At 54.6% G+C, this 57,671-nt stretch carries 54 protein-coding genes (1 of these 54 cut by a window edge); 33 read left to right on the top strand and 21 right to left on the bottom strand.

The window, feature by feature from the left end; all coding sequences use genetic code 11:
- Both IXC47_RS00780 and IXC47_RS00775 read left to right on the top strand, forming a co-directional pair.
- Window positions 1–524, top strand: partial view of an inverse autotransporter beta domain-containing protein gene (locus IXC47_RS00780; protein ID WP_195874421.1) — the final stretch only. It extends 1,138 nt beyond the left edge of the window; the window shows 524 of its 1,662 coding nt (coding positions 1,139–1,662); its start codon lies beyond the left edge, outside the window; its stop codon occupies window positions 522–524.
- Window positions 525–974: 450 nt separating this feature from the next.
- Window positions 975–1,559 (top strand): hypothetical protein, encoded by a 585-nt coding sequence (locus IXC47_RS00775; RefSeq protein WP_195874420.1) that lies wholly within the window; start codon window positions 975–977, stop codon window positions 1,557–1,559.
- A 40-nt stretch (window positions 1,560–1,599) separates the two neighbouring features.
- Here the strand turns inward: IXC47_RS00775 and IXC47_RS00770 are convergent, their stop codons facing one another.
- From IXC47_RS00770 to IXC47_RS00755, 4 genes are read right to left on the bottom strand one after another with little or no spacing between them, the layout of a single operon-like run.
- On the bottom strand, window positions 1,600–2,715 hold the full coding sequence (locus tag IXC47_RS00770; protein WP_195874419.1) for an oxamate carbamoyltransferase subunit AllG family protein: 1,116 nt from the start codon (window positions 2,713–2,715) through the stop codon (window positions 1,600–1,602).
- Window positions 2,716–2,750: 35 nt separating this feature from the next.
- Window positions 2,751–3,959, bottom strand: coding sequence for an amidase (locus tag IXC47_RS00765; protein ID WP_230089328.1), 1,209 nt, complete (start codon window positions 3,957–3,959; stop codon window positions 2,751–2,753).
- On the bottom strand, window positions 3,956–4,339 hold the full coding sequence (gene hpxZ / locus IXC47_RS00760; RefSeq protein WP_175625131.1) for an oxalurate catabolism protein HpxZ: 384 nt from the start codon (window positions 4,337–4,339) through the stop codon (window positions 3,956–3,958). The genes IXC47_RS00765 and hpxZ overlap by 4 nt, the downstream gene beginning before the upstream one ends.
- The gene (locus IXC47_RS00755; protein ID WP_195874418.1) at window positions 4,336–5,601 is read right to left on the bottom strand and encodes an amidohydrolase/deacetylase family metallohydrolase; all 1,266 of its coding nucleotides are present in this window, start codon (window positions 5,599–5,601) and stop codon (window positions 4,336–4,338) included. The genes hpxZ and IXC47_RS00755 overlap by 4 nt, the downstream gene beginning before the upstream one ends.
- A 178-nt stretch (window positions 5,602–5,779) precedes the next feature.
- On the opposite strand from IXC47_RS00755, the gene IXC47_RS00750 reads away from it, so the two are divergent.
- The 19 genes from IXC47_RS00750 (at window position 5,780) to IXC47_RS00660 (ending at window position 28,030) form a co-directional block, all read left to right on the top strand.
- Complete coding sequence (locus IXC47_RS00750) at window positions 5,780–6,295, top strand: MarR family winged helix-turn-helix transcriptional regulator (protein ID WP_175625133.1); 516 nt, start codon at window positions 5,780–5,782, stop codon at window positions 6,293–6,295.
- A 681-nt stretch (window positions 6,296–6,976) separates the two neighbouring features.
- The gene (locus IXC47_RS00745) at window positions 6,977–9,376 is read left to right on the top strand and encodes a xanthine dehydrogenase family protein molybdopterin-binding subunit (protein WP_230089327.1); all 2,400 of its coding nucleotides are present in this window, start codon (window positions 6,977–6,979) and stop codon (window positions 9,374–9,376) included.
- Entirely contained in the window at window positions 9,373–10,191 is an 819-nt protein-coding gene (locus IXC47_RS00740) for an FAD binding domain-containing protein (protein WP_195874417.1), read from the top strand. Before IXC47_RS00745 ends, IXC47_RS00740 begins: the two co-directional genes overlap by 4 nt.
- Entirely contained in the window at window positions 10,188–10,724 is a 537-nt protein-coding gene (locus IXC47_RS00735) for a (2Fe-2S)-binding protein (protein ID WP_195874416.1), read from the top strand. The genes IXC47_RS00740 and IXC47_RS00735 overlap by 4 nt, the downstream gene beginning before the upstream one ends.
- Window positions 10,714–11,328, top strand: a complete 615-nt coding sequence (locus IXC47_RS00730) for an SRPBCC family protein (RefSeq protein ID WP_195874415.1) — start codon at window positions 10,714–10,716, stop codon at window positions 11,326–11,328. The genes IXC47_RS00735 and IXC47_RS00730 overlap by 11 nt, the downstream gene beginning before the upstream one ends.
- 70 nt (window positions 11,329–11,398) lie before the next feature.
- Window positions 11,399–12,556, top strand: a complete 1,158-nt coding sequence (locus tag IXC47_RS00725; RefSeq protein WP_195874414.1) for an ABC transporter substrate-binding protein — start codon at window positions 11,399–11,401, stop codon at window positions 12,554–12,556.
- Window positions 12,557–12,681: 125 nt separating this feature from the next.
- Window positions 12,682–13,554 (top strand): branched-chain amino acid ABC transporter permease, encoded by an 873-nt coding sequence (locus IXC47_RS00720; RefSeq protein WP_175625138.1) that lies wholly within the window; start codon window positions 12,682–12,684, stop codon window positions 13,552–13,554.
- Window positions 13,555–13,556: 2 nt separating this feature from the next.
- Window positions 13,557–14,597, top strand: a complete 1,041-nt coding sequence (locus IXC47_RS00715) for a branched-chain amino acid ABC transporter permease (RefSeq protein ID WP_195874413.1) — start codon at window positions 13,557–13,559, stop codon at window positions 14,595–14,597.
- Window positions 14,594–15,400, top strand: coding sequence for an ABC transporter ATP-binding protein (locus IXC47_RS00710; RefSeq protein ID WP_175625140.1), 807 nt, complete (start codon window positions 14,594–14,596; stop codon window positions 15,398–15,400). Before IXC47_RS00715 ends, IXC47_RS00710 begins: the two co-directional genes overlap by 4 nt.
- Window positions 15,387–16,091: an ABC transporter ATP-binding protein gene (locus IXC47_RS00705; protein ID WP_175625141.1), complete on the top strand. Its 705-nt coding sequence runs from the start codon at window positions 15,387–15,389 to the stop codon at window positions 16,089–16,091. Before IXC47_RS00710 ends, IXC47_RS00705 begins: the two co-directional genes overlap by 14 nt.
- A gap of 9 nt (window positions 16,092–16,100) precedes the next feature.
- Window positions 16,101–17,141, top strand: coding sequence for an XdhC family protein (locus IXC47_RS00700; protein ID WP_195874573.1), 1,041 nt, complete (start codon window positions 16,101–16,103; stop codon window positions 17,139–17,141).
- Window positions 17,142–17,362: 221 nt separating this feature from the next.
- On the top strand, window positions 17,363–18,361 hold the full coding sequence (locus tag IXC47_RS00695; RefSeq protein WP_230089345.1) for a linear amide C-N hydrolase: 999 nt from the start codon (window positions 17,363–17,365) through the stop codon (window positions 18,359–18,361).
- 621 nt (window positions 18,362–18,982) lie between these two features.
- On the top strand, window positions 18,983–21,463 hold the full coding sequence (gene pgaA / locus IXC47_RS00690; RefSeq protein WP_195874411.1) for a poly-beta-1,6 N-acetyl-D-glucosamine export porin PgaA: 2,481 nt from the start codon (window positions 18,983–18,985) through the stop codon (window positions 21,461–21,463).
- A complete protein-coding gene (pgaB, locus tag IXC47_RS00685; protein WP_326838340.1) occupies window positions 21,460–23,538 on the top strand; it encodes a poly-beta-1,6-N-acetyl-D-glucosamine N-deacetylase PgaB in 2,079 nt (692 codons plus the stop codon). The genes pgaA and pgaB overlap by 4 nt, the downstream gene beginning before the upstream one ends.
- A 2-nt stretch (window positions 23,539–23,540) precedes the next feature.
- Window positions 23,541–24,866, top strand: coding sequence for a poly-beta-1,6-N-acetyl-D-glucosamine synthase (gene pgaC / locus IXC47_RS00680; RefSeq protein WP_195874410.1), 1,326 nt, complete (start codon window positions 23,541–23,543; stop codon window positions 24,864–24,866).
- Window positions 24,859–25,395, top strand: coding sequence for a poly-beta-1,6-N-acetyl-D-glucosamine biosynthesis protein PgaD (gene pgaD, locus IXC47_RS00675; RefSeq protein ID WP_195874409.1), 537 nt, complete (start codon window positions 24,859–24,861; stop codon window positions 25,393–25,395). Before pgaC ends, pgaD begins: the two co-directional genes overlap by 8 nt.
- A 360-nt stretch (window positions 25,396–25,755) precedes the next feature.
- Window positions 25,756–26,046: a DUF3649 domain-containing protein gene (locus IXC47_RS00670; protein ID WP_195874408.1), complete on the top strand. Its 291-nt coding sequence runs from the start codon at window positions 25,756–25,758 to the stop codon at window positions 26,044–26,046.
- A complete protein-coding gene (locus IXC47_RS00665; RefSeq protein WP_195874407.1) occupies window positions 26,043–27,680 on the top strand; it encodes a PepSY-associated TM helix domain-containing protein in 1,638 nt (545 codons plus the stop codon). The genes IXC47_RS00670 and IXC47_RS00665 overlap by 4 nt, the downstream gene beginning before the upstream one ends.
- Window positions 27,677–28,030: a DUF3325 domain-containing protein gene (locus IXC47_RS00660; protein WP_195874406.1), complete on the top strand. Its 354-nt coding sequence runs from the start codon at window positions 27,677–27,679 to the stop codon at window positions 28,028–28,030. The genes IXC47_RS00665 and IXC47_RS00660 overlap by 4 nt, the downstream gene beginning before the upstream one ends.
- Window positions 28,031–28,109: 79 nt before the next feature.
- Here IXC47_RS00660 and IXC47_RS00655 read toward each other — a convergent pair whose 3' ends face one another.
- Window positions 28,110–28,496 (bottom strand): GFA family protein, encoded by a 387-nt coding sequence (locus tag IXC47_RS00655; RefSeq protein WP_195874405.1) that lies wholly within the window; start codon window positions 28,494–28,496, stop codon window positions 28,110–28,112.
- 83 nt (window positions 28,497–28,579) lie between these two features.
- On the bottom strand, window positions 28,580–29,632 hold the full coding sequence (locus IXC47_RS00650; protein ID WP_195874404.1) for a MerR family transcriptional regulator: 1,053 nt from the start codon (window positions 29,630–29,632) through the stop codon (window positions 28,580–28,582).
- 200 nt (window positions 29,633–29,832) lie between these two features.
- Between IXC47_RS00650 and IXC47_RS00645 the strand changes: the two genes are divergently transcribed.
- A complete protein-coding gene (locus tag IXC47_RS00645) occupies window positions 29,833–30,735 on the top strand; it encodes a GGDEF domain-containing protein (RefSeq protein ID WP_195874403.1) in 903 nt (300 codons plus the stop codon).
- A 146-nt stretch (window positions 30,736–30,881) separates the two neighbouring features.
- Here the strand turns inward: IXC47_RS00645 and IXC47_RS00640 are convergent, their stop codons facing one another.
- The 4 genes from IXC47_RS00640 to IXC47_RS00625 all read right to left on the bottom strand — a co-directional run bounded on the left by IXC47_RS00640 (window position 30,882) and on the right by IXC47_RS00625 (window position 37,642).
- Window positions 30,882–31,580: a hypothetical protein gene (locus tag IXC47_RS00640; protein ID WP_195874402.1), complete on the bottom strand. Its 699-nt coding sequence runs from the start codon at window positions 31,578–31,580 to the stop codon at window positions 30,882–30,884.
- 600 nt (window positions 31,581–32,180) lie between these two features.
- Window positions 32,181–33,281: an MBL fold metallo-hydrolase gene (locus IXC47_RS00635; protein WP_195874401.1), complete on the bottom strand. Its 1,101-nt coding sequence runs from the start codon at window positions 33,279–33,281 to the stop codon at window positions 32,181–32,183.
- A gap of 13 nt (window positions 33,282–33,294) precedes the next feature.
- The gene (gene parC, locus IXC47_RS00630; RefSeq protein WP_195874400.1) at window positions 33,295–35,607 is read right to left on the bottom strand and encodes a DNA topoisomerase IV subunit A; all 2,313 of its coding nucleotides are present in this window, start codon (window positions 35,605–35,607) and stop codon (window positions 33,295–33,297) included.
- Between the two features lie 49 nt (window positions 35,608–35,656).
- Window positions 35,657–37,642 (bottom strand): DNA topoisomerase IV subunit B, encoded by a 1,986-nt coding sequence (locus IXC47_RS00625; protein ID WP_175625156.1) that lies wholly within the window; start codon window positions 37,640–37,642, stop codon window positions 35,657–35,659.
- 244 nt (window positions 37,643–37,886) lie between these two features.
- Between IXC47_RS00625 and IXC47_RS00620 the strand changes: the two genes are divergently transcribed.
- On the top strand, window positions 37,887–38,843 hold the full coding sequence (locus IXC47_RS00620) for a response regulator (RefSeq protein ID WP_254873133.1): 957 nt from the start codon (window positions 37,887–37,889) through the stop codon (window positions 38,841–38,843).
- Between the two features lie 12 nt (window positions 38,844–38,855).
- Here the strand turns inward: IXC47_RS00620 and IXC47_RS00615 are convergent, their stop codons facing one another.
- Window positions 38,856–40,025, bottom strand: coding sequence for a vWA domain-containing protein (locus tag IXC47_RS00615; RefSeq protein ID WP_175625157.1), 1,170 nt, complete (start codon window positions 40,023–40,025; stop codon window positions 38,856–38,858).
- Between the two features lie 11 nt (window positions 40,026–40,036).
- A complete protein-coding gene (locus IXC47_RS00610; RefSeq protein WP_195874399.1) occupies window positions 40,037–40,891 on the bottom strand; it encodes an AAA family ATPase in 855 nt (284 codons plus the stop codon).
- Between the two features lie 114 nt (window positions 40,892–41,005).
- Between IXC47_RS00610 and IXC47_RS00605 the strand changes: the two genes are divergently transcribed.
- The 3 genes from IXC47_RS00605 (at window position 41,006) to IXC47_RS00595 (ending at window position 44,002) form a co-directional block, all read left to right on the top strand.
- A complete protein-coding gene (locus IXC47_RS00605; protein WP_195874398.1) occupies window positions 41,006–43,144 on the top strand; it encodes a site-specific recombinase in 2,139 nt (712 codons plus the stop codon).
- Window positions 43,145–43,315: 171 nt separating this feature from the next.
- A complete protein-coding gene (locus IXC47_RS00600) occupies window positions 43,316–43,636 on the top strand; it encodes a c-type cytochrome (RefSeq protein WP_175625159.1) in 321 nt (106 codons plus the stop codon).
- A gap of 12 nt (window positions 43,637–43,648) precedes the next feature.
- Entirely contained in the window at window positions 43,649–44,002 is a 354-nt protein-coding gene (locus tag IXC47_RS00595; RefSeq protein ID WP_195874397.1) for a c-type cytochrome, read from the top strand.
- A gap of 73 nt (window positions 44,003–44,075) precedes the next feature.
- On the opposite strand, the gene IXC47_RS00590 is transcribed toward IXC47_RS00595, so the two are convergent.
- Complete coding sequence (locus tag IXC47_RS00590) at window positions 44,076–44,498, bottom strand: DUF1841 family protein (RefSeq protein WP_124573400.1); 423 nt, start codon at window positions 44,496–44,498, stop codon at window positions 44,076–44,078.
- Window positions 44,499–44,651: 153 nt separating this feature from the next.
- Here IXC47_RS00590 and IXC47_RS00585 point away from each other — a divergent pair, with 153 nt between their 5' ends.
- Window positions 44,652–45,269 (top strand): malonic semialdehyde reductase, encoded by a 618-nt coding sequence (locus IXC47_RS00585; protein WP_230089326.1) that lies wholly within the window; start codon window positions 44,652–44,654, stop codon window positions 45,267–45,269.
- Window positions 45,270–45,290: 21 nt separating this feature from the next.
- On the opposite strand, the gene nth is transcribed toward IXC47_RS00585, so the two are convergent.
- From nth to fdxA, 4 genes are all read right to left on the bottom strand, one after another.
- A complete protein-coding gene (gene nth / locus IXC47_RS00580) occupies window positions 45,291–45,941 on the bottom strand; it encodes an endonuclease III (protein WP_195874396.1) in 651 nt (216 codons plus the stop codon).
- The gene (gene rsxB / locus IXC47_RS00575; RefSeq protein WP_195874395.1) at window positions 45,942–46,634 is read right to left on the bottom strand and encodes an electron transport complex subunit RsxB; all 693 of its coding nucleotides are present in this window, start codon (window positions 46,632–46,634) and stop codon (window positions 45,942–45,944) included.
- A 114-nt stretch (window positions 46,635–46,748) separates the two neighbouring features.
- Window positions 46,749–47,984, bottom strand: a complete 1,236-nt coding sequence (locus IXC47_RS00570) for a polyhydroxyalkanoate depolymerase (protein WP_175625227.1) — start codon at window positions 47,982–47,984, stop codon at window positions 46,749–46,751.
- Window positions 47,985–48,196: 212 nt separating this feature from the next.
- On the bottom strand, window positions 48,197–48,520 hold the full coding sequence (gene fdxA / locus IXC47_RS00565; RefSeq protein WP_175625228.1) for a ferredoxin FdxA: 324 nt from the start codon (window positions 48,518–48,520) through the stop codon (window positions 48,197–48,199).
- 288 nt (window positions 48,521–48,808) lie between these two features.
- On the opposite strand from fdxA, the gene IXC47_RS00560 reads away from it, so the two are divergent.
- The 3 genes from IXC47_RS00560 to IXC47_RS00550 are packed head-to-tail and all read left to right on the top strand — an operon-like array spanning window position 48,809 to window position 51,498.
- Window positions 48,809–50,215: a sodium:proton antiporter gene (locus IXC47_RS00560; protein WP_195874394.1), complete on the top strand. Its 1,407-nt coding sequence runs from the start codon at window positions 48,809–48,811 to the stop codon at window positions 50,213–50,215.
- Window positions 50,216–50,225: 10 nt separating this feature from the next.
- Window positions 50,226–51,209: a 2-hydroxyacid dehydrogenase gene (locus IXC47_RS00555; protein WP_195874393.1), complete on the top strand. Its 984-nt coding sequence runs from the start codon at window positions 50,226–50,228 to the stop codon at window positions 51,207–51,209.
- 4 nt (window positions 51,210–51,213) lie between these two features.
- Window positions 51,214–51,498, top strand: a complete 285-nt coding sequence (locus IXC47_RS00550; RefSeq protein WP_195874392.1) for a polyhydroxyalkanoic acid system family protein — start codon at window positions 51,214–51,216, stop codon at window positions 51,496–51,498.
- Window positions 51,499–51,561: 63 nt separating this feature from the next.
- Here IXC47_RS00550 and IXC47_RS00545 read toward each other — a convergent pair whose 3' ends face one another.
- On the bottom strand, window positions 51,562–51,816 hold the full coding sequence (locus tag IXC47_RS00545; protein WP_175625232.1) for an acyl-CoA-binding protein: 255 nt from the start codon (window positions 51,814–51,816) through the stop codon (window positions 51,562–51,564).
- Window positions 51,817–51,875: 59 nt separating this feature from the next.
- Window positions 51,876–52,232: an FKBP-type peptidyl-prolyl cis-trans isomerase gene (locus IXC47_RS00540; protein WP_012078588.1), complete on the bottom strand. Its 357-nt coding sequence runs from the start codon at window positions 52,230–52,232 to the stop codon at window positions 51,876–51,878.
- A gap of 187 nt (window positions 52,233–52,419) precedes the next feature.
- Between IXC47_RS00540 and IXC47_RS00535 the strand changes: the two genes are divergently transcribed.
- The gene (locus IXC47_RS00535) at window positions 52,420–53,307 is read left to right on the top strand and encodes an EI24 domain-containing protein (protein WP_230089325.1); all 888 of its coding nucleotides are present in this window, start codon (window positions 52,420–52,422) and stop codon (window positions 53,305–53,307) included.
- Between the two features lie 16 nt (window positions 53,308–53,323).
- Entirely contained in the window at window positions 53,324–54,124 is an 801-nt protein-coding gene (locus IXC47_RS00530; protein ID WP_175625233.1) for a competence/damage-inducible protein A, read from the top strand.
- 16 nt (window positions 54,125–54,140) lie between these two features.
- On the opposite strand, the gene IXC47_RS00525 is transcribed toward IXC47_RS00530, so the two are convergent.
- Window positions 54,141–55,226, bottom strand: coding sequence for an ABC transporter ATP-binding protein (locus IXC47_RS00525; protein ID WP_195874391.1), 1,086 nt, complete (start codon window positions 55,224–55,226; stop codon window positions 54,141–54,143).
- A 110-nt stretch (window positions 55,227–55,336) separates the two neighbouring features.
- Here IXC47_RS00525 and IXC47_RS00520 point away from each other — a divergent pair, with 110 nt between their 5' ends.
- The gene (locus IXC47_RS00520; RefSeq protein ID WP_407651056.1) at window positions 55,337–56,968 is read left to right on the top strand and encodes an ABC transporter permease; all 1,632 of its coding nucleotides are present in this window, start codon (window positions 55,337–55,339) and stop codon (window positions 56,966–56,968) included.
- 99 nt (window positions 56,969–57,067) lie between these two features.
- Here IXC47_RS00520 and IXC47_RS00515 read toward each other — a convergent pair whose 3' ends face one another.
- A complete protein-coding gene (locus tag IXC47_RS00515; protein WP_175625235.1) occupies window positions 57,068–57,634 on the bottom strand; it encodes a phasin family protein in 567 nt (188 codons plus the stop codon).
- Window positions 57,635–57,671: the final 37 nt, after the last annotated feature.

The following is a 57,671-nucleotide window of genomic DNA, read 5'->3' as shown; positions in this document are numbered from 1 at the left end:
TTAACTCATCGTTTGCTTCCTTTGGCGCCGGCACCAGGGCGACTGTTGCTATGGCTAACAACAGCACCATCAGCGGCATGAACATAGTTTCCACCGATGTCGCCGGAAGCGGGGTGAACTATCGAGGCATCAATACCATAGGTGTAAGCAATGTACGTATTCTGGATAACACGGTATCGCTAGCATTAAATAATTCAGTGGGCAGTAGTTCTACGGCGCTGGGAGTTGAGAATTCGACCAACGTTATCATCGGTAACAACTCAGTGAGCGCATATAACCAGAATTCCAACGCAGCGGCGCTCGTTGTACTCGATTCGAGTGTGCAAATATTTAATAATCGCCTGTCTGCCCAGGGTTCAAGCCCCGCACATAGTTTTGCCGTTCTGCTGGCGGACACTACAGGATCTGCTCTTACTGTGTTGCCTAACTCGACGGGCAACGTCATTCTGAATGGAGCATGCGATATTCCGGTCGCCACGCCAATTGGTGCTGTTCATATGGTGGACGGTACGACTTGTCCTTAAATATTGCTAACATCGTTTTTTCAATTGCTTGATTCCAGGTTTAACTTAGATGCTTTTTCTATTCACTTCGCGAGGTGTTACCACTAAGGTTGGATATGGACGCAATTAGTATTTGGAGGGCACTGCAAGTATTGCATCCGGAAAGAACTGAGCGGTTGTCTGAGATAGTTGGCCCTGTGTCAGGCACTCCAGAGAGTTTTATTATCCGTTTGGACAAATTACGTCAGGACGCGGTCATTGCAAATGATCGATGTGGTTACATCGGAAATCCTTATGAACAAATTGCGGAGGATTTCGAGGTACTTGTGTGCGTTGCTAAGAGAGATTTTTAGTCTAGGTAATCGCTTAAAATATATGTGCTCGAATGCGTAAGCACTTTGAACATGGTAGACATTGGCAGATTGTGGATTTCTCGTTCAGATAAATTATAGACCTTGAAGGAAGTGCCGTATGTCTTGGATACCTATGTACGCAACGAAGAAGGATATTGCCCAGCTCGTAGAGTACCTGAACGGTTCTGAGGAGATTGCATTCATTGTTTCGAACGGTACAAATCAATGGATTGCAGTAAACAGTGTCGAGACTCTTGAGCCAGGAAAACATTGGCTTTGGCACGTACCTAGCGGTGCATTACCTTTGGCGCGTATGGGTGAACCGTATGGAGAGATTGAGGATCCGTTTGAAGGATGGACCGCAACATATGCCACAAGGGATCCTTCGGTGCCGTACTTTGGTCCTGGCCATCCTGGCGTATTCAGTCTTGAAGTGCGACGGGAGCAACTAGCCAAGGATGGTACTCATTACATTCCCATGAGTAGCTTTGGATGGATTGGAAATCGCTATCGCATAATAGGATTTCCGGCAAACCCGGCCACAGAAAAATATTGGAAGGTGCTAAAACGCTGGATGAAAAAAACCAGCGTTCAGGTACCACGTGGCGGTCCTGGCGGCGAGTACAAACCTGAGATATGGGCATTTGAAGATGCTATGGGCCACTTTGCGCAGGGCGCTAAAGGTGTCATGAATCCTTTTTAATGTAGGTTCTTACAAATCTCGTAATTTGTGTAGAGGACATCTAAATCGATGCACTCGGATCCGCAAATAACTCCGTAGACACCTCAAACACCCCTCGTCCTATCAAGCCCGCTTCCGCTGCGTGATCCAGTATCGCCAGATTGACCATGGGCGCGCAGTCATTGCTCAGTATGCTTTTCAAATCGACGATGCCGCTGCGCGCGTTCACGACTTGTGATCTGTGCATGTGCAAATCTTCCGGCAGGTACTGCGCCCAATCCCGCGCCAGGCTGGGCACGTAAGCCAGCGCTTGCGCGCCCAGTCCAGAGAAGTCGATGACGGCGCTGTCGCCTATCGCTCCCAATGCTGCCGTGAGCTCATGTCCGGCAAAGCGTGTGCCTTGTGGTGGGGTAGCGGGTATGGTTTGCCAGGTTGATGTATCACGCAAGCGATAACCGAAGGCGAGGCCGTTGCCACCGGCGGCGACGATGTGACCGGTTTGTTCAAGACGTAGCGAGCACGCCGCCATCAGCAGCGGCAGTACGAAGCCGGGGTTGGCGAGTATGACTTGTCGGTCACGCGCATGCAGCGCATCTAGTTGTGCTGCCAGTGCCGCATTGGCACGTGCAGTAAGTGCATGACATTCTTCGCCGCCTTGCAAGGCGTAGTGGATAGCTTGCGACAGCGCGGGTGGATGCGCTTGCACGACTGGCTTTAATACATGCATGCCGAATTGCGACAGCAGTTGTAGTTGCGCACGCGTACTGGCTACCGGCTTGCCGAAGCGCAGTGCAGGCGCTGGTCCTTCGACCAGTGGTGCATAGCGTGCGCTGTCATTGCTGCTGACGACGAATAGCGGCATGGAGGCTGAGACCACTTGTGCCAATGGCGTGACCAGGCCGTGATCCTGTGCCGGTAACAGCCTGACCTTGCCTTGTGACAGCAGTTCTGCTGCGGCACCATGATCGTCAGCTAGCCCTTCGAACAGTATGGCTTCAATCGCCGCCTGCCGGATCGGTGCGGGTAGTACACCTGTCAACGGCGGGCCAGCATGCAGCAGTACATCGGCTGAAAGTTCAGGCAATGCCTGTGTACGCAGCTGCACATCGGTCCAGCGGATGCCGTCGTAGCGGCTGGCTATTTGTGCGATTTCTTCATCGAACTTGCTGGTAGTCATGGCTGTTCTCCGTGAGGGTTCAATTCGTAATAGGTTCAACTTGCAATACGAGCCTGTAACTGTTGCGCTGCATGCAGAACGATTTCATCGCAACCACGGCCACCGATGATGGATAGTCCTACCGGTGCGCCGTTGACCTGTATCCACGGCATGCTGAGTTGCGGCAAGCCGGCCAGCCCCGCGATGCATAGCAGTTGCTGCGAGCGCATGCGTATATCGTCGACTGCAGCAGCATCGGCGGCGAGTAGTGGCGCAGGTGTCGGTACGGTCGGGATGACGATGACTTTATGCTGGTCATCGAGGATGTGATTCAGCGCACGGATGGCGGCTACCCTGATTTGTTGCGCGCTACGGACTTGCCCGGCAGTGACGCCGGAAGCAATGTCGAAGCGGCGACGGATATCTTCGCCCAGCTCATCTGAGTGGCGTGATACCCAGACGCCGTGTTCCATCCATGCTTCCGACGCTTGCAAGGTACGGAAGGCGGCAGCCCAGTTACTCAGTTCCAGCGCGCTCGTTACCGGCACAAAATCTGCCTGCTCGCTTTTCAACTCATTGAAAGCCTGCAGCACGGCTGGGTCTAGCAGATTGTTGATGACAGTATCGTTGAGTGCGAGGAAGACTGGTTCCGTGTCGGTGGTTTCTGCATGCGCCAATGCGCAGAAAGTTTGCTCCAGGTGTTGCAGATTACGGGCGAACCAGCCGACTGTATCAAAGCTATGCGCCAGCACCAGGCAACCATGTCCGGATAGTCGGCCATGTGTAGGTCGCATGCCCCACACCCCGCAGTAGCTTGCCGGTAGCCGCACCGAGCCACCGCAATCGGTACCTAGTGCGACATCGGCCAGGCCAGCTGCAACTGCGGCGACTGAGCCGGAGGACGAACCTCCGGGTAGGCGATCCGGGCTGGCCGGGTTGCGTGGCACGCCGTAGTGCACATTGATACCGGCGAGGCTGTAGGTGAGTTCGTCGGTTAGTGTTTTACCGACGAAGGTGGCACCGCCGGACAATAGGCGTTCGACTGCGGTTGCATGTTTATGTGCAACCTCATGGTCGGAGAACCAGACCGGATTACCTGCACCGGTGCGCGTACCTGCGATGTCGAATACATCCTTGACGGCAAAGCGTATGCCTTCCAGATTATTGCTGACTGGACGATGCGCCTGTAATGCATAGCCATAGGCCTCCGTCAGGAAGGCACCGCCGGTATCCGGTTGTAGCTGACTCATGAGCGGGATGTTCATTTGACGTCCATCCAGCTCACGTGGGCAGCGACAACATGCCAGCCATCCGGGAATCTCACCCAGGTCTGGGTTTGCCGACCTATGCGTGTATCACCATTTTTGCTGAAGGTGATGTTGGCGACTGCGCAGTCTGTACCGAAGGTGGTGACATGTCGGCTGGTGACCGTGCGTGCCAGGTTGGCGGCCGGACGTTGCGAACGGAAGTCACGGATGGCATCGTAGCCGACCAGGTTTTCCGTTGCGCCATAACGCAGCGTGGCGTCGTTGTTCCAGAACAGTTCGTCGAGTTTGGCGACATCGTTACCGACTAAAGCCTGTTCGTAGGCATCGAAGGCCAGCTCGACTTCTTGCAGGGTAGGGGCGTGGTTGATATCCATCATGCCGCCTTTGCGACTGGAAGTATGGTCGCGTTGGAGTCAAAACGTTCACCGGCGCGGTAGCAGCAGACAGGGAAGAGCATGCGGTCAGTGATGACTTGTGTGCCTTCGTTATCGTGCAGTGCCCAACGGCCGCGCTGGTCTTCCATCACGCTGACGTCTGCTACGCCACCTACTTTGAGGGTGCCAATTTCATCTTCCAGGCCTGCCAGTTTGGCGGCATTACTGGTGACCATTGCCACCACATGATTGAGTGGCAGGCCGACGGCCAGCATGCTACTCATCGCCGAGACCAGGCTGAAACGTTCATTGCCCTTGAAGATGTGCACGCTTTCATCCGGATGCCAGTTGGGTGTGCCAGCCGGTGGTGGCACGATGGTGTTGTAACCGTGCATGTCTGCGCCCAGGGTATCCGGAATGACGCCGGCGTCGAGCACGATGCGCGCGGTTTTGAAGCTGAAGTGCGAGCCGTGGCCGACGTCTATCTTGAGGCCGCGCGCGATCGCTTCTTTCACCATAGGGTGGATGGAGCCGTTGACTTCGACGAAGCCACCCGGATGGCGGCTGAACGGATGGGCCAGGATGTCGCCGGGTTTGAGCATATCGACGACCTGATTGAAGATGCTGTCCGGATTGACCGGTGAGCCGCCGTCCTCCGGTTTCGGCCACAGTTGACCAAAGTGTATATAGACAGGCAGTGCAGCTTCGCGTCCGATCTGCGATGCGATGCGCATCACATCGACGCCCCAACGTGCAAAGCCGCCAACTTCTGCGTGTGCCTTCAGGCCGCGCACGATGTCGCTATTCTTTTTGGCGGCGGTAACGGTTGCTTCTACATCCAGGCAATCAGGGCGATACAGCTCAGGATAGAAGTGTCCTTCCAGACCACCGACCAGATAGGCCGACATATACGAGAGCACGCGGGTTTTCGATGGCTCGATCACATATTGGCGGAAGCCGGGCAGGGTAATGCAGCTGGCACCACCCTGGTCGACGATGGTGGTAACACCTGAATACACGCCGCACATATCAGCATTGAGGCCGAAGCGACCGGTTACGCCCTGGTATACATGGCCATGCGTATCGATCAGGCCTGGGGTGACCAGTTTGTCGCGGCAATCCACTACTGTTGTCTTACTATCCGGAGGCGTGATGTCACGATCGATTGCGGCTATGACGTCATCCTTGATCAATATATCGAATACACCATCGCGGTTGGCCTTGGGATCAATGACGCGGCCGCCCTTGAGAAGAATATGATTCATGGCAACTCCTTTAAGTTAAATAATATGTGGTGCACCGCATATTCTATGCCAACTTTAAATAAATGTGGTGCACCACATTTATGATATATTTTTATTGCCGTTTTTGTTGTGGATTCACATATACTCCTGATTTGTGGCATACCGGATTCCATCCTGTTCCCTTATATACCGACCATTCATGAATAAGATTGAAGAAGCAGCTTTTCCCTCTCTGATGAGCGATATGGAGTCAGTCCAGGCGCGTTCCCTGTTATTTACCCGTCCCGGGTTTTTGATACGCCGCCTGCACCAGATCCATAGTGCCTTGTTCACGGAAGAGACGCTGGAACACAACATCACGCCTGTGCAATACAGCCTGTTGACTGCACTGGAAGAGTACGGCGAACTGGATCAGAATTCATTGGCGCACCATATTGGACTGGAGCGCACCAGTGTGGCCGAAGTCTTGCCACGCCTGGAGCAGCGTGAGTTGATTGTGCGCAGCCAGTCTGAACACGACAAGCGTGTGAAGTACGTCAAGCTGTCGCGCAAGGGACGTGCGCTGGTAAAGAAGATGCGTCCTGCCGTACAGCGCGCGCATGACCGCACTATAGAGAATCTGTCGCCGGAAGAACGTCAACTGTTTATATTGCTGATGGTGCGACTGGTTGAATCGGAGGCCACTGATCGTGTGCCTTTACTCAAAGCCCGTTAATATTTTTCTATTTTTCAAAATGCGCTGCATTGCACTGCAGCGTGCAATTTCTCATTTGCTTTGAGATGATGACTCACGTTTGTTGTCGTCATGAGTAATCGCAGTGTGAGCATGTTGTTGTACCGAGTTAGTCGCTCACTGAAAGTTTGAAGAGATACAAAGTAGTGCGCAAGTGTCGTTGTTGTTGCACCTTTTTGAAACAAATTTTTTCCAATTTGATGCAAAGCGCGTGATTTTCATGTACAACAGCAAATATCGGTATTTATTCAAGAATCTTGCTTGATTAAAGTCCAATAAATGTGCTGTACCACATAAATTGAAATTTGATATTGTTTATTAAAATCAATTGCTTAACTTATGTTTTGCCTGACATGTCTGTGTAGTTGGCATGGTCGTTGCTAAAGGTATTCGGTAAGTTTGAAGTATGTGGACCTGGCTTGAAAAAGCGCATTTAAGTTGATGTTTGGTATTCAGTATCACGACAGTTGCACAGTGCCCGGTCGATTAGCGGCACTCTGAAATAAAATCGTAGTACAGCGCATAGGAGGTGAAAAATAATTCATGCTCGTAACGCAGAAATGAATCACACATAACAACATAAATGTGGTATGCCACATAATTATTGGAGATGCAGGGAATATGAATTTAATTTCAGTTCCCGGCAACGTTCAGGAGATATCGATGAATGATCTGGTGATGCCCGAGCTGCTCACGCAAGCCGGTACCGATCAAGGAATTGGTCGCGAAGTACTGCGCAAGGAAGACAAGCGACTCTTATTGGGTCAGGGCAAATATGTCGGCGATATGCGTATGCCGGATATGCTCGAAGTCGCATTCGTACGCTCACCCGTGGCGCATGCCCGTCTCGGACAAATCGAGAAGCCGCAAGGCGTGGAGCATCTGGTCTACACGATGGCAGACATGACTGGTGTGCGTCCCATCGTCGCGGCATCCTCATTGCCCGGTTTCAAACTCTCGGCACAATATCCACTTGCGCAAGACAAAGTACGCCACGTCGGTGAACTGGTCGCAGCCTGCATCGCGCCGGATCGCGCACAGGCGGAAGATATCGCAGCGAGTGTGTTCGTGGATTACCAGGAGCTGCCGGTGATGGCAGATATGTACGGCACGCTGGAAAGCGATACACGCGTACATGACGACTGGAGCGAAAACGTCTTTGCCGAAACCAATATAGATAAACGCGTCAGTGCTACCGATGAGGCAGTGCACAGTGTCAGCCGCAAGTTGCGCATGGCGCGCCAATGCATGGCACCAATGGAAGGTCGCGCCGTGCTGTGCTTCTGGGATACCCGTGTCGACCAGCTGATCATGTACTCGGCCGCGCAAGTGCCGCATATCAATCGCACCGGCCTGGCTGAATGCCTGGGTCTGGACGAAGGACAAATACGCGTCATCTCACCGGATGTCGGTGGCGGCTTTGGTTATAAGGGTATCTTGCTGCCGGAAGAAATCTGCTGCGCCTGGCTGGCGATACAATTGAAACGTCCTATCCGCTGGCTGGAAGACAGACGTGAACAACTAACTGCGAATGCCAACTGCCGTGAACACGGCTATGACCTTAGCGTCGACGTCACCAGGGACGGACGTCTGGCCGGCATACGTTGTGATGCAGTCGTCGATTCCGGTGCTTACTCATCGTATCCATTCAGCGCCTGCCTAGAAGCGGCACAGATCGGCTCCATCCTGCCTGGCCCTTATGTAATGGATAGCTTTGTTTGCCGCACCCGTTCTGCTGCGACCAACAAACCTCCTATCCTGCCGTATCGTGGCGTCGCCCGCACTGGTGTCTGTTTTGCGCTCGAAGTCATGCTGGATATTGCAGCGCGTGAGCTCGGTATAGAGCCGCATGTATTGCGTGCCAAGAGTCTGGTGCCTGCATCGGCTATGCCTTACGCAAATATCACCAACAAATTATTCGACTCCGGCGATTACACGACCTGCATGAATAAGGCGGTCGAGGCGATCGACTGGGATGGTTGCCGCGCCCGCCAAAAGGAAAGACATGCTGCGAATGGCACAGATCCGGCGCAGAAGCGTCTTGGTCTCGGCATGGCGGTGTTCTGTGAGCAAGGTGCGCACGGCACTTCGGTTTATCACGGTTGGGGCATCCCTATGGTGCCGGGCTACGAGCAATGCACGGCACGCTTTACGCCTGACGGCATACTTGAACTACGTATCGGTGTGCATTCGCATGGTCAGGGACTGGAAACCTCGATGGCGCAGGTTGCCCATACAGTACTCGGCATCGATATCGCCAAGGTTCGCGTAATCCACGGCGATACCGGCATGACACCTTACTCGACCGGTACCTGGGGCTCGCGTTGCGCGGTCATGGCTGGTGGTGCAGTCGGTACTGCTTGTGAACAACTGGCTGAACGCGTCAAGGTCATGGCCGGTGTCTTGCTCGATATCGACGCCAGCCTCATCACCCTGAAAGACGGCACGGTCGGTGTGCAGGACAGCGTTAAGCGTTTGCCTTTATCCGAGATCGCACACACCTGGTATCGCGCTCCGCAAAAACTACCGGTCGGTGCAGTCGATCCGGGTGGGCTCGAAGTGGTAGCCGGTTACAAGATGATGCCGGACGCCGGTACCTTTAGCTATGCCTGCCATACCTGTCTGGTGGAAGTCGACACCGCGACCGGTCATGTCGCCATCCTCGATTACGTGATTTGTGAAGATGGCGGCGTGTTGCTGAACCCGATGATCGTCGAAGGCCAGATATATGGTGGCCTGGCGCAGGGCATAGGTACTGCCTTGTACGAAGAAATGCCATTCGATAGCGAAGGCCAGCCGCTGGCATCGACGCTGCAGGATTACCTGTTGCCGGGTGCCGGTGAAATGCCACCGCTCAAGATGCTGCATATGGAAACCCCAAGTCCGAACAGCAAGTACGGACAAAAAGGCATAGGCGAGGGCGGTGCGATTGCACCACCGGCCGCCATCATCAACGGCATCAACGATGCACTGTATGAGCTGGGTGCTGAACTATTGCAGTGCCCGGCCAATCCGCGCCGCGTATTGGAAGCCATCGCCGCAGCGCAAGGAGCACAAGCATGAAACCTTCCGCCTATAGCCTGATCAAGGCCGACGACCTCGCGCAGGCATCTGCGCAGCTGGCTGAAAACGGCTGGGGTAGCAAACCAGTCGCAGGTTGCCAGTCCCTCGGTGCGATGCTGAATCTGCGTCTGGCACAACCAGAATCCTTGCTGGATCTCGATGCGTTTGAATCGCTGCGCGCCGTCACCGATACCGGCGACGCGATACGTTTCGGTGCGATGACCACACATGCCGCGATCGAAGACCAACGCGTACCTGACCCTAGCCAGGGCCTGATGCCTTACGTCGCACGCGGCATCGCCTACCGTGCAGTCCGCAATCGCGGCACCCTCGGTGGCAGCCTGTGCCACGCCGATCCGGCCGCTGACTGGATTAGCACCATGCCTTTGCTGGGCGCGACGCTGCACGTGCTTGGCCCGTCCGGTCAGCGCGATATCGCGGCACGCGATTTCATGAGCTCCGCTTACGAAACACAACTGGTCGACGGTGAAATCCTGGTCGCAGTCAGCGTACCTAAACGCACTACCAGCATGCAGTGGTCGTATCGCAAGTTATGCCGCAAAACCGGTGAACTGTCGCATGCGATGACTTCAGGCATCCGTGACAGCAGCGACGGTACCGAACGTGTAGTGATCGGTGCATTGGACGGTGCGCCGTTCGTGGTCGAAAGAGCGGGCCTGATGACTGAATTGCTGCAAGGCGCAGTACGTGAACAGATCGTGCGGCAGGCTGCGCCCGAGCTGGAACTTGATCGTCGCCACACCTTGATGGAGATGTTGAGGCTAGTGGCATTGGATATGGGGAAAACACGATGAGCGCATTACCAATAGCATTTCCGGAGGTGGAAACCACCGCCGTGGAGCTGACTATCAACGACCGTTGCTACCAGCTGACCCTGCAACCACGGACTCATCTGGCTGATGCCTTGCGTGACCACTGCGGCCTGACCGCGACGCACGTCGGTTGCGAGCAGGGTGTATGTGGCGCCTGCACCATCGAAGTGGATGGCGCACCACAACGTAGTTGCCTGCAATCGGCGAAACGCTTTGAAGGCAAGCAGATACGGACGCTGGAAGCGTTTGATGATGACCCTTTAATGGCCAGGCTGCGCGCGGCGTTCTCCGCCGAGCATGCATTGCAGTGCGGTTATTGCACGCCCGGCATGTTGATGACAGCACGCGACATCGTATTGCGTTTGCCTGAAGCCGATGAGGACAGGATACGTGAAGAATTGGCGGGCAATCTGTGCCGCTGCACCGGTTACTTCGGCATTGTGCGCGCGATCCAGCGTGTGCTGCGCGAACGCGACTCAACAGTTTCATCTCAGGAGATCACTCATGCAGCTTGAACAATCATTTCATATCGCAGCACCGACCGACTCCGTGTGGAAAGCTTTCCACGATATCGAATTGCTGGTCGATTGCCTGCCCGGTGCATCTATTAATAAAGAGGCGACAGCGACCGAAGAAGGATCGATACCTTTGTTGTTCAAGGTCAAGCTCGGTCCCATCGCGGCCAGCTTTGCCGGACAGGGACGCCTGAATCTGGATGAAGCATCGAACAGCGGCGCCATCATCGGCACGGCAGTCGATGCGCGCAGCAATAGCCGCGTCAAAGGCGAAGCCAGTTTTACCGTCAGCTCAGTCGCAGGCGGTGGCACCGATGTGCAGGTCAAGGTAGATCACAGCATCACCGGCTCACTCGCACAATTCAGCCGCGAAGGCATAGTCCGCGCACTGGCTGAACAGCTGACCAAACAATTCGCCGAGAACCTGCAGGCGCGCCTGCCACAACCGGTAAGCGCGAGCGACGTACACGGCAGCGGGGTCGCCGATATGGCGGCCGCCGCTCCGGCCAAACCGCGCGCAGCGCAAAGAGATACGTCGTCGATAGACCTCTGGACCCTACTTAAAGCGTGGCTGGCTGGTTTGTTTTCCAGTCGCCGCAATTAATCGCACTGAACCCACACTCTGAACTGATCAATCAGATATTCACTCACTTCGGACACTAAGGATATTTACTATGAACTGGCAAACTTCAAAATCATGGGCCGCCTCTCTTGGCTTCGCCATGCTCACCGCTACATCTGCCTATGCGCAGGAAACCATCAAGATCGGCGTCAGCGAACCACTGACCGGCCCGGTCGCGGCTTCCGGCACCTACGTCACCAACGGCGCACGCATTGCGGCCGACTACGTCAACCAGAACGGTGGCGTGCTGGGCAAAAAGCTGCAGCTGGTGATCGAGGACAACAAATCCAATCCGCGTGAAGCAGTCAACTCGGTAGAGAAACTGATTTTGAAAGACAAAGTGCCGGTCCTGATGGGCGCATGGAGCTCCACCTTCACACTCGCCGTCATGCCTAAGCTGATGGAATACGGCGTCCCTATGGTGGTAGAGACTGCGTCATCGAGCAAGATCACCACTGCAGGCAATCCTTGGGTATTCCGCACCAGTCCTACTTCGGCGATGGAAGCCAAGGCCTTTGCCAAGCTGATCGACAGCTACAGCCCGGCTATCAAGAAAGTTGATTTCCTCGCTGTGAATAATGACTGGGGCCTGGGTGCCGCGGTTGAATTCAAAAAAATGCTGGAAGCCAAAGGTATCGCCATCGGTCGTACCGAAACCATGACACCTGATATGACCGATCTGTCGGCACAGCTCGCTGCATTGAAAGGTAGCGGTTCCGATACCGTCATCGTGACGTCGGGCATCGAACAACTGACACTGGCGATCCGCCAGGCTGGTGAACAGCGTCTGCCACAACGCATCATCACGACCGGCGGTTCCTTTCCTGAGCCACTGCTGAAGACACCTGGCCCTAAAGGTTATGTCAGCCAGCATCTCCTGTTCTTTGCCCCGTGGGCACCAGAGCGTGCGAAACATCCTGCGATTGCCAAGGCATTCATGGATGGCTGGAAAGCGCGTGGCCTGGAATTCGCTGGCCAGACCGAGGGCTTCCGTGGTTTCGACGCGATCCTGACGATCGCCGAAGCGATCCGTGTTTCGGGCAAGGCAGAACCTGCAGCCATCCGTGATGCGCTGTGGAAGGTACAAGTACAGGGCGCGAATGGCGATATCGCCTTCGGCAAGGAAGGTCCTGCCGGTAAGGAAAGCGGGCAGGCGGCACCGAACGTCTATGTGGTCGAACTGAAGGACGGCCAGGTATCGGTTAAATGACGAGCGTGAACAACGCCGTCGAATAAGACCTAGCGTACGGGCTGAGTGTAGCGGCCCGCTTATTTTCCACCTATACGCGGGGTGGGCGTGACAGCTTGCTGAACACCCCCTGCCGAAGGATACCTATGGACCAATTATTACAGCATACGTTAAACGCGCTTGTGCTTGGCTCGACGTACGCCTTGCTCGGGATCGGCCTGACCCTGATCTTCGGGATCATGCGGGTGGTGAACTTTGCGCATGGTGAGCTTTATGCACTCGGTGCGTATGTCGCTTATGGCGTGGTCGCCATGTTCGGCATGAATTTCTTTGCTTCCTTGCTGGTCGCTGCCATCGTCGGCTTCCTGTTCGGCACTGCCATCGAATACTTCCTGCTGCGTCGTCGTGACCTGAAGGCGATCGATGAAGTCATGCTGATCATGATAGGCGTGATGATCATTATGCAGAACGCGGAGTTGCTGATGTGGGGCGGTGTCGCTAAATCGGTGCCATCTCCATTCAGCCAGGAGCCGATAGTCTGGGGTGCGATCTCGGTATCGCCTATCCGTCTGTTTGTCCTGGTGACGGCTGTTGCATTGCTGGTGATCTTCTATCTGCTGATCGAACGTTCGCGTCTGGGGCTGGCGATGCGCGCCACCTTCCAGGATAAGGATGCAGCCAAAATCGTCGGTGTGAATGTATCGCACATCTACACGCTGACCTTTGCGCTGGGTTCGTGTCTGGCTTCGGTAGCGGGTGCCTTGCTGGCACCAGTGTTTGTGGTGACGCCAACCATGGGTGATCTCGCCAGCCTGAAAGCGTTTGCGATTGTCATCCTGGGCGGACTGGGCAATCTGCCGGGTGCTGCACTGGGTGGCTTCATCCTCGCCATCGTTGAAGAGTTCGGTGCCGGATACATCTCTACCGCTTATCGCGATGCATTGGGCTTCCTCGTCATTCTTGCGGTCATGATTTTCCGTCCACAAGGTTTGTTCACCATCAGGGAAAGGGTGGGTTGATCATGAAAAAGAAAATGACTTTTTGCATTTCCGTCCTGGCGCTGGCGCTGTTGCCTTTGATCTGGCCGGATCCATACCTGCTGTCGGTGGTGGCTTCGGTCGGCATTTTTATCATCGCCGCGATCAGCCTGAATCTGCTGCTCGGTTATACCGGGCAACTGAGCCTCGGTCATGTGGCGTTCTTCGGCCTGGGGGCTTACACCACCTCGCTACTGTCACTGGGCTTTGATGTCACGTTGTGGGGTATGACGGAGCCGCTGGTGGTGACGCCGAAGCCGGTATGGCTGGCCTTTGTTTGCGGTATTGCATTCGCTGCGGTCGCAGGCTGGTTGCTCGGCAAGCTGGCATTCCGCGTACGCGGTGCTTACTTTGTGATTGTCACCATCAGCTTTGCGCAAGTGATGCGTATGGTGGCACTCAACTGGGTAGACCTGACCGAAGGACCGATGGCCCTGAACAATATCCCGGCTCTGACCATGTGGGTGCCGGGTGAGGGGGTGATCGATCTCTCGACCAAGTTGTCGACCTACTGGCTGGTATTGGCAGTGGCCGTCGTTGCTTACTTGCTGGTTGCGGCGCTGGTGCATAGCCGTATCGGTCGCGCCATGATCGCCTTGCGTGAGAATGAAGTGCTGGCGCGTTCGGTCGGCATCCGTGTGACCCACTATCTGGGCATTGCCACTATCTTCGCTGCGGGTATCGCCGGTGCAGCTGGTGGACTGTATGCACACACGGTGCGGATTATTGATCCGGATGTCTTCATGTTTATGTTCACCATCATGATGGTCATCATGGTCATCGTCGGTGGCAAGGGCACGCTGGCAGGGCCGGTAGTTGGTGGCTTGTTGTTTGGTTTGCTGCCGGAAGTGCTGCGTGGCGTCGTGTCGCCGGAAATCCAGTGGATGATTTATGGCGTGCTGATGATTGCAGTCCTGGTCTTCATGCCTAAAGGTGTGGTGCCGTCAGCCGGTAACCTGCTGCGTCGCTATTCATCCCGCCCTGTGCAAGAGCAAACACCTGTCGTGCGGAGGAAAACAGCATGAATTCTACTCAGACCCAGAACAAGCAGATACCAGCACTCGAGCTGGAAGGCGTGACCATGCGCATCGCCGGATTGACAGCAGTCGACAATGCCAGCTTCGCGGTACCGGCTGGCAAGATCGTCAGCCTGATCGGTCCGAACGGCGCGGGCAAAACCACTACCTACAACGTGATCTCCGGATACATGAAACCGACTTCGGGACGCGTTAAATTATTTGGCCATGACATTACCGGCATGGCCCCTGAGCAAATCTCCGCGCTTGGGCTGGTGCGCAGTTTTCAGCGTACCAGCATTTTTTCAGCGTGTACCGTGGCGGAGAACATACTCACTGCGCTGCATCTGAAGGGTGAGTGTGGCGTGTTGCAATCGCTGTTGCGTACGCATAAATTCCGTAAGGAAGAAGCAGACTTGCAGGCGCAGGCACATGACCTGATCGCCTTCCTCGGCCTTAGTGCGCGGGCAAATACACTGGCTTCCAATCTGTCATACGGCGAGCAGCGCTTGTTAGGTGTCGGACTTGCACTGGCAGCCAAGCCGAAAGTGCTGCTGCTGGATGAACCGGCAGCGGGGCTGAACCCATCGGAAACCGAAGCCTTCAAGGAAATGGTCAGGCGCATAGGGCAGGGCGGCGTCACCGTGCTACTGGTCGAGCATGACATGCACATGGTGATGTCTATCTCGGATCACATTGTGGTGCTGAATTACGGCCGCCTGATCGCCACCGGTTCGCCATCTGAAATTCAGAATGACCCTGAAGTCATTCGCGCCTATCTTGGATCGGGGATTGAACATGCTGAAAATTGAAGAAATCACCGTGCGCTATGGTGCCACTACCGGCATCAACAAAATCTCGCTGGAAGTCAACGAAGGCGAGATCGTTACCCTGATTGGTGCCAATGGCGCGGGCAAGTCGACCACGCTACGCGCCATTAACGGACTGGAGCCGCTGGCGCATGGCAGCATACGCATGGATGGTCATCTGGTTTCTGGTGCGTCACCGGCCGAAGTCATCGATCACGGTATCTCGCATTGCCCGGAAGGGCGACGCGTCTTCCCGCAACTGACAGTGCGCGAAAACATGGAGATGGGCGCATACCGACGCAAGGACAAGCCGCAGGTGCGTGACGATATGGAGCGCATGTTCGACAAGTTCCCGCGTTTGCGCGAGCGCATACAGCAAGTGGCGGGCACCTTGTCCGGCGGCGAGCAGCAAATGCTGGCAATCGCACGTGCGCTGATGTCGCGGCCACGGCTGGTCATGTTTGACGAACCATCACTCGGACTTGCACCGAATATCGTTGAGCAAATCTTCAGCCTGATCCAGGAAATCAACAAGGAGGGTACGACGGTGCTCATCGTCGAACAGAATGCCTACGCTGCGCTAGCCATGTGTGATCGGGCTTATCTGTTGGAGAACGGTCATATCGTGACACAAGGTACGTCGGCTGAAATGCGGTCCAATCCTGAAATTCGTCGCGCCTACCTGGGCGGTTAAGGAGTCATGATGGAGAACCTCGACCTGATCGTATTGCGCACCTTGCGCGACTGGCGTTTGCAAGGCAAGCACGCAGTGCTGGCAACCGTGACGCGAACCTGGGGTGCCTCACCACGTCCGGTCGGTTCGCTGATGGCATTGTGCGAGACGGGCAGTGTGGTCGGGTCGGTCTCTGGTGGCTGTATCGAGGATGACTTGATCACGCGCTTCACGAACAAGGATGCCTTTCTCAATGAAAAAGGGCAGGCGCGGCGGCCGCAGTGGGATTGCTATGGCTTGTCAGCGGATGAAGCTCATCGCTTCGGCCTGCCTTGTGGCGGTACGCTGGAATTACTGCTGGAGTTCAATCCGGATGCGCATGCACTGGAACAACTGGTCAGCCAGCTGGAAGCTGGTGCACTGGTACAGCGGACGGTGGATCTGGTCAGCGGTGCGGTGGCGCTGGCTCCGGCTGACAGGCCATCGGCATTGGCGGTTACCAAGTTTGCGATGAAAGCCGTGTTCGGGCCGGGTTACCGCATGTTGCTGATCGGTGCCGGACAATTAACCGAGTACCTGGCGACGATGGCAGCCTTTAGCGGTTTCTCCGTGACGGTATGTGATCCACGTGATGAGTACAGGCGTGGCTGGAGTGTGCCGAATGTGCGCTTCGTGGAAGGTATGCCGGACGACGCAGTGTACGAGATGAAGCCGGATCAGCGCACCTGCGTCATCGCACTGACGCATGATCCCAAGCTGGATGACCTGGCCCTGATGGAAGCGCTGGTCAGTCCGGCATTCTATGTCGGTGCCATAGGCAGCCGGCGCAACAATACGGCACGTCGGGAACGTCTGGCCGAGCATTTCGAGGTCAGCGGTGAAAACCTGGCGCGCCTGCATGGCCCGGTCGGTATTTATATAGGCAGCAAAACGCCGTCAGAAATTGCCATCAGCATCATGGCTGAAGTCGTCGCGGCAAAGAACGGCATACAGCGCCCAGATCTGGATGTCGCTATCAATAAAAAAAAGCATGAGTTCGAGGATGCTGTGCCTGCCATGCACATGTCCTGACACCTGCATCCCATCATTCGTTTACACGGCACTCCATCAGTCTATGGAGTGCCGTCCGCATTCCTGAAATTCGCGTTCCCCTGATTACCGGTTATATTGACGCTTGTCACCAGACAGACGTTGCACTTTCCATTTCTACAGGAGGTCTTATGGGATTCCGGTTCAGGCAGTGGCGAAAATTGACAGTGCAGCTGTGCGCGCTCAGCTTGTTCGCAGCACCTATGCATAGTTATGCGTGTACGCGCTTCGTTTATCTGGGACAGGATGGCAACGTGGTCACCGCCCGTTCCATGGACTGGAAATACGATATAGGCAGCAACCTCTACATCCTGCCGCGCGGTATGGAGCGTAACGGTGAGGTCGGGCCTAATTCGCTGCGCTGGACGGCGAAGTATGGTTCGGTTGTGACGACTGCTTATGATGTATCCACCACCGATGGTGTGAATGAAGCAGGTTTGTATGCGGGCGTCTTGTGGCTGACGGAATCGCAGTATCCAAAGTATGAAGCGAGCAGTAAACCGGGCCTGACGATTGCTGCATGGACGCAATACGTGCTGGATAATTTTTCCAGTGTGGCGGAAGCGGTGGCAGTGCTCGAGAAGGAACCGTTTACGCTGGTCACTGACAATGTGCCGGGTCAGCAGCGCCTGACTACCTTGCACTTGGCTATCTCCGACGCCAGCGGCGACAGTGCGGTGTTTGAATACATCAACGGCAAGCAAGTGATCCATCATGGTCGCCAGTATCAGGTCATGACCAATTCACCGACTTATGATCAGCAACTTGCGTTGAATAGCTACTGGCAGCAGATAGGTGGCACCGTCATGTTGCCGGGTACGAATCGGGCATCCGACCGTTTTGCGCGAGCTTCTTTTTACGTGAATGCGATTCCGCAAAAATCCACGTCTGATGAAAGCCTGGCCAGCGTCTTCAGTGTCATACGAAATGTATCTGTGCCGCTGGGCATTGCGACACCGGATCAGCCAGAGATTTCATCGACCCGCTGGCGCACCGTGTTTGATCACAAGCGCAAACTCTATTTCTTTGAATCAGCGATGACGCCGAATACATTCTGGGTCGATATCAGGAAAGTCGATTTCTCGAAAGAGACCGGGCGTGTGCAGAAACTGGATCTGGGGCCGCATCAATCGCACACATATTCAGGCGAAGTCAGCGGCAGCTTTGTTCCGGCCCAGCCTTTCGTCTTTCAGGGAATATAAGCAGGCAGGCTCAAGCTCGATGCATGGCTTAGGGCATAAAGTCAGTGCTGATTTTTTCCCAAAAAAATTTCCATTCGGAAACTAATTTTGCAGCGGCAATGTAGGTTTTTTTTGTTATCTCATCGAGACAGAAAAAATGCCTCATGGAAACATTTTTTCTCTGCAAATTTCTACCCGTTTTGTGTCAGCAAATAAATGTTTACATGCGTAAAAACTGGCGATGTTTCAATCGTTAACAATTGCCGTTTATGAGTGTATTAATTCAACAATTAATTAGCAATTGTTGACAATTTTTTGACGATCTGGCTTCGTCCCTCTGATACAGTCCGTTCTACTTTTTAAAAGTAATTTTCGTCGCCTGCTCATCCCCTGTTTTATGGGTAGATAAATGAAGCAGAGAAGAAACCAGCAACATGCTTTTTTCTTTCAAGGCAACAGTTTTAGGTGCAAGTGAATCTGTGTTGCTATTTAGCCCGTATGAACTCTACGCCCGCAAATATGTCGGTTTGTTATTAAGTTGACATTTGTTGGCAAAGAGGCGCAACTGGTCGGCGATTCGCTTTTAAAGGTGTGTATTTCTTTCAAGTAAAAAAATACACATTCATTTTTTATAGCGAGCTCATGAAAAATAAGCGCAATCGTTTGCAAGTAGCAGTATCGGGAATCACATTTTGCTTTTTGGGTTTCGGCGTGACACATCTGTCACAAGCAGCTATCCCATCAGGTGAATATGATGCCGTGATCCTTGCTGCGCGCGACGGTCAGACCGCTAATGCGCTGGAGAAGCTGCAAGCCTGGCATCGCGAGTATCCGCAAAATCAAAAAATTCTGTATGACCTGGTGGTTGTCTACGCGTGGGCTGGTGACTTTAATAGTGCACTGGCATATGCGGATGAACTCAGTGTCACTGGGACACCAGCTTACGTATTGAAATCACTCGGGCAGTCTGCCCGTTCTGCCGAGCGCTGGACGCAGGCGGAAAAAATCTACCGCCTCGTGCTGCGTACCAGTCCGGATGATATGGAAGCACGTACTGGCTTGGTTCACGCGCTGCTGGGACAAAAGCAACCTGACGCCGCCTTGCAGTATGTACAAAGTTTTCTTCCTGCATTCAGCTCTGCGTACAAGCGCAGCGATGCAGCTATGGTTACCTTGCTGGGTTTTGTTTACACCCGTCGTGAAGAAGCCTTGTATGCAGCGAATGCTTACCAAGACGCTGTGCGGCTTGATCCGCAATCGCGAGAAGCTTATCGCGGCTATGTGTTTGCGTTGAACGGTGCAGGTATGCCGTATCTGGCAGCGCGCACTGCAGATAAGCGCAAGGATTGGTTCAGCAAGGAAGAGCAGAGACAACTCGCGCATTCGGTCGCTGGCCATACTGTCAATTTCGGCGAAGCCCAACTGCTCGTCGATACCAAACAGCCACGTTTCCAGACTACCGATGCCGCCATAGCCGAAACAGCAAATGTCTTGCATCACTACGATCCGCAGCCTGCGACCCAGTTTGACCGGATGGTGGCATTGCGCGACCGGCAGCTGATGAAACAGGTTGTGCAGCTGTATCAGGAATTGCTGGCCGCCGGAGTCGTGATGCCGTCCTATGCGAAGGCCGCGGCAGCCGATGCCTATCTCTACCTGGAGCAACCAGAGCAGGCGCGTGATTTATATATAGCCGCCATCAGTGAAGCGGGTCGCGGCGATGTGGCCAATATTGATACCTGGCGCAATGGCCTGGCTTATGCGTATAGCGAAGGCGAGCAACACGATGAGGCGCAGGACATGGCTGACGGTGTGATGAAGGTGACGCCGACCCTGGCCAACCGTGGCATCCCGTCAGTCGAAGCGCCGAACGGTGATTATCCGACCGCTACCGTCACGCCCGCTTTGATGCGTTTGTATGCGGATCGCCTGAACGCAGCCGAAAAGCATCTGGCCGAGTTGCGCGGGATCGCGCCATTCAACGGACAAGTGAGACTGGCGTGGGCCAGCCTGCAAAGCTCGCGTGAACATCCGCGCGCTGCGCTGGAAGAGTTCACGCTGATGCAAATGGATGATGACAAGTCGCTGGGTGCGCAGGTCGGACGTGGGGAAAGCCTGCTGGCGCTGAATGAATTTGCGCAGGCCAAGATTATTTCACGGCCGTTGACTGCTGATTACCCGGAAGATAAAGGCGTGCAAAACCTCGCACGCAAGCTGGACATCCATGACCGTCCATTTCTGCGCGTCAGCACGACCATAGGTAAGGGCGGGCAGCTGGCCGGAGCGGAGTCAATTTTTGATGCGCAGTTATATTCGGCGCCGCTGACCAATACGCTGGGTGAAGAGTACCGGGTATTCACGCATCTCTCTCGTTCGACCGGTAGCATCGATCGCCGTCTGCCGACTGAAACCAGCGTACCGCGTACCCGTATCGGCGTCGGTCTTGATTACCGTGTACGTGATCTGGAGATCGAAGGTGAAGTGAATCAGGCTACACAAAACGCGGATAAAAGCGGTATCGCTTTGCAGTTTGTGAAGTATTTCTCCGATCACTGGCGCATGCGCATGGCGGCAGATAGCAACGTCAATGATTTGTCAGCGGCTGCCTACAACGCGAATGTGACTGGGCGTCGCGTATTGGCCGGTGTGACCTGGCAGCAAAACGAATCGCGCAGCATCGATGCGGAGATATCCAATACTAAATATAGCGATGGCAATAATCGCGATGTGTTCGGTATCGCATGGACGGAGCGTTGGATCAGTGGTCCTATCTTCAAGCTGGATTCCATGGTGTCGCTGGCAACTTCGCGCAACAGTGCGCGGAATACTGTGTATTTCAATCCGATCAGTGATCGTGAAGCGACCGTTGCGCTGCTGGGCGAATGGCGTACCTGGCGCCGTTACCGCCGCTGGATGGTGCAGCAAGTACAGGTCTACACCGGTCGTTACTCGCAGGAAGGTTACAACACCGGCACCACTTCCGGTTTGCAATATGGGCACCTGTGGTCGTTTGACGATGAATTCAGCATCGGCTACGGCCTCGGCGTCAGCATGCACCCGTATGACGGCATGCGCGAAAAGCGGCATTACGGATATTTGAATTTGAATTGGGCGATAAAGTGAAGAACCTGTTGGCGACAGCGCTGATTAGTCTGCGCAAACCTGAACATCTCTTCCGGCACCTGCTGAGTGTGCTGCTGATTGCATTGCTACCAGGCTTTGCATGGTCGCAGCCAGCCGCAGGGGTGGAAGTATCACGCTTGCAAATCGCGACACAGGATATGGATGTGCCGCAGTCTTACCGCGTGCTGTGTTATCACGATGTGCGTGACAACGTCAGGGAAAGCTTCAAGGTCTGGCCGGAAGCCACTGCGGTGGATACGCGCGACCTGATCGCACAACTGAGCTGGCTGGATCAGAACGGCTATCATCCGGTCAGCCTGCAACAAATCATCGATGCACGCGCAGGCAAGAAACCTTTGCCGGAGAAAGCCATTCTGCTGACCTTCGATGACGGCTTTGAAAGCATATACACCAAGGTGTTTCCGATGCTGAAGCAATTCGGCTTCCCGGCTCTGATCGCCATCGTCGGTGACTGGATACAGACGCCGCAAGATCAAGCTGTGCAGTTCGGCGATATCAAGGCACCACGCCAGGCATTCGTGAACTGGGATCAGGTCCGCGAGATGCAGGCTTCGGGTCTGATCGAAGTGGCTTCGCATTCGCACAGTCTGCATAAGGGCATCATCGGTAATCCGCAGGGCAATATGATGCCAGCGGCGATTACGCGTTTTTACTGGCCACAGAACAAGCAATACGAAAGTGATGAGGCATATACCAAGCGCATACGCGCAGACCTCGAACGCAGCGCCAGCCTGATCGAAAAGGAAACCGGCAAACGTCCGCGTGCGATGGTGTGGCCGTACGGTGCGAATAGCCAGATCGCAAATAAGATTGCGGCGGAAGTCGGCATGCCGATTTCGCTCAACCTGGAGCCTGGCCCGAATACGCCGAACGACGATCCGAATTACATCCGTCGTACCTTGGTGGTGTTTGATACTGAACTCAATGGCATGGCTGAAATACTGCGCCAGCCAGCGACCTATGATGGCGTTGAACGTCCTATGGAGCGCGTAATCCATATTGACCTTGATTACATCTACGATCCCGATCCGGAAGTACAGGAAGCGAATTTGTCCAAGCTGCTGGATCGCATAGTGCGCCTGCGTCCGACTACTGTTTATTTGCAGGCGTATGCGGATCCGGATGGCGACGGCGTGGCCGACGCCCTGTATTTCCCGAATCGTCATATGCCGGTACGTGCTGATTTGTTTACGCGTGTTTCATGGCAGTTACGCACGCGTGGCGGAGTGCGGGTATTTGCCTGGATGCCGGTAATGGCTTTCAAATTGCCGGATACCCATCCGGCAGCGACGCATCTGGTACAAACCATGCCGGGCGCACCGGAATCTGCGTCGCAGAATCGTTATTTGCGTCTGTCACCTTTCGATCCTTTGGCGCGTCAGACCATTACCGAGATATACGAAGACCTGGGCAAACATTCCGCTTTCTACGGTGTGCTGTTCCACGACGATGCGACCTTGTCGGATTACGAAGATGCCAGCCCGGCGGCGCTGGCAGTGTATCGCGATCAGTGGAAGCTGTCGGGTTCGATGGAAGAGTTGCGCCAAGATCCGCAACTGCGTCGCTTGTGGGCGCAAAAGAAAACCGCCTACCTGAATGAATTCACTTTGCAGCTGGCCGCAACGCTGCGCCAATACCAGCCTGCACTGATGACAGCACGCAATATCTATGCGGAACCTATCCTAAATCCGGATTCGGAAGACTGGTTCGCGCAGACGTATCCTAGCTTCCTCGCGACCTACGACTACACCGCTATCATGGCCATGCCATATATGGAAGGCGCGAAAGATGCTACTGCATGGCTTGCACACCTGATGGATACGGTGAAGAAAACGCCGGGCGCCCTGCGCACGACAGTTTTTGAATTGCAAAGCAAGGATTGGCGCACGGGCCAGCCTATTCCGTCGAAGACACTGGCGGCACAGATACGTCAATTGCGCCTGGCCGGAGCACGCGGCGTCGGCTACTACCCGGACGACTTCCATGCGAATCAGCCGGAAGAAGACATCATCAAACCTGAAATCTCCGTAGAAACGCATCCGGCGCGGAGATAGTCATGACTTTTGAAAACGTCCTCTTCGGTTTTACTTTTTACTACCCTTTGTTCATGGCGTATGTCTGGATCATTGGTGGTATTACGTATTACCTGCGTTATGAGAGGACTAGCCTGCATGACCAGAATCCACTGACGGAGCTGAAGTCGACGCCGCCGGTTTCTGTGATCGTGCCGTGCTTCAATGAAGGCGACAATATACGTAGCGTGGTCGATGCCCTGTCGCGCCTGAACTATCCGGACTACGAAATCATTTGCGTCAACGATGGCAGCAAGGACAACACCGGTGCCATCCTCGATGAATTGATCGCGACCCATCCGAAGTTGCGTGTCGTGCACCAGGCGCGCAACCAGGGCAAGGCCGTGGCCTTGAATACGGCTGCACTGATCGCCAAGAGTGAATTCCTGATGTGCATAGATGGCGATGCGATCCTTGACCCGGATTCGATCCCTTGGCTGCTCAAGCATTTTGAAACCGGCCCGCGTCTCGGCGCAGTGACCGGCAATCCGCGCATACGCACACGTTCGACTTTGCTCGGACGTTTGCAGATCGGTGAGTTCTCGTCCATCGTTGGCCTGATCAAACGTACGCAACGTATTTATGGTCGCCTGTTCACTGTCTCCGGCGTGGTCGTGATGTTTCGTCGTCGCGCCTTGCTGGATGTCGGTTTCTGGAGTCCGGAAATGCTGACCGAGGATATCGACATCAGCTGGAAACTGCAGGCGAACCACTGGGATGTACGCTTCGAGCCGCGCGCCTTGTGCTGGATCCTGATGCCGGAAACGGTAAAGGGTTTATGGAAGCAGCGTTTGCGCTGGGCGATGGGTGGCGTGCAGGCGATTTTCAAATACGCCTACATCTTCCGCCACTGGCATTTGCGTCGCCTGTGGCTGGTGTACATCGAGTACAACCTGTCAGTCTTGTGGGCTTACACCATGGTGACGGTGCTGGTGCTATATATCCTCAGTCTGTTCATTTACATACCGCCGCTGTGGCGCGTAGAGATATTCCCGAGCTGGCACGGCGTGCTGATCGGCACCACCTGTTTGTTGCAGGTCTTGGTTGGCATGATCCTGGACCGGCATTACGACAAAAAAGTGTATCGCCATTACTTCTGGATGATTTGGTATCCGGTTTTTTATTGGATGCTGAATATGTGTACCACCGTCTGGTCGGTGCCTAAAGTTCTGTTTCGCAAGAGCGGACGGCGCGCGGTCTGGGTCAGCCCGGATCGTGGTGTCGGCTCGGCCGACGGCGTGCACGTGAAAGCATTGCCGCCGACCAGCAATGAACCTGTACCACAGCCGCATCGAGGCAATCATGACTAGCGACCTGCAAGAGCAAACCAATCCGCTCATCCTTAATAAACCACATCTGGTGGCGCCGTTGACCAAAGTTGTCAGCGCCTTGATCACTGTTGTGTTCTGGGGTTTCTTTGTGTACCTGTGGTGGCCGCTGATTACTCTGGTGGCAGGGATGCTGGGTTACCACACGATCAATGAGCTGACCTATGCGGCCGACATGCTCAATGTGCGCCACCTGACGATTTCTTATGCGCTGATCGTGATGGCGTTGTCTGGTTCATTATTGTTGTGGGCCGCGGTCGAGTATTTCCGCTTCCGTAACCTGAACCGTCGGCGCTGGCCGAATGCGGTGGCAGTGGCAGACCTGGCTACCTATTCCAGCCTGCCGGAATCCGACTTGCAGCAATTGCAAAGCGAACGTCGCATGGTTGCGCATCATGATGACCATGGTGGCGTGATGCAGTTTGACGGCGCGCAGCAGGAGAAGGCTGCTGCGGGCGGCAAAGCCGCGGACTTTGCGCTTCACGCACGGTTGCTGGGTCATCCGACCTGATCCTGTCTGTTCTCGCGAGCTAATATCTTCCTTTTCACTTGAGGGCGTTTGCAACGCGTCTCTCTATCCGGTTCTTACGGTTTTCCCCTCATATTTACCCACCTGCCTGCACTGGCTGGGCGAGCAGAGCGTGTCTGGATGAACTTTTGACACTTGTCAAAAATCAATAAAAATTCACATCCATGTACTTTATCTCTGTTAATGATAATCATTATCGATTAAAATAAGCGCGTTTCGGCGGGCATCCATAAGATGCCGCGATTGTTGCTTCCACCAATACGGTCGCCCGCGACAAGCAGACAGGCATCAAGGAAGTCGCGCCAGCTCGGTCGCGCATTCAACTCAAGTGATTTCAAGCAGATGAAACTGAACCAGGAATTGCACTACCGCTTAGGAGTTGCATCACGTGCCATAGCCGCCATCCTTGGCGGCTATGGCGTGACGGCGCTCGCCACCGCCTTGCTGGCGGTCATCCTGCCTATGGTGCGGATCGATGCCGTGCTGACGGCTACCTTGTTATCTTTTACCGTCTATACCTGTGCAGTGCTGTGGGTGTTTGCTGCACGTAGTGCATTCCGCGCCTGGATAGGCATCGTGTTACCAGCCGCTATCCTGGGATTGGGTTTGCTGGCGCAACGGAGTTTCGCATGAAAGAAGGATTCCGCCAGTCGATGGCATGGCTGCACACCTGGTCAGGTTTGCTGGTTTGCTGGGTATTGTTCCTGGTGTTTTTCGCCGGAACGGCTTCGTATTTCCGCGATGAGATCAGCCTGTGGATGAAACCGGAGCTGCACGTAGCGGCAGCGACGCCGGTGCCTGCCGTGCAAGCAGTAGACAACGCCATACGCATGCTGGAAAAAGAAGGTGCCGGTGCATCACGCTGGTTTATTACTTTGCCGGACGATCGCAACCAGGCTTTGGGCGTAACGTGGATCGCGCAACCTGAACCAGGTAAAAAGGGTAGGGGCAAACTCGAGCGGGCGCAATTGAATCCTGCGACGGGTGAGCGCCTGGCTGAAGTGCGCGAAACACGCGGTGGTGAATTCATCTATCGTCTGCACTACGATTTGCATTACATGCCAGCGATCTGGGCGCGCTGGATAGTTGGTTTCTGCGCAATGTTCATGCTGGTTGCGATCGTCAGCGGGGTGATTACGCACAAGCGTATTTTCAAAGACTTCTTCACCTTCCGCCCGAAGAAAGGTCAGCGTTCGTGGCTGGATGCGCACAATGCCGTAGCAGTACTGGCGCTGCCGTATCACCTGATGATTACTTATACGGGTCTGGTCACGCTGATGTTCTTGTACATGCCGTTCGGCATACAGTCCGCGTACAAAGGCGATGAAAAAGCCTTTAACGCAGAAGCTTTCCGCCAGGCCGAGAACAAGAAGCCTGCAAAGATTGCAGCACCGCTGGCACCACTGGCGCCTATGTTGCTGCAAGCAGAGAAACAATGGAACGGTGGTCCGGTAGGACGTGTGACCATCAACAATCCGGGCGATGCGAATGCCACCATCCAGATCACGCGTGAGAAGGAGCACAAGCTGTCGAGTACACGTCAGTCCATGCAGTTTGATGGTGTGAGCGGTGCTTACATTTCCTCTATCGGTGATGAAACAAGTACTGCGGTTGAAGCACGCGGCGTGCTCTATGGTTTGCATATCGCGAACTTCGCGAATCCTTTGCTGCGTACCTTATTTTTCCTGTGCGGCCTGGCAGGCTGCGCGATGGTCGCGACCGGTGCCTTGCTGTGGGCCGTCAAGAAGCGACAAGGTTATGCCAAGGAACTGGCCAAGGGTGGACGCATCGGTTTTGGCCTGCGTTTGGTCGATGGCCTGAACATAGGCGCGATTGCCGGTTTGCCGATTGCAATGGCAGCGTACTTCTGGGCCAATCGCTTGCTGGCGGTTGGAATGGAAAAGCGTATAGAAACTGAAATCGCCTGGTTCTTTATTGCATGGGGTACCGCCGCCGTCCTGGCGCACATACGCCCGAATCGCCGCATGTGGCAATGGCAGCTGACGGCAGGTGGCTTGTTGTTTGCACTGATTCCGGTGCTGAATGTATTCACCACCAACTCACATCTGGGCGTGACCCTGCTACAAGGTAAAGGTCCGTGGGCGGTTGCTGGTTTTGATTTGTTTGCGCTCGGCTTTGGCTTATGCCTGATCTACGCGGCCAGGCGTCTGGGGCAGAAGAAAGCAGTGGCCAAGGCCAAAGCGGTCGAAAAGCCGGTAGAGAAAAACAGAAGCGAGACTGATAGCTCGCTGCAGGAGGCAGTATGAGCGGATTCGGATTCATAGCAGCACTGGCGTTGGCATATGGTGGCTGGACTGCACTCAGCCTGGGTATGGACAGGCATTACGCCGACATCCATGGTCGTGGCAAAGAACCGCAACAGAGCGAGCGCAATCTGTATCGCATGCTGGGCACACTAGCCTTGCTGGCTACGTATGCGATCAGCGTCAAGCTGCAAGGCTGGACGGTAGGTTCGGTACTCTGCCTCGGTACCATGACAGCAGGCGCTTTGTTATTGGTCCTGTTGTTGACATATGCACCGCAACGCACCGTCTTCGCTGGCAAGCTGGCCATCGGGCTTGCGATCTTGCTGGGTGCGGTGTGGTTGTTTAACTAGCGCTGTTGTTTGCATCCCACCTATGCTAACGGCCGCATTTGCGGCCGTTAGCATTTCTGAATGAGAAAAATTTCTCGTTTCAGACAGCCTTAGTTATCTCCCACCAGGCCGGGCATGCATCCACATATGAATGCGATACCGGTCGCAGTTCAGATAAATCACTGTCGTCAAAACTTCCAGTCACCAAAGCGACCATGGGTGCATCATCGACCGCACCTAGCGTGCTGCCACAACGTGGACAAAAGGAACGACTCGAGTAATCCGACGAACGATACAGTGCGGGCATGCCGCCGGTACCTGTCCACTCTACGACGTCTTTGGGAAACTCGACCCAGCATAAACTGGGCGCGCCAGAATGTCTCTGGCAGTTGTCGCAAGAGCAGCTGTGCGGATTAGCAGCCACACCATGCGCTGTAAAACGGATATGGCCGCAGAGGCAGCCGCCTGAGTATTGTTTGCCTTTCATAGAAATGTCCTCGTTTGCTACGCGTCAGCGCTAGCAGATATTAAAAGCGTGAGCAGAATTTGCCTTCTGCCGGTTTCATCCGCTTACTTATTATTAAGCAAGTTGTCGGGCATGCTTGCAATCATACCTTGCGTACGTGCGCGCACATCAGGGCTGGCCAGGCAGGAAACGATAGACTCATAGCCCATGGCTCCCGGATAGGGAAGAACCTGGAACGGAGGACTATGATTAGCCGGACACGAGTAAATCGTTGCCTCATGTCTGACCAGATCCAGGTCGAGGATGGCTGACGAGCGCGTCGTCAGAAACAGCGGACGTCGGTGCAGGGCAGCGCGCTTGCGCAGATAGCTTGCCAATGCTGTCTGAGTAGATGCATCCAGATTGTCCTCCACCAAATCAACAACCAAAATGCTAGCTGCATCGTTTTCGAGAGCGTGCAGCAATGCGGTCAGGGCTGTCGACGGTGTAGCCCCTTCTTCGGTGAGCCAGGCGATGGCTTGTTTTACCCGTTCCTGTAACTCGGCATCTGCTGATCGCGATGCATGGGCATTGTCTTTTTCAAAATTTCTTCCCCGCTCCAGATCTGCGAACACTCCGCCGGGAACTGCGTCGGCGATGCAACGGGCAAGCACGGTTTTACCACTACCCAGTGGGCCGATGAGATAGTTCAAGGGGCGGATATCACGAATTTCAAACCACTCACTACCCCAGGGCCAGGGCAGCGCGAACGATAGATGCAATTCCGGGTAAGGACTGAGCACGGTATTGAGGTCGTGGCTGTCAGGTAGGTGACCGTCCGTTAGGCGGGCATGCAGATTGCGAACTTTCTCTATCCGTTGCATTAACTGATGCTTCTCGTTGTTGAGGGAGGCTTCATGCGTGACCAGTGCACGATGCAGACTTTGAGATTCACCATCCAATACCCGGGAGACTTGCGCCAGGCTCAGGCCGAGGTCGCGCAAAGCCACAACTTTTGCAGCACGAGCCATGTCTTCGGCACTATAGACACGGTAACCGGCACTCGTGCGCGCTGGATTAAGCAGACCTTTTTGTTCGTAAAGTCTTAAGGCTTTGGTGGAAACGCCTAATCTATTCGCTGCTTCGGAAGCGTTCAAGTTGTTAACCGCAGGTTTCATTGCTTATCCCGTTTTCATCAAAAGACCAGCATGTAGCTGTCCCCAAGGGCAGGGTCAACAACAATATCCGATTTTTTCATGTCTGAATATTTGCGCTCCGTCGGCAGGATACTTGCTCAAAGGGAATGGCATAATTGCATCTCCAGTCCTCATTGCGACGATGGGCTGAACTATCCACTTTTGCTCGGAAGAAGCGCTGCATGATCAATCTTGAACAGATGGACCTAATTCTGGAAGCTTTGCCAGATCCAGCCTTCATACTTTCCCGCAGTGGAAAATACGTCGCGGTCTTCGGTGGCCGTGATACGCGCTACTACCACGATGGTACCGGTCTTATCGGACTGTATATTTCAGACGTGATCAAGCCTGAGAAAGCAAACTGGTTTCTCGAACAGATTGCCAGGGCACTGGAATCACGGAAGCTGGTGGTCGAAGAATACGAACTGAGCAACAGAGACGTAAAAGGCCTGGACGATGACGGTCCCAAGGATCCGATCTGGTTTGAAGGGCGCATCCAGGCCCTGAGTTTTTTGGTCGATGACGAAGAGGTAGTGCTTTGGGTCGCGAGTAACATCTCCGAGCGTCATAATTTGGAAGGCAAGCTGAGGGAGCTTAGCGACACCGATCAGCTCACGGGTCTTTTCAACCGCAGAAAACTCGAGCATGACCTGACGCTGCACTACGAGTCATGGCTGCGGTATTCAATACCGACGTCCATCTTTATGTTTGATCTGGACAACCTCAAGAAAATCAACGACACCAAAGGGCATCACGCCGGGGATGAAATCATTCAGGCAGTGGCGAATATTTGTCGTACGACGATACGCAAAGCAGATACTGCATGCCGCTTCGGTGGTGATGAGTTTGTCGTTGCGCTGCCGAATACCGGACATGAACAGGCCATGCAGTTTGCGCAGCGTTTGCATGAGCGTATCAGGGAAGAGCTAAGGCAGTTTTCAGTGGAAGGTACTTCCGTCACAGCGAGTATCGGTGTGACGACCATGCTGACGACGGACCGATCGTATGAAGACACCCTCAAACGGGCAGATCGTGCGTTGTATGACGCTAAAAGCTTGGGTAAGGATAGGATCGTTTTGGTTTGATGTTAGTGGTTTTCTTGCTTGACTCACTACTTTCTAGAAAATACCCTTGAGGCACAGAGTTCTATGTTGATATTGAATGTAAGATCAGTAGTGCTCGTTATGAAGGAAAAGTCTTTAGAGCTGCTTTCAGCACAGGACGCCATTGTTTAAATCACGGCTTCTCTTTCGTTATTTACTTCGTCATTACCGCAAAGCTGTCCTTGTACTTCAAGGAACCAGAAGTCGCCATGTCGCGTCCAGTCTAAGGTGTATTTGTTTTTAAGTTCAATGTTGACGTCTTTGCCACCAATTGGGGTTGAGAGTTTAATTGGGCCGAATGTCGTGCCGTGTGAAATGTCATAGGCCCAGCATTTTGCCTTTTTTTGAACGGGATGAACCATTCTACCCATATCGTTCATGACTAAAGCGATGCCTTCGTGCGCATGACCCACGTCAACATAGCGCTCCAAAATTGCCAAGTCTTCGTATACATCTTTCATAAAGATGTCTGTTGCTCCCCGCTTGCCCCCAGACGACGCTAATGTTCTATAACACTTCATCTCTATGGCAATTTTATGAGTTTGCAATTCGGAGGTGCCTGTGAATAACACATCAATTTCGCAATTAGCCTTTCCAATTTTCACACCACTTTCAAGTTCCAGTGTGAAGCTTTCTGATTTGTGGAAAACAATAAGAGGTAAAAGCTGTTGCAATAGGTAGCTGAACTGTAGCTGCATTGATGCTTCTTTATTGATGGCTATGATTTTTCCGCCAATTTTGCGCGCGAGCAGCGACCAAGCGAGAGATACAGCAGCCCTCATGCGGAGAGATAAACAGTCTGATTCAATATTTTTGTTTTCGCTCATATTATTAATTTCGATGTGTCACGTAGATTATTGTTTTATTGTTACTCGGAAGGAAATTGGTAATAGAAAGGAAAACCTGAAGTCGTAGACATTAGACCCGCACAGGTAGCAGATATAGCCAAGCGAGATTCAACTCCAAAAAGACCATAACAAGGTGAGTAATAAACCTGTTATCCCGAGATAAAGACCAACAGAAGCCAATCGACCGATAAGAATAAGACTCCTCAAATCCGTGTCTTTTAACATCTTCTTCGAAATTTCCCCCCATACATACTGCATCCGAAAAGACGTCCCGATACCGTGGCTCGTTATCGAATACCAGGAGGAGTCAATTGTAAAATTTCTCTTTTTTAAAACCAGACGAAATAGTTTTTCTCGGATTATCTGTCTTGTAATGATTGATGTTCCTGATAACACCATGCATATCAAAAAGAGATAAGGAAATACATCATCAGCCATGTGTTGCGTCCCGGCGGTAGAAATTTAAAACGGTTAACATAGCTGCTAATAGGCTAGCTGATTTTAATTCTATGTAGACATTAATTTTAAGCCGCGCTTTTTGTACTGGTGGCGCATTGAATATACAACCTGACGCACCCATCAAAACCGCACCATCTCCCCATGCTCCAGCGCCACAAAATCCGCCGCCGGTATATGCGCCTTCTTCAACTCTTCAGCTAAAGCCTTAGGCGGTTCATCCAGCGCTTCATCTGTCAGTTCAAACGTACCCCAATGTATGCCGATAGAACGTTTGGCATGCACGTTCTGATGAATTTTCACTGCCTCGCCCGGATCAACGTGTTGTGCTCGCATGAACCAGCGCGGTGCGTAAGCACCTATAGGCAATAGCGCCAGGTCGAACGGTGCAAAGCGTTTGCCTATGTCTTCAAAATCTTTGGAGAAGCCGGTGTCCCCGGCAAAGAAGAATGACTTTGCTGGCTTCGTATCAGCAGCGGTCGTGACCGCCCAGCCACCCCACAGCGTCTGGAAGCGGTCGTTCAGTGTACGCGCCGACCAGTGCTGGACCGGAACGAAGTTGAAGGCGAGACCGCCCAGGTCGGTCTTGTCCCACCAGCCCAGTTCCTGCACGTTGGTGATGCCTATGTCTGCCATCCATTGCTTGATACCCAACGGCACCAGGAAGAGTGGCGCGCCACCTGTTTGCTGGTTCAGCTTGAGTACGGTGTCTTTGTCCAGGTGGTCGTAGTGATTGTGCGAGATGAGGACGACGTCTATGTGCGGCAATTGCGCATAGTCGAGTGCAGGTGGCACTTTGCGTTTCGGGCCCATGAAGGTGAACGGTGATGCGCGCTCCGACCAGATCGGATCGGTGAGTATGTTGAGGCCGCGCATTTGTACCAACACCGTCGCGTGGCCTATCCAGGTGGCGGTTGAGACTTCTTTGTTCGCTTGCAACCAGCCCGCATCTGCTTTCACGATGGGGAAGTGATAGCCGTTGGCAGGTGGCTTGGGCAAGCCTTGTGTCAGGCGCTCCCATTGCCATTTCAGGAAGGAACCGCCGATTTCACCTTGCAGGTAGTTGTTTTTGTAGAGCGGTGGTGGTGGGCTGATGTAGGCGCGGTAGCAACCGTAGCTGGCCATGAGCAGGGCGGCCAGTAAAGCCCATCGAAGACGGCGGCGCGTCTTCGATGGTGGAGTCTGGGCAGATGAAACTGATGGGGATGGTTCCGTACTGCTCATGACTATGCATTACCTATTTTTTCGGGCTGAGCGTGGTCGCTTTGATTTTGGATTCCAGCGCCTTGCCTTTGCGTGCACGTTTGCCGATGTGGATGCCGAGGCCGGATGCAGACAAGTCTACTTCCTGTGTCTTGCCGCCACGTCCTGCGCCAGTGACGATGACGCCGCGCTGGCTGATCGGTTGTGCTGCCAGCAGTTTTTCTTTCGGCTCCAGATCCATCAGGATCACACCGCGGCCACCTGCGGTGAGTGATTTGATTTCATCAATGCCGAATACCAGCAGGCGTCCTTTTTCCGACAGGCAGGCAATCGCGCTGGCACCGTCGATCACTGGGCGTGGTGGCAATGGTTCGTCGCCATCGTCCAGCGTGATGAAGGCTTTGCCGCCGCGTGTGCGGCTGACCATGTCGCCGGATTTGGCGGTGAAGCCGTAACCTGCGGTTGATGCCATCAGCAGTGTGACGTCAGCCGGACCTGCAAAGTAGTGCAGGATGCGGGTGCCGCTCGCCAGTTCAACCAACGTGGTGATAGGTACACCATCGCCACGTGCACCAGGCAGGGCGGAGACCGGAACCGAGTAGATACGGCCGTTCGAGCCGAATACCAGCAGCGAATCTACGGTGCGGCATTCGAAGGTGTCGTACAGCGTATCACCTGCCTTGAAGGTGAATTGCGCTGCATCGTGGCCGTGGCCGGTACGTGCACGGACCCAGCCTTTTTGCGAGATGACGACTGTCACAGGCTCATCGATGACTTTGGTTTCGACCGAGGCTTTTTCTGCCACTTCGATCAGGGTGCGGCGTGCGTCACCAAACTGTTTCTCGTCGGCTTCGATTTCCTTGATGACCAGGCGTTTCATCGACGATGGATTGTCGAGCAGGTCTTGTAAGGTAGTTTTTTCGTTGCGCAGTTCGGCCAGTTCTTGCTGGATCTTGATGGTTTCCAGTCGTGCCAATTGGCGCAAGCGGATTTCCAGGATGTCGTCAGCCTGGCGTTCCGACAGGCGGAACGCGTCCATCAGTGCCGGTTTCGGTTCGTCCGATTCGCGGATGATCTTGATGACTTTATCGATATTTAGCAGGATGGCTTCGCGGCCTTCGAGGATGTGGATACGGTCGTCAACTTTTTGCAGGCGGAATTGGGTACGACGGGTGATCGTGGTGAAGCGGAAGTCTATCCATTCACGCAGGATATCGCCCAGCGATTTCTGACGCGGACGGCCATCGCCACCTATCATCACCAGATTGATGGAGACGCTGGTTTCCAGCGAGGTGTGCGCGAGCAACAGGTTGGTGAATTCGGTCTGGTCGAGGTTTTTCGATTTTGGCTCGAATACCAGGCGCACCGGTGCATCACGGCCGGATTCATCGCGTACCGCATCCAGCATCGAGAGCACGGTTTGCTTGAGTGCCAGTTGTTCCGGCGACAGCGATTTTTTGCCGAGCTTGATCTTTGGATTGGTCAGCTCTTCGATTTCTTCCAGTACTTTTTGTGCCGATGTGCCGTGCGGCAGTTCGGTCACGACTGCTTGCCACTGGCCGCGCGCCATGTCTTCTATTTTCCAGGTCGCACGTACTTTGACGCTGCCGCGACCGCTGGAGTAAATGTCGCTGATCGCGGTTGGTGAGGTGATGATCTGACCGCCGCCGGGGAAGTCAGGTCCCGGTACGATGGCCATCAATTCTTCGTGCGTCAGTTTTGGATTGCGTATCAGTGCAACCGCTGCTTTCGCAACTTCATGCAGGTTGTGCGACGGGATTTCGGTCGCCATACCGACGGCAATACCGGAAGCACCATTCAGCAGGACGAAGGGCAGGCGGCTAGGCAGCAGCTTGGGTTCGTCGGTCGAGCCGTCGTAGTTGGGCTGGAAGTCCACCGTGCCCATGTCGATTTCATCGAGCAGCAGCTTGGAGATCGGTGTCAGGCGTGCTTCGGTGTAACGCATCGCAGCGGCACCGTCGCCATCGCGCGAACCGAAGTTACCCTGGCCGTCGATCAGCGGATAGCGCAGCGAGAAGTCCTGGGCCATACGCACCAGCGCGTCGTAGACCGATTGGTCGCCGTGCGGATGCAATTTACCGAGTACGTCACCGACCACTGCGGCCGATTTACGCGGTTTGGCAGCGGAGTTCAGACCCAGTTCATTCATCGCAAACAGGATGCGGCGTTGTACCGGCTTCTGGCCGTCGCAGACGTCCGGCAAGGCACGACCCTTGACGACGGAGATGGCGTAATCCAGGTAGGCGCGTTCGGCGAAGGTGGCCAGTGTCAGCGCTTCCTCGTCATCGGCAGGTGCTGGGTCAAAGAGATTGGCTTGATCAGTCATTGTTGTTCTGAAAAATTATTCGATGTAGGTGAGGGCGTACAGGCGTCTATCAGATATCGGCTTCGGCTTCATTGCCGTGCTCTTCTATCCAGGTGCGGCGTGCAGCAGCTTCGCCTTTGCCCATCAACATATTGAAACGCGATTCGGAGGTACTCAGGTCGAACTCGCCGAGTGCAACCGGCAACAGGCGACGGGTGTCCGGATTCATGGTGGTTTCCCACAACTGTTCGGCATTCATTTCACCCAGGCCCTTGAAGCGCGAAATGCTCCACGCGCCGTCCTTGACGCCATCCTTGCGCAGTTTGTCTTCGATCGCTTCCAGTTCGCCATTGTCCAGTGCATAGATTTTTTGCACAGGCTTCTTGCCGCGTGCAGGTGCGTCTACACGGTACAGCGGTGGACGAGCGATACAGATATGACCGCGATCGATGAGTTGCGGGAAGTGTTTGAAGAACAGTGTCAGCAGCAGGACCTGGATGTGCGAGCCATCGACGTCCGCATCGGACAGGATGCAAATGCGACCGTAGCGCAGGTTGCTGAGGTCGACGTTATCGTTAGGGCCGTGCGGATCGACGCCTATCGCGACGGCGATATCGTGGATTTCATTGTTTGCGTACAGGCGGTCACGTTCGGTTTCCCACGAGTTGAGTACCTTGCCGCGCAGCGGCAGGATGGCCTGGAATTCCTTGTCGCGGCCCATCTTGGCCGAACCACCTGCTGAGTCACCTTCGACTAGGAACAGTTCATTGCGCGAGATGTCGCTGGATTCGCAATCGGTCAGCTTGCCCGGCAGGACGGCGACGCCCGATGATTTTTTCTTTTCGACTTTTTGTGCCGAGCGCAGGCGCGATTGCGCTTGCTTGATAACCAGCTCGGCCAGTTTCTTGCCGTAATCGACGTGCTGGTTGAGCCACAGTTCGAGTGCGGGGCGGGTGAATGATGCGACCAGTCGCACTGCGTCACGCGAGTTGAGGCGTTCCTTGATCTGGCCCTGGAACTGTGGGTCGAGTACTTTGGCCGACAGCACAAAGGAAACACGTGCAAACACGTCTTCCGGCAGCAGCTTCACGCCTTTCGGCAGCAGCGAATGCATTTCAACGAAGCTTTTCACCGCGCCAAACAAGCCTTCACGCAAACCGGATTCATGCGTACCGCCGTTCGAGGTCGGGATCAGGTTGACGTAGGATTCGCGCACTACTGCCCCATCCTCGGTCCAGGCCACGACCCAGGCTGCGCCTTCACCTTCAGCAAAACCTTCGGCGTCGGCACTGGCGTATTGCTCACCTTCAAACAATGGGATCAGGGTGTCTGCGTTGGACGCCTGTGCCAGTGATTCGGTGAGATAGCCGCGCAGACCCTGGTCGTATTGCCAGGTTTGCGTTTCGCCGTTCTTGGCATTGACCAGTGTGACTTTGACGCCCGGCAGCAGTACCGCCTTGGAGCGCAACAGGCGTTGCAGCTCGGCTTGTGGGATGACGGAAGAGTCGAAGTATTTCGCATCCGGCCAGGCGGTGACGCGCGTACCGCTGCGTTTTTCATCGCGGGCGATAGGGCGGGATTTCAGTGGTTCGACCACGTCGCCACCGGCAAACACCAGGTTGTGCACGCCGTTTTCGCGCCATACGGTAATTTCGAGGCGGGTCGAGAGTGCGTTCGTGACCGAAACACCGACACCATGCAAACCGCCGGAGAAGGCGTAAGCACCACCCGAACCCTTGTCGAATTTGCCGCCGGCATGCAGACGGGTGAAGACAATCTCCACGGTCGGGACTTTTTCTTCCGGGTGCAGGCCGACCGGAATACCGCGACCGTCGTCTTCGACGCTGACGCTGCCGTCAGTATTCAGTGTGACGAGGATGTTCTTGCAATAACCACCCAGTGCTTCATCGGAGGCATTGTCTATGACTTCCTGAATGATGTGCAGCGGGTTCTCGGTACGTGTGTACATGCCGGGACGCTGCTTGACCGGTTCAAGGCCTTTGAGAACACGGATGGATGATTCGCTATAGTCTGCAGAGGATTTTTTAGTGGCCATTCAATCGAATACTGGTAAGGGTGCTGGAATTAGGGTGCTAATTGCAAAACAGCATGAAATAGCGAAGTGTCTGCATTCTAATGAAAAAAGGCAATCCCCATCGCTTTCCATTTCCGTGATGCCGGGCATCAACACTGGATTGTGCCCAATTGTTAAATATGGTTATTTCCGTACGGCAATTGTGGCGTTTTTTTTGTAAAAGCGTTCAAATATATCTGTTTTGACAAATTGCCGACGAAATCGTGTGCTTGTCGGTACTACGCATCCGGACCAGATGGGTGCGCCATCAGATTTTATCAATGCATGCGTGTTGCATGGTAGTGGATTACCCGGCTCTGCGCCTCAGCAGCGCATCCTCAACAACAAGCAGATGTCAGCTAACAGTATTCCTTTTGCGGTCCGCCTGATCGGTTTCAAACCACAGGAGGTCGAGATTTTCGATGCCACTTTTGCCCTGGACCAAGGCAAGGGGTACGGCTATATCCGCCTGTCGGAAGACAATCTGCAAGATCCCGATTTATATATCGCCAATGCCGAGGAGTTGAAGGCATTGGTGGCTTTGTCCGATTTGCGCCCCAGCGACGTGCGCCCGGCCTTGCTGGTAGGGACTACCAGCATTCCTTTGCCTTATCCCAGCGTGGAGCGGCCGATACGCTGGCATCGCCTGTTCGATGCGCTCGATAAGTTAATAGAGAAGCGCGCCGATGCGTTGTCACGTCTCGAGGCATCCGACGTGGTGGCGGTGCCGGAACGCAGGCGGCGTGACCGGGTCGATATTGACCTGACTGATCCAGCCGAGTACCAGCGCATGCGTACCGAGTTGCCGCATGGCGGCGCAGTATTGGTCATCGATAAAACACCCGCCTTCCGTGATTACATCGCCGAGCTGCTGTTGCGTAACAAGACCGAAGTCTTGTGGGCCAGCAGTGAGGCTGAAGCGGAAGGTGCTTGCGCACGTCAACGCGTGGCGGTGGTGGTGATCAATACTTCTATGCAGGAAATCAATCCTTATCGCCTGTGCCAGACAGTGAAGGCGATACGTCCGGCTGACCGTACCTCGGTCATGTTCCTGGTCAGTAAAAGCAGCGGCTACGATGCCGAGCAGGCGCGTCAGGCCGGTTCAGATGGTTATCTGACCAAGCCGGTAGCGGCACATCACTTCATCAGCGCGCTCAAGAAATTCATGCATTTGCCGCGCTAAGCGCGACAACCGTCATTTGCTGAGCATGCGCATCCCGCGTTCCAGACCCTCAAGGGTCAGCGGATACATGCGGTTGTCCATCTGGCGACGGATGATGGCGATGGACTGGCGATATTCCCAGATGTGTTCCGGTTCAGGATTGAGCCAGATGTAGTTGGGGAAGGCTTTGGTAAAGCGCTGCAGCCATTCGGCTCCGGCTTCTTCATTGTGATAATCGACGGCGCCGCCAACCTGCAATATTTCATACGGGCTCATGGTCGCGTCACCAACGAAGATAACTTTGGTATCCGGTGTGTACTTGCGCAGTACATCCCAGGTGGCGAAACGTTCGGTGCGCTTGCGTTGATTGTTGCGCCACAGCTGATCGTAGACGCAATTATGGAAGTAGTAAAACTCCATATTCTTGAACTCGGCCCGGGCCGCCGAGAATAATTCCTCGGTGCGCTGGATGTGATCATCCATGGAGCCGCCTACATCCAGCAGCATCAATACCTTGATATTGTTTTTGCGCTCCGGCTGCATCTTGATATCGAGATAGCCGGCATTGTTGGCGGTGGCACGTACGGTATCGTCCAGTGAAAATTCATCGTGCGCACCTTGCCGTGCAAATTTGCGCAGGCGACGCAAGGCGACCTTCACATTGCGTGTGCCGATTTCGCGCGATGCATCGTAATCGCGGTAGGTGCGTTGCTCCCAGACTTTGACCGCAGTGCGGTTGCGACTTTCGCCGCCTATGCGTATGCCTTCCGGGTTGGTGCCGCTATTGCCGAATGGCGAGGTGCCGCCGGTGCCTATCCACTTGTTGCCGCCTTCGTGGCGTTCTTTCTGTTCCTTCAGCAATTGCTGCAGGCGTTCCTGCAATTTGTCGTAGCCGAATTTTTGCAGTGCTGCCAGATCTTCCGGCGATAGTTTGCGCGCAGCATTCTTCAGCAGCCAGTCGAGCGGGATCGCAGCATTTTCTTCAAAGGCAGTACTGATGCCTTTGAAGTAGAGACCGAAGGCGCGATCGAATTTATCGAAATTCGATTCATCTTTCACCAGCGTCAGACGCGCCAGATAATAAAAATCATCGAAGGAGAGGCTGATCACGTCTTTTTCCAATGCTTCGAGCAGCACCAGGAATTCCTTGATGGATACAGGAATTTTGGCGTCTTTCAGCGTGAAGAAAAAATCGATCAGCACAAACGTATTCCTCAGCGATTGGTGCGCGACATGAAGACCAGGCGCTCGAACAGATTGATGTCCTGTTCATTCTTCAGCAAAGCACCATGCAGCGGCGGCACGATGGTTTTATCGTCCTGGCTGCGCAATGCTTCCGGCGGGATGTCTTCCGCCAGCAAGAGTTTGAGCCAGTCCAGCAATTCGGAGGTCGACGGTTTTTTCTTCAGGCCGCTGACTTCGCGTATCTGGTAAAACACTTCGAGTGCCTTGGCCAGCAGTTCGCGCTTCAGGTTGGGGAAATGCACGGCGACAATTTGCTCCATCGTGTCGCGGTCCGGAAACTTGATGTAATGGAAGAAGCAGCGGCGCAAAAAGGCGTCCGGTAGTTCCTTTTCGTTATTCGATGTAATAATGACGAGTGGTCGGTGCTTGGCTTTGACCATTTCACGTGTTTCGTACACATAGAATTCCATGCGATCGAGTTCGCGCAGCAAGTCGTTGGGAAACTCGATATCTGCTTTGTCGATTTCATCAATCAGCAGTACCACTTGTTGGTCCGCGGCGAATGCCTGCCACAGTACGCCTTTGACGATGTAATTGCCGATGACCTTGACGCGCTCATCGCCGAGCTGCGAATCACGCAGGCGCGATACCGCATCGTACTCATACAGGCCTTGCTGGGCTTTTGTGGTGGATTTGATATGCCATTGCAGTAGCGGCATGCCGAGGGCGGCAGCGACTTCTTCTGCCAGCATGGTTTTGCCGGTACCTGGCTCACCCTTGATCAAGAGCGGACGTTGCAAGGTCAGCGCGGCATTGACGGCCAGCTTGAGGTCGCCGGTGGTGACGTAGCTCAGGGAACCTTCGAAGCGTGTTTCTTGTCGCATGGCGGTGTCATTAAAATGAAAAGAAATCGGAGTATAAGCGAGAAGGCTGGCTATATACACAGCGGCGATAATGGCTGTTACGCTTCAGCATAGCTTCTCCTTACAATAAATATAATGAAAATCTCTTTCCTTAGAATCTTCGCAGTGTGGCGCAGATTCCGTACTGGCGCTTTGCAACATCACGCCGACAATGCGCGCTACCTGCAGCAGTTCGAAGCACTGGCGCGGCGCGCTGATCCGAATGCGTCGTGGCAAATGCGTGCCAACTGGATGATAGACCTGGCCGACTGGATACGCCGCGAACCCAAGGTGTCCTTGCTGGACGAAGCCGAGTGGAGCCGTATCAAGAGCCTGCGCATACGCTATATGCTGGACTGGCTGGATGAAAATCGCGATGTACGCCAGATTGTGCAAGCGACCCTGCGCAAGACTTTGCGTGAAGCAACCGGCCCCGAATTGTTTTCTGCCACCGGCTTGCCGCGTGAATCGGCATTCTTCTCGGAACTGTCGGAGCGGGTGGTCAAGCACATACTGCCGCCGCCGCTGAACCAGCATGATTTGTCGACCCTGTTCACCGCGATGTTCCCGGATGAATCGGATGCCGACTGGTTGCTGGAACTGGATTCCCAGACCCTGTCGCGCCTGTGGAAGCTGGGTGCAGATGACGGCATTGCGCACGGTTATCGCAAGCAGATCGATGAAGCGATGTTGTATCTGGTGACGATGGTGATCTCCATCGGTATCAGTCCGGCCTTCCGGCAGCGCCTGGAACCGCGCATGCCTTTGCTGGCTACGCCATTCATGGCTTTGCGCCGTGAACTGGAAAACTATCTGGTGACCAGTGAACGCGATGAAGGTGCACTGCGCAGCGTGCGCATGCTGATTGCAGTGTGCCAGGCGCAGACCGATAAGATCTACGCGCATCTGGATGAATACGGTGTGTCGGTCGGCCTCGTGTACAACGTTGAGCGCATGCGCGCACAGTTGACGCGTGTCGCGCGCTTGCTGGATTTGCGTAATACCTCGCACGTGGAAGAGGGCTCGGGTCAGGTGCAGGCTGTGCTGGTCGACCTGATCGTGGCGCACCACCGTCGTTCCTCGATCCGTGAACTGGTCAATCGCAGCTTCTCGCTGCTGGCGCGCAAGATGGTTGAACGCAATGCCAGCCACGGCGAGCATTACATCGCCAGTGATCGCCAGGAATATCGTGCGATGTTGAAAGCCGCCTTGCTCGGTGGTTTTGTCACTGCCTTCACCGCGCTGGCCAAAGTCGGCATTACCGGCCTCGGCCTGGCGCAATTCTTTGAAGGCGCCTTTCTTTCCATTAATTATGCAGTGAGCTTTTTGCTCATCACCGCGATTGGCGGCGTGCTGGCGACCAAGCAACCGGCTGTGACGGCACCGGCGCTGGCAGCGCAGATGGGCGAGCTGGAAACGGTAGAGGGCTTGCGCGAGTTGCTGGCCAAGATTGCGGCCTTGCTGCGTTCACAAGCTGCTGCTGTATTTGGTAACTTGATGGCGGTTGCACCTGTTATCGTCGCGCTCTCGTTTGCCTTCCTGTACCTGACCGGCAAACCGGTGATGAGCGCAGAGAAGGCACATGCCAGCATAGCTTCGCTGTCTTTCGTCGGCGTCACACCTTTGTTTGCGGCCTTCACCGGCATCCTGCTGTGGATCGCCAGCCTGATTTCCGGCTTTGCCGATAACTGGTTTGCCTTGCGTCGCCTGAAGGAGTCCATCGCACATCATCGTCGCCTGGTGCATGCACTGGGTGCGAACCGGGCGCAACGCTGGGCGGAATGGCTGGAGCACAATATCTCCGGTATCGTCGCCAACGTGTCGCTCGCTATCTTGCTCGGCATGGTGCCAGTGATCGCGCATTTCTTTGGATTGCCGCTGGATGTACGCCACGTAACGCTGTCGACTGCGACGCTGGCGGCGGCGGTGACTACGCTGGGCTGGCACGTGATGGCGACGCCGGAATTCTGGCTGGCTTGCGTCGGTATCGTTGCCATCGGTTTGCTCAACGTCGGTGTGGCATTTGGCTGTGCTCTGACACTGGCATTGCGTGCGCGTGACGTGCCGAAACGGGTGCGTCGCCTGGTTTTCCGTGCCATGTTGCGACGCTTCACCCTGACACCATATATCTTCTTCTGGCCGACCCAGCCGGAGGCGGCAGCCCCTGCCGCAGCGCTTGAAAACGACGTCGAAGAAGACGAAGAGCAAGCACCGGCGCGGCCTCGCGAAGAGTAAGGGAGTGCTTTGTCGGATACTGTCCACGCTCCGGGAATTGAGCGTGGACGCTCCGATAGTCTTGGGGTAGAATCGAGCGGTTTTGGTGTGGCGAAGTAATAATTTCACTATATAAAAAGCTGTCCGCAGCCACGCCACCCGCAGGTTTCGTCTCACTTACCCATAGCTATCATGAAAAAACTATTTGCGCTTCTCGCGCTCGCGGGTGTGGCTAACATCACTACCGCAGCGGAAATCGTTGGTGACGCTAAGGCGGGTGCCAACAAGGTGTCGATGTGTATCGGATGCCATGGCATCCCGGGATACAAGGCGACGTTTCCTGAGGTATACCAAGTTCCGATGATAGGTGGACAGTCGGATAAATACATAGCAGCAGCCCTGCATGCATATAAAAAGGGTGATCGCAATCATCCTTCGATGCGTGGCATCGCTGAGAGCTTGTCGGATCAGGACATCGCTGACGTTGCTGCGTACTACTCGCAGCAGAAATAAGGGGAGCCACAAATGAAAAAAATCATCTCATTGGCGGTTCTTTCCCTGTCGGCAGTTGTTTCGGTGCATGCATCGGCTGAGAGCAAAATCGATGCGGGCAAGGCAGCCGTCACCAAATTCAATTGCGCATCCTGTCACGGTGCGGATTTCAAAACCCCTATCGATCCTGCCTATCCGATTTTGGCTGGCCAGCATAAGGATTACCTGAAGCACGCACTGGTGTCGTACAAGCGCGGCAACAAGGCATCGAACGGTCGCGGCAATCCAATCATGGAGCCACTGGCCAAGCAGTTGTCGAGCCAGGATATCGAAAACATCGCTGCTTATCTGCACAGCCTGCCGACCAATCTGGTACTGCGCAAGTAAGCACCACGGTAAGTTTCATCATCCAATAAAAAAGCCACGCTGAGCGTGGCTTTTTTATGTCTGGCGCAATAGATCAGCGGCGCTTGATGCATTCTATGTAAGCTGCACCGTCAGGCGGCAAACCACTGCGCTGCGAAGTCCAAATCATTTCTCCCAGGCATTCCATGATGTGATGGTGTGCTTCGTGCTCGGAATCCAGGCGGCGCGCCAGTCCGGTATAGGCGGCGCGTATGCCGGGCGGCTGGTCGATCGAAATCTGTTCAGCGATCGATAAATGCATGGACAGGTGCAAGAACGGATTGGCCTGGCCAGATTCCACCGTGTAATCCTGTGCCAGTGCTGCTTCGACGTCTGTCAACGCATCCGCGTATTCCGGGTGCTGAATGATCCAGTCACGGGCGATAGCTTCCAGCGGAGTGAGGATTTCATTCGCACGTTGCTTGCGGAAGGTTTCGCAGAAAAAGCGACGTACGTCGTGTTGTGAAGGTGTAAACATGGATTCAGAAGCTGCATAAAAAGCTGCATAAAAGAGCCGGACATTAGGCACAGACCGATATTGTACGTGGCTTGGCGCTGAACTGCTGGCCTGGTTTCGGATACCATAGCGGCTATTGTCACCGATTTAGCCCTGATTGCAGTCCGTCAGGGCATGCCTTTTGAAACTTTGAAAATGAAAGTCGCCATGTTGAACCAGGAAGCGCTCGATACCCTCTTTACCAAAGCCCATACCAATACCGTCTGGACCGACAAACCGGTGACCAATGGTCAGTTGCGTGAGATCTACGAATTGATGAAGTGGGCGCCGACCTCGATGAATTCGCAACCGGCCCGTATCGCCTTCATCAAGTCGCCGGAAGCCAAAGCAAAACTGGCAGCCTGCGTCTCTGGCGGTAATGTACAGAAAGTATTGACCGCACCTATCACCGCCATCATCGGCATGGATATGGCCTTTCCGCGCAAGATGCCGCAATTGTTCCCGCACATGGATGCGCAATCGCTATTCAATGCAGATGAAAAACTGACGGCGGACACCGCCTTCCGTAACTCTTCATTGCAGGGTGCTTACTTCATCATGGCAGCACGCGCTATCGGCCTGGATTGCGGTCCGATGTCGGGCTTTGATGCAGCGAAAGTGAACGAGGCTTTCTTCGTCGGTACTAAAGTACAGGCCAACTTTATTTGCAGCATCGGCTATGGCGACCACGAAAAAATCAAACCGCGTTTGCCACGCCTGACCTTTGAAGCGGCTTGCGCGATCGTGCTGTAAGCAGGGATTAAAGCCAGGGGCTTACACGCCCTTGGCAGGCAGCGGTGTCTTGGACTTGTATTCACACAAGTCCGCAATCACGCAATTCCAGCATTTCGGAGTACGGGCGATACAGGTGTAGCGTCCGTGCAGGATGAGCCAGTGGTGCGCATCCTGCTGGAATTCCGGCGCGACAAATTTCATCAGCTTTTGCTCGACGATGTCGACATTCTTGCCCGGTGCCAGGCCGGTACGATTTGAGACGCGGAAGATGTGTGTATCGACCGCGATGGTCGGCTCACCAAAAGCCGTATTCATCACCACGTTCGCAGTCTTGCGACCCACCCCCGGTAATGCCTCCAGTGCTTCGCGTGTGCGTGGCACTTCACCGCCATGTTCAGCGATCAGGATGCGGCAGGTTTCGATGACGTTCTTTGCCTTGGTGCGATACAAGCCTATGGTCTGGATGTAAGGGATCAGGCCTTCGACGCCGAGCGCGTAGATTTTCTTGGGTGTACCTGCATGCGGATACAGTTTGCGCGTCGCCTTGTTGACCGAGACGTCGGTGGCTTGTGCCGACAGCAGTACAGCGATCAGTAACTGGAACGGGGTTTGGTATTCAAGTTCGGTAGTCGGGTGCGGATTGGCAGCGCGGAGTCGGGTAAATATCTCGCGTCGTTTTTCTGCATTCATTTACTTGGCGTCCTTTTCCGCTTGTTCTTTTTTCAGGCGGGCGCGTTCTATCGCGGCCTGGATGATGGCTTTCTTGCGTGCCTGTTCGGCTTGCTCTTCTTCCGAGATAGCGGTTTCAGCTTGCACGGCCTGCAGTTTGGAGGCGGCCTTGGCGGCCAGCCGTGCGTCGTTTTCTTCTTTTTCGCGCTTCAGGCGCTGCGTGCGGAAATCGTGGCGTGCACGTGCGTCGTCAGCCTGCGCCTGTGACCATGCATCCCAGCCAGTCCTGCCAGCGGTGACGTCGACCATTGCGATGCAATCGACCGGGCACGGTGCGACGCACAGGTCGCAGCCGGTACACAGGTCATTGACGATGGTGTGCATTTGTTTGGCAGCACCGACTATCGCATCCACCGGACACGCCTGTATGCACAGCGTGCAGCCTATGCACAGGCTTTCGTCGATGACGGCGACCGGGCGCGGGCGCTCATGGCCATTGACCGGATTGATGGGGATGACAGGCTTGCCGAGCAATTTCGCCATACGCGCCACACCCTCGATACCACCAGGGGGGCATTGGTTGTAGTTGGCGCTACCGTCGGCTATCGCTTCCGCATACGGACGGCATGCGGGATAGCCGCATTTCGTACATTGCGTTTGGGGCAGCAGATCTTCAAGCTGATCGGCGAGCGATTTTTGGCTAGGTGGAGACACAGCAAGTCGTGTAAGGGATAAAACAAGATTATCGTCTTATCCGGGCGACTGCGCCAAATAGAAAAGGGCGGGAAGGGGTTTGCAGCCCGATTTTTTTGCCTCGGGCTGCGCTAATTAAGAATGCTTCGCAATAAAGTCGCTAATTTGCGGGCAAATGATCTCGCGCCATTTGCGACCCGAGAAAATACCGTAATGCCCACACTGCGGTGCGGTGAATTGCTGCTTGTTGGCTTTGGGGATAGACGAACACAATTCCTGCGCCGCATGGGTCTGGCCCAGGCCGGAAATGTCATCGCGCTCACCTTCGATGGTGAACAGCGCAACAGTCTTGATATCTTGCGGCTTGACCAGCTTGCCTTCCACTTCCCAAGTACCTAGCGGCAAGCGGTGTTCCTGGAACACGGTCTTGATGGTTTCGAGGTAGTACTCGGCAGGCATATCCAGCACCGCGTTGTACTCATCGTAAAACTTGCGATGTTCTTCCGCTGATTCGTTGTCGCCTTCGCGCAAGTGCATATAGAAGTCCCAGTGACTTTGTGCATGACGACCCGGATTCATCGCGATGAAGCCGGCGTGCTGCAGGAAGCCCGGATAGACCTTGCGGCCAAAGCCTGGATAGCTGGCAGGCACGCTGTGTATGACCTGGTTCTCAAACCACGAATATGGTTTCTCGGTAGCGAGGTTGTTGACTTGCGTCGGCGATTTGCGCGGGTCGATAGGGCCGCCCATCATGGTCATCGACTTGGGCAGGTGCGGATCACGCTCGCTCGCCATCAGTGAAATCGCTGCCAGTACCGGTACGGTAGGCTGGCACACCGAAATCACATGCAGGTTGGGTCCGAGTTGACGGATGAAATCCTGGATGTAATAGATGTAATCGTGCAGATGGAACGGGCCTTCAGTCAGCGGCACCATGCGCGCATCGCGCCAGTCGGTGATGTAGACATCATGCTCGACCAGCAGGCTGCGTACGGTATCGCGCAGCAAGGTAGCGTGGTGGCCGGACAATGGTGCGACCAGCAATATGGTCGGTTGCTTGAGTGCGGCAAATGCCTTCGCGCTCAAATCCTTCTTGAAATGCAGCAGCGTGCAGAAGGATTTTTCTTCTGCCACTTCTTCAATAATCTTGACGTCCTTGCCCTTGACGCTGACCGAGCTGATACCGAAATGCGGCTTCTCGTAATCCTTGCCAAGGCGATACATCAATTCGTAACCAGCCGCGATAGGCTGGGCAAAAGGTGTATAGGCCAAAGGGGAAACGGGATCGCTAAACAGTTTGGACGATGCTTCCGCCCATTGGATCAGCGGATTGAGCAGGCTGCGGTTGAGCTCATGCAATTGATAAAGCATAGAAACTTCTTTCGTTGACAGTGGTCAATTGATTGTCGGGACAAAGCCATTATATTGCAATGCACCATTGATAACTATTCTACGTTAAACAACGTTTATCGGATGTAAAGCAGCATTATGTTGTTGCCAAGACAATAATTTTTGTTGCCAAGCCACACAAGAAAAAACGCCCTGTGGCGAACCAGAGGGCGTTTTTATCGGGTAGCGGCAGCTTAGCGTTCCAGATACTGCAGCTTGTCTGTTTTGTCTTTCCACTCTTCGGCTTCAGCCATAGGTGGTTTGGTTTTGGTGATCGATGGCCATGCGCGCGACAACTCGACGTTGAGCTGGATGAAGTGCTGCTGGTCAGCCGGCACATCTTCTTCTGCATAGATCGCGTTGACAGGGCATTCAGCTACGCATACTGCGCAATCGATACATTCATCCGGATCGATAGACAGGAAATTCGGGCCTTCGCGGAAGCAATCAACCGGACACACATCTACGCAGTCTGTGTAACGGCAAAGAATGCAGGAATCGGTTACTACGTGGGTCATACCAGTCCTAACTGTAAATATTTGAATTAAGCATCGGCTGCCTGGTCATGACAGCAGGTATTTAAGACCCGCCTTATTGCAGCCGCAAAGCGTTGTATTTTAAGGCAAATCGCTATTTCCCACAAACCACTCTTATACCGATTCCGAATAAGCAAATGCGTTGAGCGTCTTATGTCGCGGCACGGCGCGCGTTTTTTCCGGATCGCTACGCCTGCAGCCTGGCCCGGGATTGCCGGGTGGACATGATTTTTCTGGGCTAAAATGGCATCCCCTCAATACGGAGTCCCCATGCGCGCAAATTTCCTCGTCGGCATGCTTGCCCTGAGCCCAGCCCTGTGCGGCGCGGCAGAGTTAAATGGTAACGGCCTGTCAGTTTTGTGGGGGATACCCTTTGCTGGACTACTGCTCTCCATCGCACTTTGCCCTTTGCTGACGCCTGCTTTCTGGCATCACCATTTCGGTAAACTGACGGCCGCCTGGTCACTGGCCTTTTTGCTGCCATGCGCTTATTTCTTTGGTGCGTCGACTGCGGTACATGGTGCAGTACATGCGTTTGTTGCTGAATTCTTTCCTTTCCTGATCCTGATTACCTCGCTGTTTGTGGTGGCGGGCGGGATATGCGTACGCGGTAATTTGCACGGTACGCCAGCGCTGAATACCGGTTTGCTGGCGATAGGCACTGTCCTCGCCAGCTTCATGGGTACCACCGGCGCGGCAATGCTCTTGATCCGTCCGCTGATACGTGCCAACGATAATCGCAAGCACGCAGCGCACATCGTGATTTTCTTTGTTTTCCTGGTAGCGAATGCTGGCGGTGCGCTGACGCCGCTGGGCGATCCGCCACTGTTTCTCGGCTTCCTGAAAGGGGTCGATTTTTTCTGGACGGTTAAACATCTGTTCGCGCCCACCATCTTCCTGTGTGTAGCCTTGCTGATTATTTTTTACCTGCTGGATAGTCACTACTATCACAAGCGCGAAGAAGTGAAGCCGCCTGAACTGGACCCGACACCGGATTCAGCGATCCGTTTCGAGGGCAAGATCAATTTCGTTTTGCTGGGCATCATCGTCGTGATGGTATTGCTGAGTGGTTTCTGGAAGCCCGGCGTTTCCTATGTGCTGTTCGGTAATACGCTGGAACTGCAAAACCTGTTGCGCGACGGCGCATTGATCGCGGTGATTTTCCTGTCGCTGGCAGTGACGCCCAAGGGTGCGCGCAGTGGCAATGAATTTTCCTGGGGGCCGATACAGGAAGTCGGCAAGCTGTTTGCCGGTATCTTCATCACCATCATTCCGGTGATTGCGATGCTGCGTGCCGGCGAAGCGGGTGCTTTTTCCAGCATCGTGCGCGCCGTTACCGATGGCAGTGGCCAGCCTATCAATGCCATGTATTTCTGGGCGACCGGCGTCCTGTCTTCTTTCCTCGATAATGCGCCAACCTATCTGGTTTTCTTCAACACTGCCGGTGGTGATGCGCAGGTCCTGATGACGACTATGGCCGCCACGCTGGCTGCGATTTCTGCCGGTGCGGTGTTCATGGGTGCCAATAGTTATATCGGGAATGCACCGAATATGATGGTCAAGGCAATAGCCGAGGAACGCGGCATCAAGATGCCGTCCTTCTTTGGCTATATGGCCTGGTCGTGTGCGATTCTGATTCCCCTGTTTGTTTTAATGACGTTCATTTTTTTCACCTGAGGAGAGATATATGAAGGCGAAAGTACTCGTCGCGCGCGCAACGTTTCCCGACGTGATTGAACGCTTGCAGCAGAAGTTTGAAGTTGAATCGAATCAGGAAGACAAGATTTTTTCTCCTGCCGAGTTGCTGCAAAAAATGCAGGGCAAGGATGCTGTGGTGATCACCGCCAGCGAAAAAATGACGGCAGAAGTGATTGCCGCCAATCCGCAATTGAAAGCCATCTGTAACGTCGCCGTCGGTTATAACAATATCGATGTGGCGGCCGCAACCGCTGCCGGCGTGATGGTGACGAATACACCGGATGTACTGAACGAAACCACCGCTGATTACGCGTGGACGCTGTTGATGTCGAATGCGCGTCGTGTGTGCGAATCCGAGCACTGGCTGCGTGCCGGTCACTGGAAGCACTGGCGTTTCGACAGTTTCCTCGGTGCGGATATCCACGGCGCAACGCTGGGCATCCTTGGCATGGGCCGCATCGGGCAGGCGATCGCACGTCGCTCGATGGGCTTTGATATGAACGTGATTTATCACAACCGCTCGCGCGCGACGCCAGAGCAGGAAGCCTATGCCAACAACGCACGTTATGTCAGCAAGGAAGAATTGCTGCGCGGTGCTGATCACCTGATCCTGGTCTTGCCATACTCGCCGCAAACGCATCACATCATAGGCGCGGCCGAATTGGCGCTGATGAAGCCGACCGCAACGCTGGTGAATATTGCACGTGGCGGCATCGTCGATGATGTAGCGCTGATCGCTGCCTTGCGTGAGAAGCGCATCGCATCGGCTGGGCTGGATGTGTTTGAAAACGAGCCAGCCTTGCACCCTGACTTCCTGACCTTGTCGAATGTGGTGCTGACACCGCACATAGGCAGCGGCTCGGAAAAAACCCGCCGGGCGATGGCGGATTGCGCTTCGGCCAATCTGGCAGCAGCCATGAGCGGCCAGCAACCACCGAATTTACTCAACCCGGAAGTGAAAGCGAAGAAGTAAGCACATGGCAGATATCAGTATCACGCAGGAGCATCAGCTCCCGCTGCAACAGGCAAAAGACGCGGCACAAAAAGTCGCGGACAGGATGGCGGCAGAATTTGATATGACCACGCAATGGGATGGCGATACCCTGTCGTTCAAGCGCAGTGGTGTGGCCGGTACGCTGGCCTTGCGCGAGAAAGAAGCGCAAATCGATATCACGCTGGATTTCCTGTTCAAGGCTTTTGCCGGCCCGCTGCAGGAAAAAGTGGCGCGCAATATGAAGAAGTATTTTGCCGAAGCTGCCTGAGTATTTGCCCCGAGCCAAATAAAAAAGCCCCGTCACGACGGGGCTTTTTGTTGTGGCGGCAGATCAGCCTTTCAGATCATTCACCAGGTCTATGTACTGCTGCTTGGCATCGTCTTGCGACGTGCCTTGCAGATTGTTCCACGCATCCCATTTGGCACGGGCCACGAAGTCTGTCATCGCTGGCTGTTCGCCAGTTGCGTCGCCACTGCTGGCCTGTTTGAACAAACCGTAGATTTTCAGCAGGGTCAGGTTGTCCGGACGCTCCGGCAAAGTCTTGGAGTCGGCTAATGCTTGCTCGAATTGCTCTTGCAGGCTCATATCTGTTCCTTTAAGAAAGTTGACAGGTGTATCCGTGGTGGAGCGTAGCGGAACGAGTCTTATACGCCCAGCAATTCCACTTCAAAAATCAGGGTAGCGTGCGGAGGAATTACACCACCAGCACCGCGTGCGCCGTAGCCGAGCGACGAAGGGATGATCAGGGTACGGGTACCACCGATTTTCATGCCTTGTACGCCTTCGTCCCAGCCTTTGATCACATGACCAGCGCCGAGTGGGAATTGGAACGGATCGCCACGATCCTTGCTCGAATCGAATTTGGCGCCTGCGCTGCCGTCGTCGTTTTGCAGCCAGCCGGTGTAATGCACGGTCACGTGCGCGCCTGCAGTTGCTTCAGCGCCGTCGCCTACTACTTTGTCTTCGTATTGCAGGCCGGAGGAGGTCGAGGTGGTAGCCATGTGGTTCCTTTAAAAATGTAGTCAGAAAGTGGAGCAGATTGTAGCAGGTGGATTTGGTTTTAACAGTAGCCGGCCCGGCGCAGGCGCGCCGCAGGCCGACACGGTAAAATGGCTGACCCGTACGGTGTGGGCTTTTCCTGCCGCGGCAGGTCGGTACGGAATAGATTTTTCTAAGGATATTTTCATCATGCGCCCGGTATTCACTTCTTTCGGACGAGCACTTTTATCGCAATTGCATTTCAGGATGCTGATGCTGAGCGTGATTCCGTTCGTGCTGTCGATTATCGTCTGGGGTATAGGTTTGTGGCTGTACCTGCAAACCATGATTGACTGGCTGCAAAATTACTTTGTGGAAAATGACGGCTTCCGCGTTACCAACGAGTTACTGATGTGGTTGGGCATGGGAGCGCTCAAGACAGTGGTGGTGCCGCTGATTGCGATGTGGATTTTGTTGCCGCTGATGATACTGACGGCGCTGATCTTTGTCGGTGTGATGGCGATGCCGGCCATCGTCAAGCATGTAGGCAGTCGGCGTTACAAGGACCTGGAAGCACGCAAGGGCGGTACCTTCTTCGGCAGCCTGTGGATGTCGACTTCATCCTTCACCGTCTTCCTCGTGCTGTGGCTGATCACTTTGCCGCTTTCGCTGATTCCGCCGCTGACCTTTGTGATCCAGCCGCTGCTGTGGGGCTGGCTGACGTATCGCGTAATGGCCTACGACGCACTGGCCGATCATGCTGATCCGGCAGAACGCAAAATCATCCTGCGCATACACCGCTGGCAATTGCTGGTGATAGGCGCGATCACTGGCGCGATGGGTGCTGCGCCCACTTTGCTGTGGCTGGGTGGCGCTTTGTCGGTGATCTTTTTCCCGGTGCTGGCAGCGGGTGCGATCTGGCTGTATGTGCTGGTCTTTATCTTCAGCGGCTTGTGGTTCCAGCATTACTGCATGGATGCATTGACCCAGTATCGCGCCGAACAGGCTGCGGCGGAGCAAGCGAAGGCAGCGACAGTAAGCGTGATCGCCTTGCCCGCATCTGAAAACACCGACCCTACAAACAATCCTCATCCCTGACGCAAGAAGGAAGAACATGGCATTCGGACTCATCATCATCGGCGACGAAATCCTCTCCGGCAAACGCAGTGACAAGCATTTCCCCAAAGTGGTGGAGTTGCTGGCAGCACGTGGCCTGTCCTTGTCCTGGGCGGAAGTGGTGGGTGATGACCGGGCGCGTATTACCGCGACCCTGAAGCGTACCTTTGCCAGCGACGATATTGTTTTCAGTTGTGGCGGCATAGGTGCGACGCCGGATGACCATACACGCCAGTGTGCGGCCGCCGCGCTAGGTGTGCCTGTCGAATTGCATCCGGAAGCAAAACAAAAAATCCAGGAACGCATGCTGGAGATGGCGCAGGAAGCGAACGTGCCGTTTGATCTGAATAAACCGGAAAACCTGCATCGCCTGAAGATGGGCGAGTTCCCGCAAGGTGCCGAGATCGTGCCTAATCCGTATAACAAGATTCCCGGCTTCTCTATCCAGCACGGCAAGGGCGGTGCGCATTACTTCATGCCGGGTTTCCCGGTGATGGCGTGGCCGATGATAGAGTGGATACTGGATACCCACTATCCGCATCTGTTCCACCAGTTCGCACACTTTGAAAAATCGGTATTGGTCTATCAGGCGATGGAGTCTGCACTGACGCCATTGATGGAAGAGATAGAGAGCGAATTTCCACAGGTGAAAGTATTCAGCCTGCCTAGCGTCGGTGATGCGAATACGCGCCGACACATAGAGCTGGGCGTGAAGGGTGATGCAGAGCAGGGCGCGCTGGCCTTTGACAAACTGCTGGCAGAGCTGAAACAGCGCAAGCTGGAATTACAGCACGTCTAATCAAGCGCGGGCGAGCCTAGTCTTGCCGGGGGAAGGTCACAACGTGGTCGGCTTCGACGCGTATGCCTATGTGTTCACCCAATGCATGGTCATGATGTGACGGCACCAGCGCCAGTAATTGCTGGCCGCTAGGCAGGCGCAAGGTGTAGAGGAATTCTGCGCCGCGGAAAGCCTTGCGTATCACTTCGGCCTTGAGCGGACTGCTGTCATCGTGTATCACATCATCAGCGCGTAGCAAGACATCCACTTCTCCCTGTTCGTCGACCTCACAAACCGGCAAGCCCTGGCATAGCGGCAAGGTTCCGAGTTCTATTGCAACATCCAGCTGATTCACGGTGCCGGGTACGAATACGCCTTGTCCGATAAAATCAGCGACGAAGCGGCTGGCCGGTCTATGGTAGAGGTTATAAGCCTGGTCCCATTGCACGATGACGCCGTCTTGCATCACACCGATCTGGTCGGCGATGGCAAATGCTTCATGCTGATCATGCGTCACCAGTACCGCAGTGGTACCGACTTCTTTCAGGATGTCGCGTACTTCGCTGGCGAGTCGTTCGCGCAAGTCCACATCGAGGTTGGAGAAGGGTTCATCCAGCAGCAAGAGATCAGGTTGCGGTGCGAGTGCGCGTGCCAGCGCCACGCGTTGTTGCTGGCCACCGGATAGCTCATGCGGGAATTTTTTGTCCTGCGCCTGCAAGCCGACCAGTTCCAGTAATTTCTTAATCCGCACATTGCGTTCGCTGGTCGCCAGTTTGCGCAAGCCGAAGCCTATGTTGTCGCTCACCGACAGATGGGGGAACAGTGCGTAGTCCTGGAATACCACGCCGACATGACGCGCTTCCGGCACGGTGGTGTGCTGTGCGTTGCTGAGTTCCTTGCCGCCTAGTGCGATGCGGCCTGCAATCAGTGATTCAAATCCCGCAATCGCGCGCAGCACCGTCGTTTTGCCACAACCCGATTGGCCAAGCAGGCAGCCGATCTCACCACGTTGCAAGGCGAAGGACAAGCTGTGCACGATCTCATGCATCTGGGCACCGAGCTGGTAGCCCACGCGGATAGACTCAACTTGCAAATGCGCTGACGGAATAGGAATGGCTGACATGAGACGCAGGGTTCCGGAAATAATTGGCTGGGTGAAATGGGCTATTGATTATAATTCTCGTTTCGCTCATCGCGGCGTATTCATGCGTTTTTATATATAGGGCTATTTGCGTGCTTAAAGGACAAAGCGGATCACTGCATCCCTTGCTGCTGGTTACGCTTGTGATTGCGGTGCTGGTCGGCATGCCGGTCGCCGGTGTGCTGTCTAATCTGCTGTCCGGCGGCGCGGGCGCGGAGCTCAGTACCTTTGCGCATCTGTGGTCGACGGTATTGCCGGAGTACGTAGGCAATAGTGTGTTACTGGCCCTGATCGTTACGGTGCTGACTGCCGTGCTGGGTATAGGCTGTGCCTGGCTGGTCGCCGTCTTCAATTTCCCCGGTAAAAAATTCTTTGAGTGGGCGCTGATCCTGCCGCTGGCGATGCCCGCTTATGTGGTCGCGTATGCGTACACCGATTTCCTGCAGTTCACTGGTCCCGTGCAAAGCGGCTTGCGTGCCTTGTTTGGCTGGCAGGGGCCGACTTACTGGTTCCCGCAGATACGCTCGGTCGGCGGTGCCGGTTTGCTGTTCGCCTTTGTCCTGTATCCGTATGTCTATCTGTTGGCACGCAATGCTTTCATAGAACGCAGTCCGCGCATGTGGGATGCGGCACGCACGCTGGGTGCGAGTCCGTGGCAAGCCTTCTTCCAGGTGAGCTTGCCTTTGGCGCGACCTGCTGCGGTGGCCGGGATTGCGCTGGCTCTGATGGAAACGCTGGCTGATTACGGTGCGGTCGCTTACTTCGGTGTGCCGACCCTGACGACTGGCATATACAAATCCTGGTACATCTTTTCTGACCGCAATGCGGCGGCGCAAATCGCGGGCGTGCTGTTGCTGGCAGTGATGGCATTGATGCTGATGGAGCAAAAGAGTCGCGGTCGCGCACGTTACTATGCGGTAGGTGCGCGTAGCGCGGCGCAAAGATTGACGACGCTGCAAGGTCGGCAGGGCTGGGCCGCGACGGCATTCTGCGCCTTGCCTGTGGTGCTGGGTTTCTTTGCGCCGCTGGCCATCCTGTTGCATCTGTTGTGGCAGGAAGAAGTCATCAGCTTTAGCGCACGCTATATCGGCTGGTTAAAAAACACCGTTGTCCTCGGCGGCATCACCGCCTTGCTCGCCGTCGCGATTTGCGTTTTGCTCGCATATGCAGCGCGCGTATCCAACAGCAAGGTACAAGCGCTCTGCAATCGTATCGTCAGCATGGGTTATGCAATTCCGGGTGCGGTGATCGCAGTCGGTATCCTGATTCCCTTGTCCTATCTCGATAACTGGAATGCACAACACGGCGTGACACTGGTTCTCAGTGGCAGCGTAATTGCATTGGTGTATGCCTACCTGGTGCGCTTCCTCGCGGTTTCTTTCCAGACCGTACAAGCGGGTTTGCTGAAGATCACACCAGCGATGGATGCGAGTGCGCGCAGCCTGGGCGAAGGACTGGGCGCGATGCTGATGCGCATCCATGTGCCTTTGCTGTGGCGCAGTGTGTTGACGGCTGGTTTGCTGGTCTTTGTCGATGTGGTGAAAGAATTACCTGCGACGCTGACGATACGCCCGTTCAATTTCGATACGCTGGCCGTGATTACCCATCAGCTGGCATCCGATGAGCGCTTGGGTGAAGCAGCGCTACCTGCTTTGACTATCGTGATGATCGCTATCGTGCCGGTCATCATCCTGGCGCGTGCGATTGCTGTCGGCAGGCGTTGATTCGCACAAAAAGCAGGATAAAAAAATGCCCCGCAGAAGGGGGCATAAACATGGCGCTGCAGTGTGAGTCTGCGGCCAGTGAGGAGACTCGGTGACGTATTACGATTTGCGTGAGCGTGTAGTGGTTTTTTCTGCTGCGCTGACAAACTGATTTGCCGCAGCATTCAAATTGCCTTCCAATGCTTCTACCGCTTGCTTGGTGGTTTTCGACAGTTGTTCGTAACCGGCGTTGGCATTGCCGATTGCCGACTTCAGGATAGAGATAGCGTTTTCCGAACCAGCTGGAGCGTTCTTGCTCAGCTCGTCGATCAGCGACAAGACCTTGCGATTGGTTTCAGCGATTTGTGTTTCTGCTGCCTTGGTAAATTCAGCCTGGGTGCTGGTCGCGATGCTGGCCAGGTGACGACCATATGCCAGTGCTTTTTCAGCATTCGGCTGTGCGTGCGAAGCGCTCAGCGAAAAGAATTCTTGTGGGTCTTTGGCGGTAGCCAGTTTTTGCGCAGTCGCGCTGGATTCCTGCAAAGAGGTTTTTGCCGCGTTCAGGTTAAGGTCGACGATTTTCTGTACGCTGTCGAAAGTGGTGCTGGCCAGCGAGTTCAGGATCGCGAGCTGTGCTTCAAACTGATGTTTGGTGGCCGCCGAAAATTGCTCAGGGATAGTAAACATGGGCTACTCCTTTATATGAAGGGCATATCTAACTACA

Source organism: Herminiimonas contaminans, assembly GCF_015645465.1.
GTDB lineage: Bacteria > Pseudomonadota > Gammaproteobacteria > Burkholderiales > Burkholderiaceae_D > Oxalicibacterium > Oxalicibacterium contaminans.
Note: the sequence above shows the minus strand (reverse complement) of the source record. Positions and strands in the feature narration are given on the sequence as shown.

Coding starts and splice junctions, on each gene's coding strand:
- IXC47_RS00725 (WP_195874414.1), top strand. CDS start 11,399: ATGAACTGGCAAACTTCAAAATCATGGGCCGCCTCTCTTGGCTTCGCC.
- pgaA (WP_195874411.1), top strand. CDS start 18,983: ATGAAAAATAAGCGCAATCGTTTGCAAGTAGCAGTATCGGGAATCACA.
- pgaD (WP_195874409.1), top strand. CDS start 24,859: ATGACTAGCGACCTGCAAGAGCAAACCAATCCGCTCATCCTTAATAAA.
- IXC47_RS00525 (WP_195874391.1), bottom strand. CDS start 55,226: ATGTCAGCCATTCCTATTCCGTCAGCGCATTTGCAAGTTGAGTCTATC.
- IXC47_RS00735 (WP_195874416.1), top strand. CDS start 10,188: ATGAGCGCATTACCAATAGCATTTCCGGAGGTGGAAACCACCGCCGTG.
- IXC47_RS00595 (WP_195874397.1), top strand. CDS start 43,649: ATGAAAAAAATCATCTCATTGGCGGTTCTTTCCCTGTCGGCAGTTGTT.
- IXC47_RS00605 (WP_195874398.1), top strand. CDS start 41,006: ATGAAAATCTCTTTCCTTAGAATCTTCGCAGTGTGGCGCAGATTCCGT.
- IXC47_RS00665 (WP_195874407.1), top strand. CDS start 26,043: ATGAAAGAAGGATTCCGCCAGTCGATGGCATGGCTGCACACCTGGTCA.
- IXC47_RS00560 (WP_195874394.1), top strand. CDS start 48,809: ATGCGCGCAAATTTCCTCGTCGGCATGCTTGCCCTGAGCCCAGCCCTG.
- IXC47_RS00775 (WP_195874420.1), top strand. CDS start 975: ATGTCTTGGATACCTATGTACGCAACGAAGAAGGATATTGCCCAGCTC.
- IXC47_RS00585 (WP_230089326.1), top strand. CDS start 44,652: ATGCCTTTTGAAACTTTGAAAATGAAAGTCGCCATGTTGAACCAGGAA.
- IXC47_RS00635 (WP_195874401.1), bottom strand. CDS start 33,281: ATGAGCAGTACGGAACCATCCCCATCAGTTTCATCTGCCCAGACTCCA.
- IXC47_RS00640 (WP_195874402.1), bottom strand. CDS start 31,580: ATGAGCGAAAACAAAAATATTGAATCAGACTGTTTATCTCTCCGCATG.
- IXC47_RS00660 (WP_195874406.1), top strand. CDS start 27,677: ATGAGCGGATTCGGATTCATAGCAGCACTGGCGTTGGCATATGGTGGC.
- IXC47_RS00705 (WP_175625141.1), top strand. CDS start 15,387: ATGCTGAAAATTGAAGAAATCACCGTGCGCTATGGTGCCACTACCGGC.
- IXC47_RS00550 (WP_195874392.1), top strand. CDS start 51,214: ATGGCAGATATCAGTATCACGCAGGAGCATCAGCTCCCGCTGCAACAG.
- IXC47_RS00570 (WP_175625227.1), bottom strand. CDS start 47,984: ATGCTTTATCAATTGCATGAGCTCAACCGCAGCCTGCTCAATCCGCTG.
- IXC47_RS00715 (WP_195874413.1), top strand. CDS start 13,557: ATGAAAAAGAAAATGACTTTTTGCATTTCCGTCCTGGCGCTGGCGCTG.
- IXC47_RS00695 (WP_230089345.1), top strand. CDS start 17,363: ATGCATAGTTATGCGTGTACGCGCTTCGTTTATCTGGGACAGGATGGC.
- IXC47_RS00655 (WP_195874405.1), bottom strand. CDS start 28,496: ATGAAAGGCAAACAATACTCAGGCGGCTGCCTCTGCGGCCATATCCGT.
- IXC47_RS00610 (WP_195874399.1), bottom strand. CDS start 40,891: ATGCGACAAGAAACACGCTTCGAAGGTTCCCTGAGCTACGTCACCACC.
- IXC47_RS00625 (WP_175625156.1), bottom strand. CDS start 37,642: ATGGCCACTAAAAAATCCTCTGCAGACTATAGCGAATCATCCATCCGT.
- IXC47_RS00535 (WP_230089325.1), top strand. CDS start 52,420: ATGCGCCCGGTATTCACTTCTTTCGGACGAGCACTTTTATCGCAATTG.
- nth (WP_195874396.1), bottom strand. CDS start 45,941: ATGAATGCAGAAAAACGACGCGAGATATTTACCCGACTCCGCGCTGCC.
- IXC47_RS00650 (WP_195874404.1), bottom strand. CDS start 29,632: ATGAAACCTGCGGTTAACAACTTGAACGCTTCCGAAGCAGCGAATAGA.
- IXC47_RS00765 (WP_230089328.1), bottom strand. CDS start 3,959: ATGAACATCCCGCTCATGAGTCAGCTACAACCGGATACCGGCGGTGCC.
- IXC47_RS00750 (WP_175625133.1), top strand. CDS start 5,780: ATGAATAAGATTGAAGAAGCAGCTTTTCCCTCTCTGATGAGCGATATG.
- IXC47_RS00540 (WP_012078588.1), bottom strand. CDS start 52,232: ATGGCTACCACCTCGACCTCCTCCGGCCTGCAATACGAAGACAAAGTA.
- IXC47_RS00530 (WP_175625233.1), top strand. CDS start 53,324: ATGGCATTCGGACTCATCATCATCGGCGACGAAATCCTCTCCGGCAAA.
- parC (WP_195874400.1), bottom strand. CDS start 35,607: ATGACTGATCAAGCCAATCTCTTTGACCCAGCACCTGCCGATGACGAG.
- fdxA (WP_175625228.1), bottom strand. CDS start 48,520: ATGACCCACGTAGTAACCGATTCCTGCATTCTTTGCCGTTACACAGAC.
- IXC47_RS00720 (WP_175625138.1), top strand. CDS start 12,682: ATGGACCAATTATTACAGCATACGTTAAACGCGCTTGTGCTTGGCTCG.
- IXC47_RS00545 (WP_175625232.1), bottom strand. CDS start 51,816: ATGAGCCTGCAAGAGCAATTCGAGCAAGCATTAGCCGACTCCAAGACT.
- IXC47_RS00645 (WP_195874403.1), top strand. CDS start 29,833: ATGATCAATCTTGAACAGATGGACCTAATTCTGGAAGCTTTGCCAGAT.
- IXC47_RS00700 (WP_195874573.1), top strand. CDS start 16,101: ATGGAGAACCTCGACCTGATCGTATTGCGCACCTTGCGCGACTGGCGT.
- IXC47_RS00555 (WP_195874393.1), top strand. CDS start 50,226: ATGAAGGCGAAAGTACTCGTCGCGCGCGCAACGTTTCCCGACGTGATT.
- pgaC (WP_195874410.1), top strand. CDS start 23,541: ATGACTTTTGAAAACGTCCTCTTCGGTTTTACTTTTTACTACCCTTTG.
- IXC47_RS00740 (WP_195874417.1), top strand. CDS start 9,373: ATGAAACCTTCCGCCTATAGCCTGATCAAGGCCGACGACCTCGCGCAG.
- hpxZ (WP_175625131.1), bottom strand. CDS start 4,339: ATGATGGATATCAACCACGCCCCTACCCTGCAAGAAGTCGAGCTGGCC.
- IXC47_RS00670 (WP_195874408.1), top strand. CDS start 25,756: ATGAAACTGAACCAGGAATTGCACTACCGCTTAGGAGTTGCATCACGT.
- IXC47_RS00710 (WP_175625140.1), top strand. CDS start 14,594: ATGAATTCTACTCAGACCCAGAACAAGCAGATACCAGCACTCGAGCTG.
- IXC47_RS00515 (WP_175625235.1), bottom strand. CDS start 57,634: ATGTTTACTATCCCTGAGCAATTTTCGGCGGCCACCAAACATCAGTTT.
- IXC47_RS00755 (WP_195874418.1), bottom strand. CDS start 5,601: ATGAATCATATTCTTCTCAAGGGCGGCCGCGTCATTGATCCCAAGGCC.
- IXC47_RS00745 (WP_230089327.1), top strand. CDS start 6,977: ATGAATGATCTGGTGATGCCCGAGCTGCTCACGCAAGCCGGTACCGAT.
- IXC47_RS00600 (WP_175625159.1), top strand. CDS start 43,316: ATGAAAAAACTATTTGCGCTTCTCGCGCTCGCGGGTGTGGCTAACATC.
- IXC47_RS00730 (WP_195874415.1), top strand. CDS start 10,714: ATGCAGCTTGAACAATCATTTCATATCGCAGCACCGACCGACTCCGTG.
- IXC47_RS00770 (WP_195874419.1), bottom strand. CDS start 2,715: ATGACTACCAGCAAGTTCGATGAAGAAATCGCACAAATAGCCAGCCGC.
- IXC47_RS00590 (WP_124573400.1), bottom strand. CDS start 44,498: ATGTTTACACCTTCACAACACGACGTACGTCGCTTTTTCTGCGAAACC.